Here is a 57671-nt window from a genome sequence, read left to right on the forward strand (position 1 = left end):
TGAAAACGAATCATATAAGGTGTTACTTGATCAACTTTCAAGCATCTAAGGCGATTCGGGGCTTGCCAATGTTTTAATTGGCTAGATTCTGATTTAATTCGCAGCTGTAAACGACTGCTATGTGCCGGTAACAGCCGCTGAACTAGGCACCCCTCAATCGACGTTTGCCACTCCTAACGGAGTGTCATCATCTCTTATACTTCGCGCTTATGAAGTGGCGTAGCTCCGTGTCGCTAACTACGCTACTGCTCCAGCGCTCAGCTTAAGCCTGGAATGCGGTGTAACTTCTCCTTTTGGTAAGTCCATTTCGTGTTAGGCCCCGTAAGCATTCACAATAATAAAAACGGAGACCACATGAAATACGTTATAAAACCCCTCTCTCTGCTTACACTGCTGGGTGTGTTAGCCGGCTGTAACGCCGATAAGCTCGAAGTGACCCTCAAGACAGATGAGATAAGAGCCGTGGGGCAAGGCGAGCTGTCAACTATCTCTTTTGAAGCTGAGTTCTCTTTGATGTCGGAGCTAGACGCTGAACAGCGCGCTGAGCTTGATCAGATTATTGCCACTGTTGAAGACTTTATGGATATCGACGATATCGAGTTGGAAAATACCGATATGGGTATCAATCTACTGATCGAGGGGCAGATGCCGATGAGCGGGACACAGGTATCGGCTCCTTGGTATGTCAGCGTGACTGATTCATACGTGCACGATGATCTCTACCGTATCGAGCTAGCAAATGGCAATGAGTTCGATCGCTTCCAAAACGCACTGCAGGGAATCAACTTTATGCTAGCGCCTAACGCAGTCCAACCGGTTAAGTATAAGGTCCGCGGTGAAGGTTTAGTTATGGCGCCGGGTGTTGATATCGATGGTTACACGTATCTGCTATACGCCGGTGAGATCGATCGCCGTTTGACGATGAACTTCTCAGGTGGTCCTTGGGAAAATACCAGTGGGGGCTTCTTCCTGAATAAGTAATTTCGAAACAGTAAAGGGTAACGGCAGCCCCTTGCCGCTCCCTTAATCGCCAAAACTTTGACGCTCCCCCCAGCTCTGATCTAAATTTGACAAAAAATAGTCGCTTATGGATTCGGCCCCATGTCTATGCTACTTAGAGAACTTCTGATACTCGACAAAGTGCGCAATTGCGCGTTTACACTTTTATAATTTTGAAGTGACATTAACGCCCTAGATTCCCTTCAGTACTTGCCAGAACCGGCCATACGGAAAAATGTTCGCGTTTATTCTGGAGGTATTACTTATAGAAAAAATATATTCACACCGACCTACCCCCGGGGGTTCTAATCTAAGGGATCTTTTATTTCACACGCTTGCCCTTGTGTTAGGGAAAAATAACCAATGGAGACAAGCTATGAACAACTATTCCGAGTACCAACAAGAAGCGATCAGAGTAGCCTTGTCTGCTATACAGCAGACGCTAACCAACAGTGACGTAATGAACTCACCTGAGGAGGTGCAGAACTACCTGACATTAAAACTAGCCGATGAACCTGATGAATGGTTCGGAGTTATGTTCCTAACTAGCCAGCATCGCCTAATACGCTTTGAGCGGCTCTTTAGGGGCACTATTAACGCATCGCAGGTGCATGTCAGGGTTATTGCTAGAAAGGCCTTAGAACTCAATGCAGCGGCTCTTATCCTAGCTCACAATCACCCTAGCGGTATTGCTGAGCCTAGTGGTGCAGATCAGCGCATAACGACCAATATAAAGGACGCTATGGAGGTGTTTGACGTTAAGGTGCTAGATCACTTTATTGTTTCACCTGATGAGTCATGCTCATTCGCAATGCGTGGAATGCTGTGATCCATTACAACTAGCCAGGCCTTTGGGCTTGGCTGTTTTTTTTTGCTGATATCAGAGCTAGGGGGTAGAGGGGTAGTAGTTTGTAATCTCTACTAGATCTTATGCATGCAACAACCTATACCTACCGCGCTTCGCTTGCTGGATACCTTCACAAGCACCATTAGAAATAGTGCATGTTCGGCATCAGATATTTAAATACGCAAAGAGAGCTAGTTGCTAATCTTTACCTCAAACCCTGTTCGTTTAAATATTTCATCCTCAATGTCTTGGAACGATATGACTTCCTTGCTGTAAACAGCATCGTGAACCGGTATTCCATCATCAACTAGCGAAAGCATCACATCACGTATCTGCTTCTCGAAGTAGGTCCAAATGAAGAAATAGACGCTGGCCATCTTTCTGGCTGTCTTATCGTTTTTGGCAGTGTCTTCCCAGTCAATTTGATCTGGGAAATCATGACGGGACTGCTTTGCAGCTAGCTCTCTAACTTCTGGACGGTGTGTTGCAATGACAGAGATGACTTCTCTTCGTAACTTGTCGGACTCTTCCCTGAACTGAGCTAACTGCTCGTTATCTCCAGCATTCTTGTTGCTGCCGTTGGCATAGGCGGTGAGTAGCGCCTTAACTTCAGGCATGCTGATATTTAACTCTGTAGCTAGAGATCCCCTTAAATTGTCTTTGTAATCCTGGTCGTATCCGTAGCTGAATATCATTGGGTATTCTTGGAAGAGATCATCTGCGGTTTGGTAGATATGACCTCCATACTTGTACAACAGTCCAAATGAGATGATCTGTATGCCACCACTCATGTCGTAGTTGTTGTACCCAAGTGCTTTGCGTTCTGCTCCACGTAATCTAGTGAAGATGTTGTAATTCCTACCTAGGTTCGGATCAGTTGATGATAGGTTCTTAAGCGGGACAATGACTGATTTCTTATCAGTAGATAGCAAAGCTATACCCATGACCTGGAGTAGTGAAGGTAAGGATAGGTTAGCTAGCTCCTCAACACTTAGCACAATAAAGTCTTTATGTTTAACAAATGTCCGTCTACCTGATGAACATATGTAGGGAGGGGTATAGATTACTGGCTTGGTTACTAAGTCTTGGTTAGGTAATGTTAGTGGAACCATCCGTAATGAATAGTCATTATAAATACTACCTACTCCTTCCATATGTTCACCCAGTAACCGGACATATTTGATCAGGTTGTTCTTAAGTAATACACCTAGTTTCTTAACCACTGCCTTTGATTTGCTAGTTAGCATATAGCGTTTGCTATGAGAGCCAGCATAGTACTTATCATTCACGTTGAAGTGTTTGTTAAAGAACTGATCATGTCTTCTAAGGTATCTGAGGGAGACATTTTTGCTATGAATAGCTGCTCCTTTAGCTTGGTCTTTATTGGACAAAATTCGTAGCAAGATTCCGAAGTAATGCTTTCCAAATAGGGTTACTTGGGAGGACCTTTTAATGCTAGACAAGCCTCCATCTCGGTATACCAGCAAGTAGCCACACAGAGCTCCTAGGAGGCCACTGAAGCTGTTTAATTTTGTGCTAGATAAGATGTGCTTAATTAGCTGATCGTCCATTAGGCTGGCTTCTGAGGGTGTGCTGCGAGATGCTGTTAAGTAGTAGCTAGCTATCAGAGATTTATTGCGATGAATCGTCTTTTCATCTAGGCCTGATAGTGCTGCTAGTTCAGTATTTGGACGCTTATCGCCTAGGCCTCTGTGTTTTAAGTATCGTATTGCTAGTTCAAGGTTCGAGTTCATTTGGTGCCTACTAAATTGAGTGGTTTCCTACTCTTGCAAGGTGAGTAGTGACAGCAATTTCTAGCTAGTACTTCTCAAAAAAGTTAACTGTAAATTGCTGTCACTCGTGTCACACTCATTCGATCAAGCGGTATTGCTCGTCGAATTGAATGCCTGTGTAACCGCGATCTTTGTTAGATCTGTATGGGTTAACTTTTCCTTTCATATTGGTATCGAAGTACCAGGCTGTGCGTTTGCTAAATGCTTGGTTGGTCTCAGCAGGTTCAAGATTGGTCTCGCACCACTTTTTGTAGTATTCAAATAGCTGTTTGGTTGTTAGCCTCTGGCCAGCTGCTTCTTTGGTGTTTTCTTTTAGAAACTTAGACACAGTGTCTAGATCCTCTCGATAGCTGTCACGCTCATCAAGTACCTTTTTAGGGGTCTGAATACCGTTTTTACGCCAGTCAGCAAGTCCAGCTAGGGCCCAGTTAAGAATGCCTGGTAGCTCTTCTTTGAGCTTCATAAGGAGGTTTTTATCTTTTTGTGAATCAGGCACTACGTGTCCGAATTCAATGAAGCGGAATCGACGCCAAAAACCCTCATCATTAATGTTTCCGTATGGCTTGTCATTGCCGTACATCACTACCTTTGCGGTAGATTTGAACGTGATTGGATTGCCACGAAGAAACCTGCCAGTAATCTCTTCATCACCAGAGATTGATTTCAGCATCTGTGCATTGAAGGTTTCGTTATCGTTGGTTTCATCTGTAATAGCTAGTCGTGCACCAGCTAGCGTTGCTAGGCTTGCATGAGCGCCTAGGTTTAGTGCACTGCTTTTCTTCTGCATGAAACTATCAGATGAAACTTTAACGCCGTAGGTTCCTAGCAGTGATTTTACCAAGTCGATAAAGGTTGATTTGCCGTTAGCGCCTTTTCCGTAGAAGTAGTAGATCTCCTGCTCTTTTGTGCTTGCAGTTAGGAAGTAGCCAACAAGACGTTGAAGGTACTTGATCATATCCTTATCACTCTGCATCGAGGTGTCTAAGAATCTCTCCCATACTGGGCATTTTGCATCTGGATAGTAGGTTGTATCCAATGACTTCATTACCAGGTCGCTTGCTACTGCTGGTCGAACTGACCCTGCCTCAATATCGTATACAGAGTCTTGAATGCCAATAAGGTTATGATTTGCGTTTAGCTTTTTGACACCCTTTGCTGTTCTGATCTGGACGACCTTCAATACAGCATTCACCTTGCTTTGGTTCATTTGGTTTTTTAGCCACTGTGGTTCTCCTGCTTCAATCTCTGGGTATTCACCGTGGAAAATATCCAAAATGATTTGGTAGTAGAAATCCCAAACTAGGTTTGTTGCATCTTCAGCTTCATGCCAAACCCCATTTTGGAATACTTTCCACTCTTTGCGCGAAGTATCAAACAGAATGTTGTCCTTGTGCTTCGCTACAAGTAGTTCAGCAATGATGATGTCGTGCTCACCGTCTAGAAGCTTTTCCGTGATCTGGTCAGTGTTTACTCCATTTGTTGGAGCTACTTCAAGGATGCTATTTGTGTTTAAAGAATTCATTACGCTGCCTCCTGGTCACGAAGGGCGATACGGCTATCAATCCACTCTTCTAATTCTGATTGCACCCAAGCGCTTGAGCGTTCGCTAAGTTTGACTGGTTTTGGGAATGCACCTTGCTGAGCAAGAGCGTAGATGTATGAACGTGAAAGGCCGGTAGTGGCTATTACGTCTTTAAGTTTTAGTAGTTGAGGCATGTTATGCACCTTTTCCTTTTTCAGTTGCGCCGTTGTTGGCGTAGGTGCATTACAAATTTTTAGAGGTTTTGCTCCCTCACAGGTGGGGGAAGAGGATTCCCCAGGTGGGGAAATACCTATTTAGTTCTTTTGTGTCTCCAGGAACTTCATGGCTTCTGCTAGAAGGCGTTCATCTACTTTGCTGAGGCCGTAATTATTCACGTCCATCTCTACAGCTAGCTCTAATAGCAGCTCTTTAATTTGGCTTTTATTAGGGGTTGTACCTGATGCGTACTTTGGGCTTTTAGCTAGATGGTGCATCAGTAGGCCAATAACTTTTAGCGAAGTATTGGAAGCTAGCGCATTGTTTACAGGAGAGGTGGATAGTTGCTTCGAGGAGTTAACTTCAGACTTGAGCATGAAGATATTGTCTAGCTCAACCTCTTTGTAACTAGGTTTACCATCTACCCACTTATGATGATCGTATAGCTCTTCTGCTGTTCTCCAGTGATCGAAATCTGTGTCTGTTAGATCATCGCCTAGATTACGAAGTAGCTCCACTTCTGAACAATGCTTGTTAACAATCAATCCTTTAATGGCTGACTCATTTAAAGCCAAGATCTGTCCAATATTAATTTCTGTGTGCTGGCTATTTGCTTGATCATAGTTATCAATGAAGAACTTCTCTTCATCAATCCATTCTTTCTTGCATGGAATTAGATCAATGGTGCGATCAGTCTTGGAAATAGTAAAAAGGTCCAGCTTGCCCTCCAAAGCATCAAATAGAAGATCTGATACATCCAACTTCATTGTGGATGCTGCTTCGCTAAGGTTGATAAGGTCTCTAAGTGATTTAGTCATTCTTTAACTCATCCAAGTAATCGGCCCACTCTTGCATCATCTTTGTTCGCTCTGGCATGTACTCTGCTTTGTTATAAACAGCTCTAATCCTATCTTTTGGTGCATGCGCTAGCTGCATTTCAATAACATCTGGATTGTAACCTAGCTCGTTGAGTTGTGTGCTGGCGGTATGCCTTATGCCATGCGAAGTAATGAACCCTCTTCCAAACTGCTCGCCAGTATTAGGGTTTATCAACCTAGTGATTGCTACGTTAAGGGTGTTCTCCGTCATAGGCTGCTTATTGTTATTGATGCTAATAGAGCTCATGAACACATACTCAAGCTTGCCTGTGAGCTTTTCCATGTCCTTAAGGATACCAATCGCTTGTTTGGATAATGGGACCTTATGCTCACGATCAGTCTTCATCTCTTCTGGTGGGAATGTAATCAACTTGTTCGCAAAGTCGACATACTTCCATCTCAAGAACCTGATGTTGTGTGGGCGCAAGAAAACAAGGGACATGAACTGCAGGCCCTTTTTAACTGCGTAATCACCCGTATGCGTATCGATTGCCTTCAGGAATAGTGCCACATCTTCCACCTTTGTTAAGTGGGCAAAGTTCCTAGTTTCCTTAACCTTCGGCAGTGTGCGTCTAACGGTATCTGCTGGATTGTTTTCTATTAGCTGCAGGCCAATCATGTAATCAAATGTCTGGCGACAATAGATAGCTAAACGCTGAGCAGTTTCACGTTTACCAGATTCAGCTATTGGCTTGAGAAGCTGATTTAAATCCTGAGCAGTGATTTGTGTTGCATCTTTTTTGTCTAAGACTGGGAAGAGATACTTCTCCATTCGACCGATGCGCTTTGTATATGTAGACCCTCTTAGATCTAGAGTCTTCATTTGCTCATGTGAGTAATAGCTGAAGCAATTCTTCTCTGGTGTAGCATCTTTTGGGTTAATGCCCCTAGCAACTAGAGCATGTGCTTTCTCATGCTCTTCTCTAGCTTCTGCGAGTGACATGGCTGGATAGGTACCAAACGTGATTGTCTTCCGGCTACCGTCTATCTTCGCGTCATAGCGAAATGACTTCGTTCCAGTCTTGGTAACGTAGACATACAAACCACCGCCATCAGTGACCTTATACCCCTTCTCCTGGGGCTTTAGATTCTTGACCTTTGCATCTGATAAAACACGCTTCACTTTTGTTGTCCTGTACCGTCTGATACCGTAAACGATACCGTTTTTGATACGGTATTTCAACGAATGTCACAGGACTTTAGAAGACATAAAATGACTATAAGCTATTGTTATCAATACTATATAGGACTTTACAGGATCTTTGTTCGTAATCGCCTCGAGGCACCATCTTTAAAGCCTAGTCAAACGACTGGGCTTTTTTGTTTGTTTCTATGGTAAACCTCTTTGCCGATCTCAAGAATCTCATTCATTGTGGTGCGCAAGCGTCAATCATGCGCTTTATCTCATTTGGGTCATCATATCCTTTGATCACAAGATCTGCGTCATCGCCTGCTCGTGTGATGGTGATGTCACCATTACCAAATATTCTTTGCAGTAATGACTGCTTTATCGCAACAGATGGGTGCGCGGCGTGATTCACTTCGACCATATCTCGATTCAAAATGCCCCAGTGGAATTCAACCTCTTGATCGGTGATAACCAGCTTTGTCGTTTTTACCTTTAACCACCAGATCAGAAAAATAACCAAACCGATGCCAATCGGAACCAGAATTAAGGCTAGCAGGAAGCTAAAAGGCGCTGCTTTAAACATCTCAGGATGCTGTTCAAGGAACACTTTACGCTCGTGGGTAGGAATACTATCTATTTGTGTGGTCATGCTGGAATCCTTTCATCTATGAAGTCGTACTACCGGTATCATTAAGACTAGTACAAAATGCTTGTATTACCATAAACCCATCCGCAAAGAATCACTCTAGAATTAACCCAGTTAATGCGGTTTTCGCTTCCAATACCGCATATCAAAGACTCAATTTAATTTTTCAACAACTCAAGAACGTCAGCCACTGATTGAGCAATCTCTTCTGACGTTGCAGGTTCTTTCCCCAGCAAGGTATGGGCCGCCCTGTTTAGTTTTCGAATTTGATCAACTGTCTCTTCAGATTGATCACCATCCATGACTCTTTGTTTGAGTTTGCTTGTCGGGATATCACTGGCTGTGATGGTGGTGATATCAGTTGAGTTTAATCCGCCCAATAACCTATGAAGCTGGCCACGATTTTTTAGCCCTAACTCCTTAACAAGCTGATCGACAGCCTCCTGCTTGGCGGCACCTGTTTTGTGTGCTTTATTTTTCTTGGCTTTCTCTTGGTGCTGTTCAGGCTTTTCTTTCCCTTTTTCTGCAGTCGCCGGCGAGGATGTTGACAATAATGAGATAGAGAGAAGCGAGGCTAAAACTGTGCGAATGATCATAACAATCTCCAATTTGCTAATAATTTAAGCGTAGTCGCAAATTCCTATAAAACAATGAGTCACCCATTTACAGATTAGAAAGGCCGCATCACGGCATTACCGCTGCTAGCAAAACCAAGATGTGCTAGCCTCTCCTAGTCAAATGTTTAAATTAAGAGTTGTTATGACACGTTTTATTGCTCTGTTTACTGTTGTGTTTCTTACCGGCTGCGCCACCTCGCCTCCTCGCAATGTTGAGAACGCCTGTTACATTTTTAATGAGAAGCCTGACTGGTACAAAGCGTCGATGGCGGCGGAAGAGAAGTGGGGGCTTCCGATGCAGGTTCAGTTGGCGATTATGCGCCAGGAGTCGAGCTTTAAGCACGATGCAGCACCGCCACGAGATACCTTTTTAGGGGTGCCAATGTGGTGGCGGATCTCTTCAGCTTACGGGTATGCACAAGCAAAGGACTCCACTTGGGATTGGTACAAAAGTAAAACGGGCCGATTCTGGGCAAGCCGAGAGAACTATGCCGACGCTGTCGACTTTATGGGTTGGTACGCCGGCATCTCACAACGCACTTTGGGTATCTCTAAATGGGACGCCTACAACCAATACCTTGCATATCACGAAGGCCACGGCGGCTGGAAGAAACAGACCTTCAATAAAAAAGCCTGGTTAATTGGTGTTGCTAAAAAGGTCGATGCCAATGCGCGAATGTATGGCAGTCAGCTGCAAGGTTGTCGCGACCGTCTTAAATCATCTTGGTGGCCGTTCTAGGCCACCGTTACTCAAACCTGATTAAAGGTTTCGATCTGAAGGTTTATCGTTCACGTACGCCACTTCATGAATGAGAAAACCTTAACCACTGCCTCCCCCGTCCCCAAAAGCAGAGCATCACGCCTATTAAGCATGGGCGGATTAGCTACAAAACTTGCTGGAAACGTCTTAACAGAGGGCTCTAAACGCTGGATAAAAGGTGAAGCACCCTCTTTGAATGAGCTGGTTTTAACACCTAAAAATATGGGTGATGTTGCCGATAAACTGGCTCGGATGCGTGGCGCAGCGATGAAATTGGGTCAACTGCTCTCGATGGATGCTGGAACCCTACTCCCGCCTGAGCTGGCAGCTGTCCTAGCTAGGCTACAGTCGCAAGGCGTCATCATGCCTATGACTCAGCTCATACATACGCTTGAGTCGAGCTGGGGCACTGATTGGATGGATCAGTTTAACTATTTTTCGTTCGACCCCATTGCCGCCGCTTCTATTGGGCAGGTCCACAAAGCACGAACTCTGGATAACAATGAATTAGCAATTAAAATCCAATACCCCGGTGTGGCACAGAGCATCGACAGCGACATAGATAACGTCATTTCACTGCTCAGGCTAAGCGGTTTACTGCCCAAAGGGCTGGATATAGATGAATTGGTTGATGAAGCAAGGCGCCAGCTTCACTTAGAGGCTGATTACTACGCAGAATCAAGGCATTTGACTGATTTTTCCGGCAAGATCAGTAATTTTAGCATCAGTAAAAATCTTATAATGCCAACTTACTTCGCTGAGCTTTCGGAAACTAACATCATGACGATGAGCTTTGTAGAGGGCGTGGGCATTGAAGAGTGGCTAAAAGATCACCCAGAGGATGCCAGCCGCATCATGGGGCTGATGCTGGAACTATTCTTTACTGAACTCCTGCAGATGAACTTAATGCAGACTGACCCCAATCCGGCTAATTTTCATGTTTGCCCAGACACCGGCAAATTGATTCTGTTCGATTTTGGTGCCGTAAGGTCATTTAACCCTCAGTTTGTCGATCGTTACAAACAGGCCATAGACCAGGCCATTGATCAAAACCGAGCAGGCCTTGAAGCGGCATTGGAGGTGCTTGGGTTTTTCAAAAATGGTACCGATGTGGCAAACAAAGCAGCGGTTATCGATATCTTTACCATTGCCGCAGAACCCCTCAGATCAGCAACGCCTTATCATTTTGCTCAGAGTGATATTGCTAAACGCATCCATGAGATTGGTATGAGTGTTAGTAAAGACCCAGATGCGTGGCATACCCCACCGGCCGATGTGCTGTTTTTACATCGTAAAATGGCAGGGCTTTATCTAATGGCCGCAAAGCACAAGGCTGTTGTTGATACAAGAACTATCTATCAACAAATTAGTGGTTAATAAGGTTTTTATTTGAAGGCATTAACAGACTGAACTATGCTGAATCTAATCTCAGATTTGGTATTCAAGATGCTAAGTGACAAGGTCATAACACCGATCGACTACTCAAAATTGGGCTGTAAACAGTGCCTAAATGGTGAAGTGTTGGGCTTTGATTTCACTATGGCCTTCCAACCCATTGTTGATCTCCGCCATCAGACGATTTTTGCCCAAGAGGCACTGGCAAGGGGGCTTAACGGCGAAGGTGCCGGATCAGTCTTTGAACAGGTCAATGAACAGAACCTCTATCGTTTTGACCAAACTTGTCGAGTTAAAGCCATTGAAATTGCATCGCGTTTTGACAATGAGTCGCTGATCAGTATCAACTTCATGCCAAGGGCTATCTATAAGCCTGAGCTGTGTATTCGCACCACGCTTGAAGCGGCAAAAGTCTATTCGATTGATCCCAAAAGATTGATGTTTGAGTTCAGCGAAACTGAGCGTGTTGACGACATTGCTCACCTAAAACGAACGATTGAGTTCTATAAGGAGCAGGGCTTTAAGACCGCTATGGACGATTTTGGTTCTGGGTACTCAGGTTTAAATATGCTGACGGAATTTAAGCCTGATCTGATCAAGCTCGATATCCAGCTGATTCATGAAATTGACCACTCAAAGACACGCTTTGCCATCATTAAGTCGGTTAAAACGATGTGTGATGATCTTGGCATTCAGATCATTGCGGAAGGTGTGGAAACCGTTGAAGAGAAGCAGACACTAGAGGGTTTAGGAATTCACTACCAACAAGGATTCCTATTCGCAAAGCCTGCTTTTGAAACACTGCTTAAAACTGAAGAATTAAACCACCTCTGACACTAATCCAAGCGTTATTGATTCTCTAACTCTTGGATCTTTTTATAGGTAGCCTCAGCTTTGCTGGTTAGCAGTGAGTAGCCGGCAATATCCCCATTGCGCTGCAACTGCATCGCCTGCTCTGTTAGCTCTGCATACTCTTTTTTTAACTTCTTTAATGGATCTTTCTTAAATAAACCAAACATCTTTAATCTCCCAAGTTTGTCTTCTCTACGCAACAGACATTCAATAGGTTTGGTATTACTATCCTCAGTCACACCATCAATGGACGATTTCCTCGATGCTAAACGATAACACTCCAATTAAAGCTGTCCCCACCAATATCATTACAGGGTTTCTAGGAGCCGGTAAGACCTCTGCCATTGTTCACTTACTGCAGAACAAACCAAAAAATGAACGCTGGGCCATTTTAGTTAATGAGTTTGGCGAGATCGGTATCGATGGTAGCTTGATGCAAGGCCAATACTCAGAAGAGCAGGGAATATTCATAAGGGAAGTACCTGGCGGTTGTATGTGTTGTGCAGCAGGGTTGCCGATGCAGATCGCTCTGAACATGTTGCTCGCAAAAGCTAAGCCCGATCGCCTTCTGATTGAACCCACTGGCTTGGGCCACCCTAGAGAGGTTCTAGAAGCTCTCTCCAATGAGCACTATCAGGACGTTCTTTCAATTCAAAAGATCATCACATTGGTTGATGCGCGCCAGCTTAAAGATGAACGCTATACAACGCATGAGACCTTTAATCAGCAAATTGCGATTGCCGATGTCGTTATTGGTAATAAACAAGATCTTTACGATGAGGGAGATAAAGAGCGTCTATCACAGTATATAGACGAGCATTTTTCCCCAAGCAAACCACTCGCGTTTACCGAACAGGGTCAGCTCGACCCTAGCCTGCTGTCTGGCAGCACCAATGCCAAAGCTGCTCATGCTCATGCTCACCATCACCATTCGCACCAATCTGTTCTAGCCAACGAGCAACCTCTCCCTGAAATTGGCTTTCTTAAAGCAGAAAACCAAGGCGATGGGTTCTTAAGTGTTGGGTGGCGATTTGATCAGCGATACCAGTTTGATCGCTCCAAACTCTATCTCTTCTTATCGGGCTTAGAGGTTGAGCGAATGAAAGCGGTGTTTATCACCAATGAGGGGCTATTTGGCTATAACCTAGCGGATGGATCCCTAAAAGAGCTCGCAATCGATGCGTGTGAGGAGAGTCGCATTGAGATGATTGCCAAGCGTCTTGATGATGGCTGGGAATCACAGATTTTACACTGCGCAGTCGATAGTGAATGACCTGATTTGCTTTGTTGGGCGTAAATGTCTGAAAGGAGATTTTTATGAGCAACAATGCACCACTTCCCTGCCGCGGCTGTCTACCTAACTGCCCAAACCGTAAAACCTGTAATGGAAAACCTTGGGCAGTGCAAAAACCAAACACGACCAAACCTCATTAAAAAGTATGGTTAAACCATTAGCGACGCTTCTTATAGCCGCTTTTTTAGCCGGTTGTAGCACCCAAGATTGGCGAACCGCAAAACGCGATAGTGCTGAAATCGCACCGCTACCCAGTGAGCACCCTGAGGCAGTTATCCAAGTATACGGTGCAGATCTGTTCGGTGTGCGTGGCTACTTTGCAGTGCATACATGGATCTCTACCAAGCAGAAAAATGCACAACACTACACCGTTTACGACGTTGTCGGTTGGCGCACCGGACGCGGATTACCTGCCCTACAAATCAAACAGGATATCCCTGATCGCTACTGGTATAACTCTAAACCAGAGCTCATTTTGGACATTCGCGGCGCTGAAGCAGAACACTTAATTCCTAAAATTGACGAAGCAGCCAAACGCTACCCTTGGGCTAACGAATACACTCTCTTTCCCGGCCCTAACAGTAATACCTTTCCTGCATGGATTGGTCAGCAGGTTCCTGAGCTCGGTTTGAAGATGCCTTTTAAAGCATTCGGTTCAGGGTATGCAGATTAAATCAGCGTTTAGCTAAACACTCCGTGAACTCATCGACCAAGCCCTGCATGAAGTTGACGTATGCTCCTTGCGCGAGAGCAACATCGGAGGCCAACGGGTCCAGTTCACCGACATGAACTTCAAATCCTCGTGTAATCGAGTCGATCAAAGCAGGTCGATACTGTGGCTCTTTAAAGACACATGAAACGCCACTATGCTCCAACGACTCACGAAGTTCGGCTAAATGTTTGGCACCTGGCTTAAGTTCGGGGCTGACTGTGAAGTAGCCAACCTGGTTAAGATCAAAGTGATTCACGAAGCCATCGTAGGCGTCATGGAAAACCAGAAAGCCCTTTTGGTGAACGGGCTCTAATTGCTCTTTTGCTTGGCTTTCGAACTGTTTCAGTGACGCTAAGAAAGCGGTCTCGTTCTCTTTGATTTGTGAGGCTTTAGCAGGAAAGTGGTGCTGAAGTTCAACCGACAGCTCTTCCGCAAAGTGCTCAACGGTCTCGATATCTAGCCAAGGGTGCAGACCGGCATGATCATGACCTTCATGCTCATCATGAGCATCGTGATGTTCCTCTTCATGTTCATGGCCTTCGTGTTCATCGTGATGATGCTCCTCTTCATGATCAGGATCTCTATGATCATCTTCACCATGCTCTGCATGCTCATCAAGCATCGCTAAATGCTCAACCTTAGAAGCATCGATTACTTTCTCTAGATAGGGTTCTATGTCAGGGCCGACCCAAATCAATAAATCTGTATTGTTCAGTCGCTTACGATCGGAGGGACGCAGGGCAAAGTCATGCGGGGAGGCACCGTCTCGCAGAAGAGTATCAACCTCGGCAACATTGACTAAGAGTTCGGCAGTAATAAGGCTCAGCGGTTTAACACTGGCCATCACAGTATCGGCTTGAGCTTGAGTGGATGCTAGTAAGAGAGAGGTAGCAACAGAAGCGGTAAATTTGTGTGTCATTGGGTACAATGCCTATAAACCAGAAAATGTATTGTTATAATATAACAATAATTGAGATAAAGCATGCTTGAAATCAACGACGCATTCAATTCAGACCACAACCACGATCACTGCGTCAGTGGTGCGTTAGATAACGCCAAGGCGATCTGCCAAGAGAGTGGCCAGCGTCTGACTCCTATTCGCGAGTTAGTGTTACGACTCGTCTGGAGCTCCCATAAGCCACTGGGTGCCTATGAGTTGTTACCCGCGCTGGCTGACGCGGGCTTTAACTCAGCGCCACCGACGGTCTATCGGGCATTGGATTTTTTGCATCAGCTGGGGCTCATTCACAAAATCGGATCACTCAACGCTTTTGTTGGATGCTCAAATCCAGAACACCCACATCCATCGGCATTTATGATCTGCAGAGAGTGTAAAACCGCAGCCGAAATTGAGACCAGTGAGCTTCAAGAGAGCTTTAATCGAGTCGCTAATACGCACGGCTTTCAGCTTGAGGAAGAGAATATCGAGCTGTTAGGTCTTTGCAGCGATTGTCGTGGGAGTGAATCATGAGTAATCCAGATCTGGCCAGATTGGACGGGGTCAGTTTGCGCTTTGGTAATAAATCGGTGCTCAACAATGTGAACCTGCCACTGCATAACGACTGCATCACCACACTGATCGGACCCAACGGCGCGGGTAAGTCATCACTGGTAAAGGTGTTACTTGGACTGGTGAAACCGACCGAAGGCACTGTTTGGACGAAACCGGGCCTGCGCATCGGGTATATGCCGCAAAAAATTCAGATCGACCGGACACTACCTTTAACCGTTAAACGCTTTTTGCAGATTCCACATGGCTATAACCAAAATGAGATCGAGGCCGCACTCGCTTCGGTGGGTGCTGAACACCTGGTCGATTACTCGATTCATGATCTTTCCGGCGGTGAGATGCAGAGAGCCCTTCTTGCTAGGGCTCTATTACGAAACCCCGATCTATTGGTGCTGGATGAGCCGGTTCAGGGTGTCGATATTAATGGTCAAACCGAACTCTATCGGCTGATCACGGATATCCGTAAAGAACGAAAGTGCGGTGTGTTAATGATTTCACACGATCTGCATCTGGTTATGTCATCGACCGATCACGTCGTCTGTCTGAACAAACATGTCTGCTGCTCGGGACATCCAGAAGCCGTCAGCGCAGACCCTGCCTATATAGAGTTGTTTGGCGCTTCTCACGCGTCAACGCTGGCGCTCTATAATCACCATCACAACCATAGCCACGATATGCATGGTAACGTCGTTGAAGGTGACTGCTGTGGGGGTGATCATGCTTGATTTCATCATCTATGCGTTGATTGCCGGCATAGCAGTCGCCATTGTTGCCGGCCCTTTAGGTGCATTTGTTGTGTGGCGCCGTATGGCCTACTTCGGTGACACCTTGGCTCACTCAGCTCTACTCGGCATCGCACTGGGCATTCTGTTTGATATCAACCTGAGCCTAGCCGTCGTGCTCTGCTGTGTAGCGCTGGCGCTTGGTTTAGTCGCAATGCAGCGCCAACACTGGATAGCCACCGATACGCTGTTGGGGATTATGGCACACAGTGCGCTATCACTGGGTCTGGTCGCGATATCACTGTTGGATAACGTACGCATCGACCTTCAGGCCTACCTGTTTGGAGATCTATTAGCGATCACTCCCGAAGACCTTAAGTGGATTCTGTTGGGAGGCATAGCTGTCTTAGCCGCGATCTACTGGCTTTGGAAACCACTGCTAGCCATCACTATTAACGAGGAGCTGGCCCAAGTAGAGGGGATACAGGTTGCTCGCTATAGACTCGCCCTAATGTTGTTAATCGCCATGGTGATTGCTGGTGCGATGAAACTGGTTGGTGTGCTGCTCATTACCTCTCTATTGATCATGCCGGCTGCAGCGGCGCGGCGAATGTCTGCCACGCCAGAACAGATGGCGATTTTTGCCAGTATGCTTGGGTCTATCGCGGTTGTTGGAGGCATTGCGCTCTCTTGGTTTGCGGACACTCCAGCGGGCCCGAGTGTCGTTGTCTGCGCACTGGTGATCTTCTTATTGATCTTCTTCGCACCCCGGGCACGGGCATGATTCAACTGAATGATTGGAGCATGCATCAGCGTGTTTGGGCGCTGGCCTGGCCGATGCTGCTATCCAACATCACTGTTCCCCTTTTGGGTCTTGTCGATAGCGCCGTTGTCGGCCATTTGGATGATCCGAAGCATTTAGGGGCGGTGGCAATTGGAGCCACACTGTTTACCACCATCTACTGGGCGTTTGGATTCTTACGAATGGGCACCACTGGGCTAATTGCACAAGCTGTGGGACGCCAAGATGGCAATGCAAATAGGACCTTTTTAGCGCAAGCAACCCTGATCGCACTGGGTCTCGGCAGCCTTATGTGGCTCGCACAAATCCCCATACTCACTTTGGGTTTAGAGTGGATGGGTGCCGATTCCGATGTCCACGAAACCGCTCGAAGCTATGCCGATATTCGTATCTACGGTGCTCCAGCGGCGCTGTTCAACTACGTCTTAGTGGGCTGGTTTGTCGGTAATCAAGATACACGCTCACCCCTGATCATTATGACCGTCGTCAACCTGACGAATCTGGTGTTAGATCTGCTGTTTGTGCTCGGTTTCGGCTGGGGCGCAGAGGGTGTCGCCAGTGCAACACTGATAGCTGAATACACCGGTGTGGTTCTTGGGTTACTGCTGATGAAGCGCCATCTAAACCTGATTGATGGTGCAATTTTGCCAAACTCACTTCGTCAACTGTCAGCCTATCGCGCGATTTTTACCGTGAATAAGTACCTATTTGTTCGGACCGCGTCACTGCTCTTTATGTTTGCTTTCTTCACCTCACAAGGTGCGCGACTTGGAACGGATATACTGTCGGCTAATGCTCTCCTGTTGAACTTCTTGATGCTGATCTCGCACGCTCTCGATGGATTCGCCCACGCTGCTGAGGCGATCTGTGGTCGCTATGCGGGTGCCAAGGATCGATACAACTTCTACCGCGCCATGAAGAGTTCAGCTCTCTGGTCCTTGTTGTTTGCGCTGGGGCTTACACTCACGTTTATGTTGGGTGGGCACTCTATTCTGAGCCTGATGACCGACATTGAATCGGTATTGGATGTCGCACAGGACTATTTGATCTTTATCTGGGTGCTTCCATTGATCGCTGTATGGAGCTATTTCCAAGATGGTGTTCTTGTCGGCACGACTCAATCTAAAGCGATGCTGCAGATCATGGTCGTCACTGTGTTTGGCACGTTTTTACCCCTCTGGTGGCTAACACAAGATCTAGGTAATACCGGCCTATGGTTATCATTCACCGCGGCATTTTTGGTCAGAGCATTGATGGGGTTCTGGATTTTCCACCGCTATAACCAGCGTGGGGTTTGGTTTAAGGCGTAATCCAATCCTAAATAACATTTGAAGGTGGTGTCAGGCTGAAGGCCAGACACCGTTGCAACAAGACCCGCCACAAAGTCCCCGTGTCTGGCTTTCAGCCTGACACGACTATTTCTGCGTCACGGTTTGCCTTTGGCAATTCGTTCCTACAGATGATCGATGCAACGCTGGTAGGCGGGGCAGGTCTCTAGGTGATCGTTGACGAAGCCGGTAGCCTGAAGGTAGGCGTAGACGATGGTTGAGCCGAAGAAGCGAACGCCACGTCTCTTTAGATCTTTCGCAATCTGCTTTGAGAGATCGGTTTCTGCAGGTATATCAGCTAGCGTTTTGGGTCTGTTTACGATCACTCTACTCTCCATAAACGACCACAAAAAGTTTGCAAAACCATCGAACTCCGTCGAAATGGCTAAGAAGTGCTTAGCATTATTAATAGAGGCTTCGATTTTGGCGCGATTACGAATGACTCCGGCATCAGCCAGCATCGCCTCTATCTCTTTCTCTCCAAACTGAGCCACTCGCTCGGGTTCAAAATTACGATAGTGGCGACGGTAGCCTTCGCGTTTATTTAATACGGTGCGCCAGCTTAAACCCGCTTGTGCGGACTCTAGAACCATAAACTCAAACAGTGTTTGGTCATTGGTTCGCAGTAAACCCCACTCTTGGTCGTGGTAACGATGCTCTATCTCGGACTGACGTGCCCAGCCACAGATATCAGCATCTAGGCTCACGTCAGTGGTCCTTTTTCTGCAAATTAGGGTTGGTAAAGAACTGCAGTGGCTGGGCTTCTACTTCGGTTGCTGGTGTATTCTTTAGCGGGTCCACACCCTCTTTAGAGACTCGGGTCTCAAGCTCTTTGGGCTCTGGACGGCCGTCAAGGCGCATGCTGTCTTCAAACCCACATTTAACACATTCACGATACTCACGCTCTTCGTCGCGATACATTCGTGTACTATCCATAGCGGCACAGCGTGGACAGACCACACCGGCGACAAAGCGTTTAACTGGTTTCATATCAGCTCCTTCGCTGAATTAAGCGGCAATACCTGAGTGGCGAAGCAAAGCATCCACTTCAGGTTCACGGCCACGGAACGCGACAAATAGCTCCATTGGCTCTTTAGAACCGCCCTTCTCAAGAATTTCGGTTCTGAAGGATGCACCAGTCTCCTGATTAAAGATACCCTCCTCTTCAAAACGAGAGAAAGCGTCGGCCGATAGAACTTCAGCCCATTTATAGCTGTAATAGCCGGCCGCATAGCCGCCTGCGAAGATGTGGCTAAAGCTGTGCTGAAAACGGTTGAATGCAGGTGGGATCAATACTGCCACCTGTTCACGAACACTGTTCAAAACAGACTGTACTGACGTTTGGCCAGGCTCAAAATCACGGTGTAGGATGAAATCGAACAGTGAAAACTCAAGCTGACGCACCATCATCATGCCCGATTGGAAATGCTTAGCCAAAAGCATGCGATTCAGCATATCTTCTGGCAGAGGCTCACCTGTCTCATGGTGACCTGAGATCAGTGCCAACGCTTCTGGCTCCCAACACCAGTTCTCCATAAACTGACTGGGCAGTTCGACAGCATCCCAGGCTACACCATTAATTCCACTGATATCGGCATGCTCCATTTGCGTCAGCATGTGATGCAGACCGTGACCAAACTCGTGGAATAGTGTCGTTACTTCATCATGGGTTAGTAGCGCAGGCTGGCCCTCTAACGGCGCCGTGAAGTTACAGACTAGATACGCCACGGGCAATTGAATATCACCATTGATGTTACGGCGTACACGACAGTCATCCATCCATGCGCCACCACGTTTACCAGCACGAGCGAATGGATCTAGGTAACAGTTTGCGAGTACCTGACCATCACGCTTCAACTCAAACAGTCGAACATCGTCATGGTAGGTATCAAACTCTTTCAGTTCAGTGACGCTGACACCAAAAAGTCGCTCAGTCACTGCGAACAGTCCATCCAACACTTTAGGGAGTGGGAAGTAGGGACGCAGCTCTTGCTGGGAAATGTTAAAGCGTTGCTGTTTCAGCTTCTCTGCATAGTAGGTGATATCCCAAGCTTGCAGATCGCTCATCCCCTCTTCTGATTGAGCAAAAGCGGTCAGCTCTTCTAACTCTTTAGCGGCTTGAGGACGGCTTTTAGCTGCTAAGTCCTCAAGGAAGTTCACCACCTGATCGGTAGATTGAGCCATTTTAGTGGCCAGTGAATATTCCGCGTAATTACTAAACCCAAGCAGCTTCGCCAACTCAAGGCGCAGTGTCAGGATCTGCTCAATGAGATCGGTGTTATCCCACTCACCCGCTTTTGGCCCCTGATCAGAAGCACGAGTCGCATAGGCCGTGTAGAACTCTTCACGCAGCTGACGATTATCAGCCTGCAGCATCACGGCATGATAAACAGGGAAGTCGAGTGTTAGCACCCAGCCCTCTAACTGTTCACTTTCAGCCGCCTGCTTAGCCGCTTCAAGGACATGATCGGGCAACCCAGCTAACTCGGTCTCATCGGTAACATGCTTGGTCCAACCCTGCGTTGCATCCAAGACGTTCTCAGAGAATTTAGTGGTCAACTCAGAGAGTTTTAGTTGCAGCTCGGCGTAACGTTTTTGTTGCTCTTCTGGCAGACCAATACCCGCTAGACGGAAGTCACGAAGTGAGTTAGTAATCACTTTCTTTTGAGCATTTGAAAGTTCAGAGAAGGCCGCACTTTGACTAAATTGTTCGTACGCTTCATAGAGTTTTTTATTCTGGCCAAGCTCAGTAAAGTATTCAGACAGTTTAGGTAGGCAGGCGTTATACGCTTCGCGCATCTCATCGGTATTCGCCACGGCGTTGAGATGAGAGACCGGAGACCAGGCTTGAGCTAATTCATCATTTAGCTGTTCCAGTTCACCCACTAAACTCTGCCAATCCATCAGTGGTTGTTCAGTCATCTTTGCAATACGCTCACGGTTACGCTGCAATAGCTCATCGACGGCGGGAACAACATGCTCAGGTTTGATGGTACTGAATTGTGGCAGTGAAGATGGTTCTAACAGTGGGTTACTCATCGGTCTCTCCGAGATCAAAAACTCTATACGCTTTACTATACAATGGGGTGAGCGGATCAGTTATTCAAGGAATGCGATATGAAACTACGTCCTTTTAAAGGCATCAGCCCAACCCTAGGTGATAAGGTATTTGTTGACCCCAGTGCGGTTGTCATTGGGGATGTGGTGCTGGGTGATGACGCATCCGTTTGGCCACTGACAGCGATACGTGGCGATATGAACCATATTCGTATCGGCGCTCGCACCAATGTTCAGGACGGAGCAATCCTGCACATCACTCATGCCAGCAGCTATAACCCTGACGGCTATCCGTTGATTATTGGCGATGAAGTGACCATCGGTCACATGGCGATGCTGCACGGCTGCACCATAGGCAACCGTGTCCTGATTGGTATGTCAGCGACGGTAATGGATGGCGCAATCGTTGAAGATGATGTCGTTGTCGGTGCCGGCGCGCTTGTACCGCCAGGTAAGCGTCTAGAGAGTGGCAAGCTCTACATGGGCCGCCCTGCCAAAGCAGTTCGCGACCTGACCGAAAAAGAGATGAGCTACTTCAGCTACTCTGCTGCCAACTATGTGAAGCTGAAGAATGAGCATCTGGCCGAGGATTGGGCAAATTAAAAATTTGCTGGAGCTTTATTGAGCGAAGCGAAATGAGGCGATATCTCATCGTCTCCTCTGCGAGAAGACTCCAACAGGGGTCTGACCTGTGGTCTGACCCCACTCTAAGAAACGGCAGAGACTAAGCCTTCGCTTTAGACAACTCACGCAAGCGTTTAACCACTTCAGCACCAATAGAGCGTTGGGTGAATACGCCGTCGGCTTTTTCTTTGCCAGCGCTGCGACCCATTAGCAGCTCGAGTGCTTCATCAACGGTTGCGACAGAGTAGATTGAGAAGAGCCCCTCTTTCACGGCATCCACCACTTCCTGTTTCAGCATCAAGTTGCGGACGTTCGCTTTGGGAATAATCACACCCTGTCGACCGGTTAAACCGCGAGACTCACAGAGGTGATAGAACCCTTCGATCTTCTCGTTAACCCCACCAATGGCCTGAACTTCACCGTACTGGTTGATGGATCCGGTCATCGCAAACTGCTGTTTGATCGGTATGTGCGTTAACGCTGAGATCAAGGTACAGATCTCCGCCATTGAGGCGCTGTCACCATCCACATAGCCGTAGGATTGCTCCATGGCGATACTGGCCGAGATCGCCAACGGGAACTCTTTAGCGTAACGGTGACCCAAGTAACCGGACAGAATTAACACCCCTTTGGAGTGAATCGGTTGGCCAAGTGTGACTTCACGCTCAATATCGACGATGCCACGACTACCGGGGTGAACCGTTGCGGTAATGCGCGCCGGCGAACCAAAGCTAACATCACCAACCTGCAGTACCGTCAAACCATTGGATTTACCGATCGCTTCACCATCCGTGTCGATCAAAACGGTCTCGTTGGTAATACCCTCTTGGATCTTTTCAGAGAGACGCCCGGTTCGACGCTCTTTGGCCGATAGAGCCGCGTCGACGTGTGCCGCATCAATGTATTTGTCATTCGATTTGGCACGACGGTAGTCCGCTTCACAGAGTAGATCGACTAATTCACCGATGTGCGCCGATAGAAGATCTTGATCACCCGCCAGTCTAGAGGAGTGCTCAACCAGTCGCGCTACCGCTTCACGAGTTAACGGTGCTAGCTTCTCCTCTTTGGCCAGCGTGCTCATTAGACGGGCGTACTGGCGAATGGTCGCCGGTGTGCGCTCGACATCCTCTTCAAAATCGACCACAACACGGAACATCTTTTCGAAGTCATGATCGAGCTCTTGTAAGAGGTAGTAGATGTTACGGGCGCCAATGAGGACGATCTTCACATCCAGATCGATCTCCTCAGGTGAGAGCGTTACGGTGCTGATACCGGCATACTCACTGACTGGGTTTTCGATGCGAATCGCATGCGCTTTTAACGCTCGCTTCAAGGCGCCATAGACAAAGGGTTGCTCAAAGAGTTTTTCCGCTTCAATGATCAAGTAACCGCCATTGGCTCGATGCAGTGCACCCGGACGAATCAGACGGTAGTTGGTGATCATAGCACCCATTTCACTGTTGTACTCAATGCGTCCAAACAGATTTTCATAACTTGGATGCGCCTCATAGACCACTGGTGCCCCTTTGGTCTTCTCATTATCAACGAGCAGATTAAGACCGTAGTTCTCGTTCATGAATTCGCGACGAGCCGTCTCGGATTTGTTCTCAAAAATCCCCTCCGCAATCATCTCACCGGCGTTACGAATCAGATCACGCTCTACATCTTCAAGGTAGCTGTTCACCCCCTTCAGGTTTGAATATTCACCTCGCACCTCTTCAAACAGGGGTTTAATTGCGTGACGAGCGGTGTCACGATCGAGGTAACGCAGTGCTTCAGCGGCCTCACGGCGCCAGCGTGGCATCTCTGTCAGTTGCTCATTAAGCAGCTCTTCCAGTTCGGATATGTGTGTTGAAAAGGCGTCACGGATCTCTTCCGGAAGCGCCGAAAAGACCGCCTCATCGATGGCTTGCCCTTCCGCTACGGGCGTAAATCCAATCGTGCCCGCATCACGATAAACGGCGATGGAGTATTCACGCCCCTGCTTCTCGACCGTCTCTACTGCTTTGTCATAGAGACGGTTGAAGTCACGTTCAATCTTAGATTTTTCACGCTGATAGGCGGGACTTTCAAAGGCAGCAGGCAGCTCAGTGACGACACGGTTAAGAAGCTTACTAAGATCGTGCTGCAACTTAACGGCTTTACCGGCTGGGAGGCGCAGCGCTTGTGGATGACGGGTGTCTTGGATGTTCTTCAGGTAACACCAATCGTATGGCTTGGATTGGCTTTTGGCTGCCTCACGCAGATTCTCCATCGCAAAAGAGAATCGCCCTGTGTGCGGGTTACCCATCACAAACAGATTGTAGCCGGGGCGGTTCATACCTACCCCAAACTCCATCGCTTCAAGCGCACGATCTTGACCAAAGAAGCCGGCGAAGCCCTCTAGGTTATCGGTGGTTTTAAACGGGAGAAGATCGGTATCGCAGGTACGGTAGAGTTGATCGACTGAGAGCGGGGCTAGCTTTTCCATGCGGGGCATCCAATACAGCGAATTGATACCCTTAGACTGAAGCGCTCCCCCCTCTAAGTCAATGCTATTTGTGTTGCAGTTCGGATCTGAGCTGATTAAGAATCTCGGCTGTTTCGGGTTTTACCCCTCGCCAAATTGCGAAGGACTCTGCCGCTTGTTCAACCAACATACCCAGACCGTCTATGGCACGTGCACCATGCTGTTCGCACCAGGCACAAAATGGCGTCTGTTCGGCACCGTACATCATGTCGTAACCACAACTGTTGGCATCGATCGCTTCAGCAGGCACAGGGGGCAACTCACCGCCAATACTGGCCGAAGTGCCATTGACGATCAGATCGAAAGCCGGCCCAGTAATGTCTTCATAGCCGCAAGCAGAGACGGGAGCGCCCGCAAAGACATCGGCAATAACCTGAGCTTTTGATACCGTGCGATTCGCTATCACAACGCTAGCAACCTGAGCTTCTAACATCGGCTGAATGACACCACGCACAGCACCACCTGCACCCAGTATCAAGACGCGTTTGCCCGCCAATTCCAAACCCAAGTTGTTCTTTAGATCAGTTAACAGACCAATGCCGTCGGTGTTATCAGCACAAATTTCGCCCTGCTCATTTAACCAGAGAGTATTGGCTGCACCGGCTGTCTCAGCGCGCGCCGTGCGCTCCTGTGCAAGCTGCCAAGCCAGCTCTTTAAACGGCAGGGTCACATTAGAGCCCTTGATCTCTCCAGAGGTCAGTTGAACCCTCAGCGTGTCCGTAAAGGTATCCGCCTCTAACAGCTGAGCGGTGTAGTTCAGAGACTCACCCGTTGTCTGAGCAAAGTGGCTATGAATTCTGGGTGACAGGCTATGTTTGATCGGATTGCCTGTCACTCGGTACTGATCGATCATGCTTCTAAGCCTAACCAGTCTCTAGATTGCAGGTAGTAATCAGTCAAACGCGCCTCTTCTGTACCGGGTTCAGGCGCCCAGTTGTAGTCCCAGCGCACTTCCGGTGGAAGCGACATCAGAATCGATTCGGTTCGGCCACCGGTCTGCAATCCAAACAGAGTGCCACGGTCAAACACTAGGTTGAATTCAACGTAACGGCCGCGACGGTGTAATTGGAAATCACGCTCGGCTTCACCATAACTCTCATCACGACGGCGCTCGATAATCGGTACATAGGCTTTAGTGTAGGCATTACCAATGGACTGCATCAGCGCAAAACTTTGATCAAAACCCAACTCATTCAGGTCATCAAAGAAGAGGCCGCCGATACCGCGAGGCTCACCACGATGCTTCAAGAAGAAGTAGTCATCACACCACTTTTTATAGCGTGGGTAGACATCGTCCCCAAAAGGGTCACAAGCGTCTTTAGCCACTTGGTGCCAAAAAACACAATCCTCTTCATTGCCGTAGTAAGGGGTCAAATCAAATCCGCCACCGAACCACCAAACTGGCTCTTCGCCCTCTTTCTCCGCAATGAAGAAACGAACATTGGCATGTGAGGTCGGCACTTTAGGATTTTTAGGGTGCATCACAAGGCTGACACCCATCGCTTCAAAGTTACGGCCTTGAAGCTCAGGACGGTGCGCCGTTGCCGATGCAGGCATCTGATTGCCGTGAACATGCGAAAAGTTAACGCCGCCCTTTTCAAACACCGCACCGTTTGTAATGACTCGGCTTCGGCCACCGCCGCCTTCGGGTCGATCCCAAGAGTCCTCAACAAACTCAGCGCCACCATCGGCTGCTGCCAGTTCATTACAGATACGATCCTGAAGATCCATTAAGAAGGCTTTTACTTCTGCTACGCTCGGTTTGCTCATTCGCAATCTCCGTCTCTAAACTCGTAGGGTCTGTCCAGTCAGTGCATCACGAATCACGGATGGTCGATCCGAATCGCCTAATGCGCCCTGAACACGATAATTAATTCTATTTCCAAAGTAAGTACTTACTCTCAACTTACTCTTTGCAGGTACTGCAGATGATGGGTTAGCCGAGGTTGATACCAACGGCATATCGGCACGGTTGCAGAGCGCCTGCACGATGGGATGTGCAGAGACACGAACAGCAACAGAGCTGTGCTGGCCTTTAACCCACTCAGGGATCATCTCGTCGGTATCCGGTATCAACCAGGTATTGGGTCCAGGCCAGCTTGCCTCAACAACCTGACGCTGCTCGGCTGTCAGATTCTGCAGCAGTGGTTCAACCTGTCCAATATTGGCTGCCACTAATATTAAGCCCTTATGCATAGGGCGGCGTTTAACCGCTAACAGATGTTTCACGGCATGCTCGTTCCAAGGGTCACAACCTAACCCCCAAACCGCCTCTGTAGGATAGGCAATTACGCCACCCTGCTGGACCACTTCTACGGCCTGTTTAATGCTCCAATCATTCACCATAATCAGAATCTTACTTTGGAAAAAACGCTATTCTACCGAAGAACGACGTAACGGGCTCCCTCTCGGCCAATAATTCCTGAGATTTCTAGTTCCACGAGCAGACGTTGAAGCTGCCCAATCGGAATACTGAGCTTTGCTGCAAGCTGATCGGCAGTTAACGGCTGCTGATGCAGTGCACGGATTATGGGATCCTCAGACTCAATGGGCGGCGTCTCAACACGATCTGTAGTAAGCGGTAGATAGAGTGACGCCAATATTTCGGAAACCGTTTCAACCAACTGAGCTCCCTCTTTAATGAGATGGTGACAGCCTCTTGCAAGCTCATTGGTAATCGCACCCGGTATGGCAAATACCTCCCGCCCCTGCTCCAGCGCCAAACGCGCCGTGACCAGTGATCCACTCTTAATAGCGGCTTCAACGACTAGGGTTCCCAAACTCATACCACTGATGATGCGATTACGCTCTGGAAATAGGTAGGGCCTGGGCTGGATACCGGGCAACTGCTCAGTGACTAACAGCCCGCCTGAGTCCAATATCTGCTGGGCCAGCCGTTGATGCCGTTGTGGATAAACCAGATCTGGGCCGTTTGCCATAACGGCGATTGTTGAACCGGGGCCGGCTTGTATTGCGCCGAGATGAGCTGCGTGATCAATGCCTATGGCTAATCCACTGGTGACATGTACGCCGGATTGGGTTAACTCTTGAGCAAATCGCTGTGCGGTTGCACGGGCCAAGCTGGATGATTTTCGCCCACCCACCATAGCGACTTGAGGGTCGCTCAATGCTTGCACATTGCCTTTTGAGAAGAGCACCACGGGCGGATCGTAGATCGATTTAAGCAATTCGGGATAACGGCTATCTTCAAAGCAGATAACGTCACAATCTATGTTTTTAATGACATTTAGATGCTTTTCGGCATGATCGTAGAGTGACTTTATCTGCCTGACAGCGAACTGACTTTCGTTAAAAAGCTCTAACTGCTCTATTAAGCACTTAGAGTCTTTTAGCCGATCAGGCCAGTCAGTGTGTTGAATGAATTTTAAATTGGAAGCGGGTCGCATAGCCAAAAGGCGCAGTGCAACCCAGTCGATCGATTCGGCTGGCATCCTTGCTCCTGACACTGCACATCCATGTGCAGCGATTGTCTAATATTGTGACGTTAAGGCTGACGAAGCGGGTCGCCAACCTGAATCACTTCGGTTGCACGCATCACCAGTGCATAACTGACCTTGTCGAAGGTTTTGTAGACCATCAACTCACCGGCACGCTCGGCTGGTAGTTGAAGTTTTTCACCTGTTTTAGGGTCACGAATCTCTTCGCCACGATTGTAGATCGCGTAGACACTGCCTGGTTCGATTCCTTCGCGCTCGCCAGCATTGATTGTGACACTGTTAAACTGACCAATGTTGGCAACGCCATTTAATACGGCGATGACTTCAACATTTTCGAGCTCTGGACCCGGGCGCGGCATAAACCGAGTCACCAACGGCGCTTCGCCGGTTGGAATCAGAATATCTTTTAAACGCACCTCTTCAGTACTGTTGCGAATATCAACACTGATTGTGTCGCCTTCAGAACCACGTACCAGCGCATCAGCGACGCGGTGTAGCTCATAACCTAAAGACTCACCGGTGTTGGGATCTACATACTCGATCAAAGGACGGTAGAGAGATTGCTGACGACTGTCATCTAATAACTCACCTCGAACATAGACTCGATCATCATTGGCAGCGAGGATGCGTTGGTTTTTGCCACCCAGCACGTAGGGCGCATCCGCTAACATTTGATTATCAACCACTCGGCTATCATTGAGAAAGGCTTGTACATCACGCAGAGGGATCGAAGCGATAGCCTCTTCGCGTGGCACGACTTTAACCTCAGGCGTTAATACCAGAGTACCTGGTTTACGACCTAGGCGTGGCTCACCATCTTCCCAGTAGAGGTAGATGACATCTCCAGGATAGATCAGATGAGGGTTGTAGATCTGCGAGTTTACTTCCCAAACCTTAGGCCAGAGCCAAGGGCTTTTGAGAAAACGCGCGGAGATATCCCACAGGGTATCCCCTTTAACAACGGTGTATTCCGAGGGGGCATCTTGCGCCAACTTGATGGTGTCAGCTTGCACCAGCATAGAGGTTAAACCCAATGCAACGGCAGCGATCTGTTTTATCCGTTTAAACATACTGTCCTTCAGCGTTTGACGCTTATCTATTCGATTGCACTGCTTAACGTGTACCACATGCAAACAGAGTCCTAATAGGTATAATAGACAATATTAACAATGTTACTAGTTATCCGATTGAGAGAGATCACTAAACGGTATGGCACTGCTTAAAATTTTAGAGTTCCCAGACCCGCGCCTTCGCACCATTGCTGAACCGGTTGAGACGGTCGATGATGAGGTACGCAAGATCATCGATGACATGTTTGAAACCATGTACGACGCTCCGGGCATTGGTCTGGCCGCAACACAGGTCAATATTCATAAACAGATCGTCGTAATCGATATATCCGAAGAGGGCAATGAGCCACTGGTTCTAATTAACCCCTCTTTTGAAGTGTTAACCGACGAGACTGAACAGATGCAAGAGGGTTGCCTCTCTGTCCCTGGCTTCTACGAAAACGTCGTTCGCCCAGAGCGCGTTAAGCTGAATGCGATTGGTCGTGATGGCGAACCTTATGAGTTAATTGCTGACGGTTTGCTAGCGGTCTGTATTCAGCACGAGCTGGATCATCTGAATGGTAAGCTATTTGTTGACCATATCTCTCGATTAAAACGTGATCGAATCCGCGGAAAACTCGAGAAGAAACATAAATTAGAAGCCGCTCAGGCTTAAAGATCAGACAGGCTTGCCGCTCACCTTGGCAAGCCTGTTTCATTTTAGGATATCGAATTGTCTAAAATTATTTTTGCCGGAACCCCAGATTTTGCCGCCTCTCATCTACAGGCTCTGATCGATTCCGGCTTTGATGTGGTAGCCGTTTACACCCAACCCGATCGACCAGCGGGCCGTGGTAGGAAGTTACAAGCGAGCCCCGTTAAGCAGATTGCACTGCAAGCAAATATTCCCGTGTTTCAACCACTCTCACTGCGTGATGAAGCGGCTCAGGCGGAACTGGCTGCGATCGACGCTGATTTAATGATTGTTGTTGCCTACGGCTTGATACTGCCGCAGGTTGTATTGGATACACCAAAACTGGGTTGCGTTAACGTACACGCCTCTATTCTACCGCGTTGGCGTGGTGCTGCTCCGATCCACCGTGCACTGCTGGCAGGTGACAAAGAGACCGGTGTGACGCTGATGCAGATGGAGGCTGGGCTGGATACTGGGCCTATGCTGGCTAAGGTGTTTACGCCAATCGATAAACAGGAGAGTAGCGGAGAACTGCATGATCGATTAGCAGTACTCGGCTCCAATATGCTGGTTGAGCAACTACCTGCACTGTTAGCAGGCGAGTTAACTCCAGAAATTCAAGACGATGCGTTAGCTAACTACGCCAATAAGCTTGAGAAAGCTGAAGGTAAAATCGACTGGACTGAGTCGGCAGACGCGATCGCCCGTCAAGTTCGCGGCCTCTCTCCTTGGCCGGTGGCTTACACATCCCTTGATGATAAAAGCGTCCGCATCTGGAGAGCGGAAGCACAATCAGAAGCCGGTGATGCTGGTGCTCTGATCAAAGCCGATAAACAGGGCGTCCTGATCGGGTGTGGCGAAGGCTCTTTGCTGATCAAAACCATTCAGATGCCAGGCGGTCGCGCCACTGAAGCGTCGGCCCTTCTCAATTCAAACAACCACCCGTTTGTAGAGGGTATGCGCTTTGAGTAATACCGCTAACCTAAGGGTGCAAGTGGCTGTTTTTCTATCGCAGCTGTTACAACACAACGGTTCACTCTCTAGCCGACTGCCAGGCATGCTCTCTCGAGTTGAACCTCGTGACCGCGCTCTGTTTCAAGAGATCTGCTACGGCACGCTTCGTTTCTATCCACAGCTTGAAGCGCTCAGCCGTGAGTGTCTGCGCAAGCCTTTTAGAGAAGAGGACACTGACGTCTTTGCCCTACTGTTGAGCGCGCTCTACCAATTGAGACATCTCTCGACGGCTGAACATGCTGTCATCAACGAAACCGTTGAAGGCGCTAAGCAGATGGGTAAGCCTTGGGCCGCCAAACTGTTGAACGCCGTGTTGCGTCGTTACCAGCGTGAAAAGGATAGTTTAGAAGCTGATATCCAGCAGACCGAGACTGGCCGCTGGAATCACCCTGAGTGGATAATCGCTAAACTCAAGCACAACTGGCCCGATCACTGGCAAAGCATAATGACCGAAAACGATCAGAGCCCACCGATGTGTCTGCGGGTCAATCGTTCGAAAAGCGATCGTGATTCATACCTTAAGATACTGAACAGTGCAGAAATCGAAGCAACCGCTGGATTGTTCTCAAGCGATGCCATCTACCTAACGTCGCCCTGCTCTGTGGATAAGCTGCCACACTTTGCAGAGGGGCACGTATCGGTTCAAGATGAAGCGGCACAATTGGCTGCAGAACTGCTGGGTGTAAAAGCGGGCGAACGCATACTCGATGCCTGTGCCGCACCCGGTGGAAAACTCTGCCACCTTCTTGAATTGGAAGATGATATTGAGATCGATGCGCTGGAGTTAGAGCCTCGACGAGTCGCGCGCATCGAAGAGAATTTAGAACGACTAGAACAGAGTGCGGGTGTCATTGTGGGTGATGCCGCACAGCGTGATTGGTGGAGCGGTGACGCTTACGATCGCATTCTGGTGGATGCGCCCTGTAGTGCTACCGGTGTCATTCGTCGTAATCCTGACATCAAAGTACTGCGTCGTAACGAAGATCTCCTGGGTCTTGCAACCACTCAACTTGAGATCCTTAATAACCTATGGGATATGCTCAAGCCTGGTGGTACATTGCTGTATGCAACCTGCTCAGTGTTCACACAAGAGAACGAGCGTGTTGTCGAACGATTTTTGAAAGAGCACTCGGATGCGAAAGAGTGCAAAATAGTCGCAGAATGGGGCATAGAGAGACCTGCCGGTCGGCAGCTGTTTCCACAAAATGGAGGCCATGATGGCTTCTACTACGCCCGCATCAAGCGAATAGAAGAGGCTTAAGCGTTACATGAACGTTGTTATTCTGGGTGCAGGACAGGTGGGTGGCTCTCTAGCAGAGCATCTCGCCAGTGAATCCAACGATATTACTGTCATTGATGTCGATGGCCCAAGACTCAGAGAACTTGCCGACCGCCTCGATATTCGTACGGTTGAAGGCCAAGCTTCACTGCCAACTATTCTGCATAGCGCTGGCGTAGAAGATGCCGACATGTTGATCGCAGTGACTAACTCAGATGAGATCAACATGGTTGCCTGCCAGGTCGCTTGGTCGCATTTTCGCGTACCAAAGTTGATTGCCCGAGTTCGTGACCAAGCTTACAACTATTCAGAAGGTAAGCTCTTCAATACGCAGAAAGAGAACAACGTTGCCGGCATCCCAATAGATGTTTTGATCAGCCCTGAGCACTTGGTGACACAACACATTGCTAGGATGATCCATCACCCAGGTGCCCTTCAGGTTCTCGATTTTGCCGATGGTGCAGCGCAATTGGTTGCTGTTAAGGCCTATTACGGTGGCCCACTGGTGGGTCGTGAGATCGCCCTACTTAGAGCGCATATGCCCAATGTCGACACTCGTGTGGCAGCCATTTTCAGACAGGACCGCCCTATTATTCCAACCGGTGACACGGTCATTGAGGCGGACGATGAGGTCTTCTTTATTGCCGCTGCTGGCGATATACGTTCGGTTATGGGCGAACTGCGCCGATTAGATAACCCTTATAAACGCATCATGATTGCCGGGGGTGGCAACATCGGATTCCGACTAGCCGAATCGATTGAGGATGACTTCCAGGTCAAACTGATTGAGCGAAGCCTAGATCGATGCAACCACTTGGCACGCGATCTAAACCGCACCATTGTTCTGCATGGCAGCGCTTCTGACTCTGAACTGCTTCTCGAAGAGAATATTGATGATGTCGATGTCTTCTGTGCCCTAACCAACGACGACGAAGCTAACATCATGGCGTCGATGCTGGCCAAACGTTTAGGCGCCAGAAAGGTGATGACGCTGATCAACAACCCGGCCTATGTTGACCTTGTCCAGGGTGGCGTTATCGACATTGCCATATCACCACAACAGACCACCATTGGTGCCCTACTAGCCCACGTTCGTCGCGGTGATGTGGCAGCGGTTCACTCTCTGCGCCGTGGTGCAGCAGAGGCGATTGAAGCGATCGCCCACGGTGACCCGTCAAGCTCTAAAGTAGTTGGGCGCGCCATTGAGGATATTGCGCTACCCGCAGGTGCGACCATCGGTGCCATTGTGAGAGACAACCAGGTATTGATTGCCCACGATGACGTCGTGGTTGAAGATGGCGACCACGTCATTCTGTTCCTTATCGATAACCGTCAAATTGGCGAGGTAGAGAAGCTCTTTACCGTCGGCCTAACCTTCTTCTGAGGCTCCCATGCACTTCAAAGTGATTCTCAGAATACTTGGCCTGCTGTTGATGATATTCAGCATCACTCAGCTTCCGCCAGCCCTCGTCTCGATGATCTACGACGATGGCAATATTCAAGCATTTGTTGGGGCTTTCTTCGTCACTCTGTGTACCGGTTTCTTAATCTGGCTCCCCTTCATGCGAGTCCGCCAAGACCTTAGAACACGCGACGGATTCTTAATTACCGTTCTATTCTGGACGGTACTGGGCTTCTTCGGTTCGTTACCTATCTACTTTTCGGCCGAAACAAACTTTACCTTTACCGACGCTCTGTTTGAGGCCGTTTCTGGTCTGACAACAACAGGGGCAACAGTGATTACTGGACTGGATACGCTTCCCAAGTCCCTGCTCTACTATCGACAGCAGCTGCAGTGGTTGGGTGGTATGGGTATCATCGTACTAGCCGTCGCGATACTGCCAATGCTGGGCATCGGTGGGATGCAGCTCTACCGCGCTGAAACACCTGGCCCGGTAAAAGATTCAAAGCTGACACCTAGAATCACCGAAACTGCCAAAGCGCTTTGGAACATCTACCTGACGCTGACGATTGCCTGCGCACTGGGCTACTGGGCGGCAGGAATGGAGCTGTTCGATGCGATTGGCCACAGTTTCTCTACTGTTGCCATTGGCGGGTTCTCAACACACGATGCCAGTATTGGATTCTATGACAGCGCACTGATCGAGATGATTTGTGTACTCTTTATGGTGCTTTCGGGGATCAACTTCGGCCTTCACTTTGCCGCTTGGAGACAGCACAGTGTCGCCCACTACTTCTCAGATCCAGAGTTCAAGTTCTACCTCTTCTCTCTGATCAGCCTGTCGCTGTTTACGCTGTTTGTGCTCGACTTTACTGGTACCTATGAATCGATTGAGGCGCTGCGCAAAGCGGTCTTTATGGTTGTCTCCATTGCAACGACGACCGGCTTTGCCGTCGCGGACTTTGCACACTGGCCCGCCATGCTGCCCTTCTTACTCTTCTTGGCAGCCTTTGCCGGGGGCTGTGCAGGATCGACCGGTGGTGGCATGAAACAGATACGTCTACTGCTGATTCTAAAACAGGGTTACCGTGAAATTGTGCGCCTGATTCACCCGAACGCAATCATGCCTGTGAAGCTGGGAAGACGTCCAATTTCGAACAAGGTGCTTGAAGCGGTTTGGGGGTTTTTCTCGGTCTACTTGATCGTCTTTGTGGTGATGCTGGTAGCTCTGCTAGCCACTGGACTGGATCAAGTAACGGCATGGTCAGCGGTCGGCGCTACGCTCAACAACCTAGGCCCAGGCCTTGGTGATGTTGCGGCACACTATGGTGATATACCGACTACCGCCAAATGGATTTTGGTCTTTGCGATGTTGCTAGGACGTCTTGAGGTGTTTACCTTATTAGTCCTACTAACACCGGCTTTCTGGCGCCGATAACCCTATTAAATGGATAGGGTTACGCCCCTCTTAAATTCTTAAGGAATGCTGTATAATTCTCGGCTAATTTTTTGCAAAAAATCCTAGCCGAGGACTTCTGTCGTGACCGACACTGTCAAACCTGATGTAAGCACCTTCCAAGGTCTTATCTTTGCCCTACAACAGTATTGGGCCGAGCAAGGCTGTGTAATTGTTCAGCCACTGGATATGGAAGTGGGTGCTGGTACTTTCCACCCGTCTACCACTCTGCGTGCTATCGGCCCAGAGAGCTGGAACTCAGCTTACGTTCAACCAAGCCGACGCCCAACCGATGGCCGTTACGGTGAGAACCCAAACCGTCTTCAACACTACTACCAATTTCAGGTTGTGATGAAGCCTCACCCAGACAACTTCCAAGAGCTCTACCTTGGTTCGCTTGAGCGTCTTGGCTTTGATCTTTTGACGCACGATGTACGCTTTGTAGAAGACAACTGGGAATCACCTACATTGGGTGCTTGGGGTCTTGGTTGGGAAGTCTGGCTGAACGGCATGGAAGTCACTCAGTTCACTTACTTCCAACAGGTTGGCGGTCTTGAGTGTTACCCGGTCACTGGCGAAATCACCTACGGTCTAGAGCGTCTAGCTATGTACGTTCAAGAGGTAGACAGTGTTTATGATCTCGTTTGGTCTAAGGCACCGGACGGTACCGTTGTAACCTACGGCGATGTCTTCCACCAAAACGAAGTCGAGCAGTCAACTTACAACTTTGAGTACGCTGATGTGCCACACCTATTCAGCAACTTTGAGCACTACGAAAAAGAGTGTCAAAAACTGCTGGATGTCGGCTTACCGCTACCGGCTTATGAACAGGTCATGAAGGCATCGCATACCTTCAACCTACTGGATGCGCGTCACGCGATCTCTGCGACTGAGCGTCAACGTTACATTCTTCGTGTTCGTACCTTAGCTCGCGGTGTTGCCGAAGCTTACTACAACAAGCGTAAAGAGCTTGGTTTCCCAATGGCAGAAGAGTCTATTCGCCAAGAGGTCCTAGCATCACTGGAGGGAGCCGAGTAATGAGTAATCAAGATTTTCTATTTGAACTGGGTACTGAAGAGCTACCACCGGGTGCACTTCTCTCTCTGTCAGACGCACTGGGTAAAAGCCTCACGGCTCAACTGAACGATGCTCAGCTTAACTTTTCATCTTTAGAGCTATTTGCTGCTCCACGTCGCTTGGCCGTATTGGTTAAAGAGCTAGACAGCCAACAGCCTGATCGTAACATTGAAAAACGCGGACCCTCTGCAAAAGCACCTGAACAAGCCGCTAAAGGTTTTGCTGGCAGCTGCGGTGTCTCTCTTGAAGACCTTGTCATTGAGAATACTGACAAGGGTGACTACTACGTCTACCGCGGTACTGAGGTTGGTAAACCTGCTGCAGAACTTCTACCAGGAATGCTTGAGACCGCTTTGAGCGGGCTGCCGATTCCTAAGCGTATGCGATGGGCGGCTAGCCGTACTGAGTTTGTCCGCCCTGTTAAATGGATCGTTGCGCTGCTGGGTGATGAGGTTCTACCTTGTACTCTACTTGAGGTCACTTCTGGCCGTAAATCACGTGGCCACCGCTTCCACTACCCACATGATATTGAGCTGATGACTGCAGGTGAATACGCTGCCACGCTTCGTAACACCGGTAAAGTTGTGGCTAGCTTCGCTGAGCGTCGTGAAATGGTTCGTGAACAAGTGCTAGCTGAAGCTGCTCGTATTGGCGGAACTGCTGATATCGATGAAGATCTTCTGGACGAAGTCTGTGCACTGAACGAATGGCCTGTTGCATTGGCTGGACGTTTTGAAGAGCGCTTCCTTGAGGTACCTGAGCAAGTCCTAATCCTTTCAATGAAAGAGAACCAGAAGTACTTCCACCTTGTCGATAGCAACAACAAGCTGATGCCGTACTTCATTACGATCTCAAACATTGAGTCTAAAGATCCTCAGCAGGTGATTGCAGGCAACGAGAAGGTGATTCGCCCTCGCCTAGCTGATGCTGCGTTCTTCTTTGAAACGGACAAGAAGGCGCCTCTTATTGATCGCCTAGAGAAGCTAAAGAGTGTCGTATTCCAAAACGAGCTTGGCACAGTCGCCGACAAAGCTGCTCGCATTGAAGCAACGGCCACTGCCATTGCCAAACTGATTGGCGGTAATGAAGCGTTTGCCGCTCGTGCTTCACAACTTGCTAAGTGTGACCTGCTAACAGATACCGTTTATGAGTTCACAGAGCTTCAGGGCCTTATGGGTTACCACTTCGCACTGCACGATGGTGAAGAGCAAGAAGTTGCACAGGCGATCTACGAGCAGTACATGCCAAAGTTTGCCGGTGACGATCTACCTGCCTCTAAAACGGGCATTGCTGTAGCCTTGGCAGATCGCTTGGACACACTAGTCGGTCTGTTTGCGATCAACCAGCCGCCTACAGGTTCTAAAGATCCATTTGCACTGCGTCGTGCAGCATTGGGCGTGCTTCGTATTATCGTTGAACATGAGTTAGATCTTGATCTTAAAGAGCTTCTTCAGACTGCAGCATCAAACTACCAAGCACTCCCTGCTTTGGACAGTGCTGCTGATAATGTCTTTGAATTCATGCTGGAACGCTTCCGTTTCTGGTTTGAAGAAGAGGGCATTAGCGCTGAGATCTACCTGTCGATCCACGGTCTTCGCCCAAGCAAACCATTAGACTTTGTGCGTCGTGCTCATGCTGTTGCGGCCTTTACACAACTTGAAGCGGCCTCAGCACTGATTGCTGGCAACAAGCGCGTTGGTAATATCCTTGCGAAACTAGATTCTACACCGTCTACCGCTATCAACGATGCACTGCTATCTGATGAGGCTGAAAAAGAGCTTGCTCAAGCACTCAAGGGTTTAAGCAGTTCAGTTGCATCAATGACAGGTGAAGGCGATTACCAGGGCGCTCTTCAAGCTCTAGCTGATCTTCGTCAGCCAATCGACCGCTTCTTCGAAGAGGTTCGTGTCATGGCAGATGACGCTGACGTTAAGCAAAACCGTCTTGCGATGCTGCAACAACTTAAAGAGCTATTTGGTGGAATCGCCGATATCTCCGAATTGGCTGGCTAAACTTAATTGGCCATCAAAAAACCCGAGCACTGCTCGGGTTTTTTATTTGTAAATATCTGCTTTTCTACTACTTTGCATAGTGTTGAATCAAACCACTGACTGCAAGGATGCAAGATGCAAAAAGTTAATCCCAAACTCACCGCCATCGCCTATTTCATTATTGGCCTTTTAGTGTTTTACACACTTTTCCTAGATAAACCCATAACCAATGAGGATGATCGAATTATCATTTTTAACCAGCACCCGAATGGTGAAGAGATCAAATATGCACTTGGTTTGAACAGTTATATTGGGTTCGAAATGATTCCATTTAATATGCTTAACAAGCCTCTCTCTGCGACACATCTCCACCGAAGCATTAATGAATTTGATAAATATGCGGTGTATTTTGGTGATGACACGGATGGAGCTCTAACAACCGGCTTCATTCTCAGCGTCAGTGATTGCCTTAGCAGCCCTTCTATTTATCACTCACTCGTCAATCAGATACCTATCTCTTTTACTGCCAGTTGTAACGATAAGCGGGCCGATCTTCAATTTGTCACACCGACCATCCCAAATGACAACCAGCTACTTTTAAACATGTTTGAAAGCCATACGTTCATCGACTATCAACCGAAGTCTAGTTCTGATTTTACTATTAGATTTTCAATGGACGGATTCACTCAAGCGATGCACAGTGAATTTAGCGACGATTGATTCAAATGTTTCACGTGAAACTTTTTATCAAATAAGATTGAAACTTAGAAATAGAAACAAGGAGTTTGTTTCACGTGAAACAAATTAAAAAGGCGCCTATAGGCGCCCTTTCTCTAAAATACTAAACATTAAACATCTAGGTTAGAGACATTCAGTGCGTTGGACTCGATAAAGTCACGACGAGGCTCAACCTCATCACCCATCAACGTGGTAAACAACTGATCAGCAGAGATAGCATCTTCGATCGTCACTTTAAGCATGCGGCGCGCATCAGGATCCATGGTTGTTTCCCAAAGCTGATCAGGGTTCATCTCGCCCAATCCTTTGTAGCGTTGAATGTTACTGCCGCGACGCGCAAGACCCATCAACCATTCAATGCCTTCGCCCAACTCTGTCACATCCATACGACGTTCGCCACGCTGAAGGTAAGCACCATCCGCTAACAGACCAGAAAGCTCTGCCCCAAGATCAACGATCAAGTCGTAATCTTTAGAGCGGAAGAAGTCAGCCTCAAAACGGAACGCATTCGTAATACCGTGAAGCAATACATTAACCACCGGCACATAAGAGCTGTGCTCTTGGTCGTACTCAACATCCACTGTGTAGACTTCTGAACCCGACGTAACAATAGAATCTAGCTTAGCTTGTAGCTCTTTAGCCCAACCCTCTACCGTCGCTTTATCACCCAGCGAATCGGCCGCCAAACGCGGGACATAGAGTGACTGCATCAAAGCCTGGCTTGGGTAGATTCGCGAGAGACGGTTGATCATTGCCATCACCTTACGGTAGCGACCAAATAGCGTCTCAAGCGCTGCACCAGTGATAGCAGGCGCATCTTCAGCAGGATAGAGTGAAGTACCTTCCAAAGCACCTTGAAGCAGGTACATATCCATCGCTTCATCATCTTTTAGGTACTGCTCTTGCTTGCCCTTCTTCACTTTGTACAGAGGCGGCTGAGCAATGTAGATGTAGCCACGTTCAATCAACTCTGGCATTTGACGGAAGAAGAAGGTCAATAGAAGGGTACGAATGTGAGATCCATCGACGTCCGCATCGGTCATGATAATGATGCTGTGGTAACGAAGTTTTTCAACGTTGAACTCATCTCGGCCAATACCACACCCTAGTGCAGTAATCAGAGTACCGACTTCAGCTGAAGTCAGCATCTTGTCAAAACGTGCTTTCTCGACGTTAAGAATCTTACCTTTAAGCGGAAGGATGGCTTGAGTTCGACGATCACGGCCCTGCTTAGCAGAACCACCCGCCGAGTCACCCTCCACCAAGTAGAGTTCAGAGAGTGCCGGATCTTTCTCTTGGCAGTCTGCCAATTTACCCGGTAGACCAGCGATATCCAACACACCTTTACGACGCGTCATCTCACGCGCTTTACGCGCGGCTTCACGGGCACGCGCCGCATCCATCATCTTCTGCACAACCGCTTTCGCTTCAGATGGGTTCTCTAGCAAGTAGTTATTGAAGTGCTCTGCCATCAACTGCTCGACTGCTGTCTTAACTTCAGACGAAACCAGCTTATCTTTGGTCTGTGAAGAGAATTTAGGATCTGGCACTTTAACAGAGATGATCGCCGTTAGACCTTCACGACTGTCATCACCACTGGTGCTGACATTGCCTTTTTTGTTTAACGACTCAGAATCTATGTAGCTGTTCAAACCACGCGTCAAGGAGGCGCGGAAGCCCGATAAGTGGGTACCACCATCACGCTGTGGGATGTTGTTGGCAAAACAGTGAATCGACTCTTGGAATGAGTCATTCCACTGTAGAGAGACCTCAACGCCAACACCATTTTCATGCATCGCATTGAAGTGGAAGATACTGTTAATAGGCGATTTGTTCTGGTTAAGGAAATCAACAAAGGCAGCTAGACCACCTTCGTATTCAAAGACTTCTTCACGGCCAGAGCGCTCATCTTTAAGACGAATACGAACGCCTGAGTTAAGGAATGAGAGTTCACGAAGGCGTTTAGCAAGAATGTCGTACTGGAACTCGATGTTGGTGAAGGTTTCAGGGCTAGGCCAGAAGCGCACGATCGTACCACTGGTATCCGTCTCACCGATCACTTTTAGAGGCTCTGCCGGTACACCGTGGTTGTAAACCTGCTCGTGAACCTGACCAGCACGACGAATGGTCAAACGCAGCTCAGTCGACAGGGCGTTTACCACCGACACACCAACACCGTGAAGACCACCTGAGACTTTATAGGTGTTGTCATCGAACTTACCACCGGCGTGGAGGACCGTCATGATAACCTCGGCCGCAGAGACACCCTCCTCTTCGTGGATATCCGTCGGAATGCCGCGACCATTATCGCTGACGGTAATACTCTCGTCAGCATGGATGGTTACGCCCACCTCACTACAGAAACCTGCGAGTGCCTCATCAATGCCGTTGTCGACCAGCTCGAACACCATGTGATGCAAACCACTACCGTCGTCGGTATCACCGATATACATCCCTGGGCGCTTGCGCACGGCATCAAGGCCTTTAAGAACCTTAATACTGGACGAATCGTAATCTTGGTTTGATTCACTCATAGATCTCTCCAAATGTCTGCTTTGCAGTTAACTGACCTGAATCGACGTTCAATAGGGCACCGTCAGTAGTTGCGCCCCATACCTCTAGCATTGAGCTTGGCTCAACACAGGTTACAAAACTTTGGCTGTTGCTCTGTTTCAAGAACGAGCAAAACGTTGCCAGGTGCTCTTTATCTAACTCAGCAGGGAGGTCATCGATCAAGTAGATACAGGAGTGACCTCGGGTAGCCTCGTAGAGCTGACCCTGCGCAAGTTTAAGTGCACTAACGACCAATTTCTTCTGGCCTCGTGATAAGTGCTCAGCGGCACTGCGACTTCCAACCTTGAATTTAAGGTCAGCACGCTGTGGCCCAAGGGAGGTAAATCCCTGACGCATATCACGTTCAAAACTCTCATTTAACAGAGTCTGTAGATCCTGATCTTTGTCCCAACCCGGGCTAAAACGTAGATCCGTAACGACCTCTCGAACCAACTGCTCAGCAATGCCTGTAAAGTGCGGTAAAAGGGCATCAACATAAGCGCTTCGAAGCTCTGTAAGTCGTTCTGCGTGAAGGATAAATTCTCTATCCCAAACCTCGCGTAACGACCGATCAATATTACCACGTTTTAGCAGTGAATTCCTTTGTTTTAACGCTCTTTGAAAGCCTCTCCAGACGGAAATAAACCCCGTAGAATGGTGAAATCCACCCCAATCGATAAATTGTCGTCTAACAGACGGTGAACCGTCTAAAAGTGTGAAACTTTCAGAGTCGATCACCTGCATCGGGACTAAGCCAGCAAGGGCCGTTAAGTCGATCTCTTCACCTCTGAAACGGGCACGCACATCGCCCTGCTGGGTTCGTTCAACACCTAGACCACCGGAATCAGATTCACCCTCAATCTTCGCAAAACAGGTCAGTTGTTGTTGGCCCTCAGAGATGACATATCGGCTCTGGTGCGTTCTGAATGAGCGGGCCACAGACAAGAAGTGAAGACCTTCCAGAATACTGGTTTTGCCGCTGCCGTTTTGACCGTGAATGATGTTGATATCCGCTGACGCATCAAAGGCCAGGGATTGAATGGATCGAAGATTAGAGAATTGTAGTCGCTTGATGCGCATAAACAGAAAAGGCCGCCCTAGGGACGGCCTCTATTGAAGCGTTAATTACATGCGCATTGGCATGATGACGTAGGTTGAGTTTGGATCATCGAAGCCTTGAATCAGCGCACTGCTGTTTGCATCAGCTAAGGTGAAACGAACCACATCGGAACCAAGAATAGAGAGTACATCGAGCAGATAGTTAACGTTGAAACCGATATCGATCGAAGGACCTTCGTACTCAACAGCTACAGTCTCTTCTGCCTCTTCCTGCTCTGGGTTATTTGCCGTCACTTTAAGGTAGCCATCGCTGAGCGTCAGACGCACACCTCGATATTTCTCGTTCGATAGAATCGCAATACGCTGGAATACCTGACGCAGCTCTTGGCGATCACCAAGAACGACCTTGTCACCGTTTTTAGGGATCACTCGTTGGTAGTCAGGGAACTTGCCATCAACCAGCTTCGACGTGAAGGTGTAGTCACCGACATTGGCACGAATGTGTGATGCACCAATAACCAGTGTAACCGGTGAGTCACCACCTTGGAGTAATCGAGCTAGCTCAAGAATACCTTTACGAGGCACGATGATCTGATGCGCACCACCCGCTGGCACATCCGCTGCAGAAGCCGAAGTAGCCAGACGGTGACCATCGGTCGCAACCGAACGAAGTGAGTCTTCACTTACTTCCAGTAGCATGCCATTTAGGTAATAACGGACATCCTGTTGCGCCATAGAGAAGCCTGTCTTTTCGATCAACTGACGCAGTTCTGACTGTGGCAAGCTTAACTCGAAGGCTTGTGGGCTATCTTCAACATTCGGGAATTCAGACGCCGCCAAGGTTGTTAGTGAGAACTTAGAACGACCCGACTTGATGATCATCTTCTGACCGCTCAACTCCATCTCGATACGAGCGTCATCAGAGAGCGATTTACAGATATCCATCAGCTTGCGTGCTGGAACGGTCACTGAACCTGGTTGTGCCGGCTCTTGAAGCTGCACGCGCCCTACCAACTCGACTTCGAGATCGGTACCGGTTAGTGAGAGTTGATCACCCTCAGCCACCATCAGAATGTTCGAGAGCACAGGCAGTGTCTGTCTGCGTTCAACCACGCCGGCAACAAGCTGTAGTGGTTTAATCAAAGCCTCACGAGTGATGACGAATCTCATGCGTATTCCTATCTCAGTCTGTCAGTTAGGTCGTCAAATGACGAAGCAGGTTTTTGTAATCTTCTGCGATCTCAGCATTGCTGTCACGCAACTCTTTAATTTTTCGTGTCGCGTGCAAGACCGTGGTGTGATCTCGACCGCCAAATGCGTTGCCTATCTCTGGTAGGCTGTGGTTAGTAAGCTCCTTAGACAAAGACATAGCAACTTGTCTTGGACGAGCGACTGAGCGACTGCGGCGTTTTGAGTGAAGATCGGCTACACGGATCTTATAGTACTCAGACACCACTCGCTGAATGTTATCAATACTAACCTGTTTGTCCTGTAATGCCAGTAGATCCTTCAGCGACTCTTTGACAAAGGTCGTGGTGATCGGACTACCAGTGAAGTGAGCGTTCGCTATAACTCGCTTCAAAGCACCTTCTAACTCTCGGACATTACTACGAATCTTCTGTGCAAGGAAGAAGGCGGCATCATCTGGAAGCTTAATTCGCGCTTCGTGCGCCTTTTTCATAAGAATAGCGACGCGCGTCTCAAGTTCTGGCGGCTCAATAGCCACGGTTAGACCCCAACCAAAACGAGACTTCAAGCGCTCTTCCATGCCACCGATCTCTTTAGGATAGCGATCACTGGTCAAGATCATCTGCTGGCCACCTTCAAGTAGCGCATTAAAGGTGTGGAAGAACTCCTCTTGCGAGCGATCCTTGTTGGCAAAGAACTGAATGTCATCGATCAACAGTGCATCGACCGAGCGGTAGTAGCGCTTAAAGTCATTAATCGCATTCAGCTGAAGTGCTTTAACCATATCGGCTACGAAGCGCTCTGAGTGCAGGTAGACAATCTTAGCGTTGGGATTACGCTTAAGCATTTCTGCACCCACAGCATGCATCAAGTGAGTTTTACCTAAGCCGACACCACCATAAATAAAGAGTGGGTTGTAACCACCACCCGGGTTATCGGCCACCTGTTGAGCCGCAGCAGAGGCTAGCTGGTTTGATTTACCTTGAACAAAGGATTCGAACGTAAAGCTGGGGTTTAAACTGGTCTGATGGCGCAAACCACCCTCGACCTGCACCGTTCGCTCCATCACCTCTGGCTGAACCTCAAGCTCAGGCTGAATAATATCAGTAGAGGGGGCAACAATAGAGGTCGACGTGAATTCAGCTTGGGACTCTTGAGCCTCAACACGCATCGGCTTTGCTCGAGCCACTTCTGGTCGAGTACGAGTGACGGGTGAGGCAACGGACCCTGCTATGCTTATTTCGATAAGTGGCGCAGATTCACCACTCAAGCGTTCAACGACATCTTGAAAGCGGGTAACGAACTTATCCGCGACCCAATCCTTTACGAAACGGTTTGGGGCCAGTAGAACAATGTGCGACTCGGTCTCTAGATCCAAACGCAATGGGCGAACCCAAGTGTTGTACTGCTGTGACGGCAGTTCATCTTTTAGCGTTTCTAGGCATTGTTGCCATAGATCTTGAAACATTTGTTGAGTCCCAGTGGGTTTTTAGAAGTATGGTTGAATCTTATCCCCAATGGGTGCAATTATCCACAGAATTTTCAGATAAATAGCGGCAAGGTTTTTAAATCAATAGGTTACAAGCCCTCACAACCTTTGACCTATATCCGACTTTTTCCAGAACTTAACAACTAAATGACAGCTTTTTCATAAGTTATAAACAGACTTATTCACAAAAAACTGACAATCAACGTAAAAACAGGCACAAAAAAGGCTGCCGAAGCAGCCTTTTCAACGTAGATAGTATTACTCAGCCCATGGGTCAGACGCGTCAGCGCCCCATGGGTCGTCACCACCACCCATACCATCGATAGTGATCTCTATCGTATCCAGATCAACATCCAAAGGTGCATCAAGATTGTAGGTCACTATCTCTGGGAAGATGATGATCAACGCCAGTGATGTCAGCATAATCAGGATGAATGGAATAGCCCCTCGGTAGATCTCCATGGTCTTCATGCCATGTACCAAACGACCGGTAATCTCATCCTTGTAATCGCTCTTTGGAGCCACACTTCGCAGGTAGAAGAGTGCAAAGCCAAAGGGAGGTGTTAAGAACGACATCGACATGTTCAATCCAACCACGACGAGGAACCACACCATGTTGATGTCCATGTTTGCCGCAACCGGGCCAATTAGTGGCATCAAGATGAATGCTATCTCGAAGAAGTCGATAAAGAAGCCGAGTACGAATACCAATAAGCTGACAAATAGAACAAAGCCAAGCTCACCACCAGGGATAAAGCTAAACAGGTGCTCAATCCATAGGTCACCGTTTACTGCTCGGAAGGATAGAGCAAAGATAGATGAACCAACCAAAATAAACATGACGAAGGTCGACAGTTTGGCCGTTGAGTCCAGAGCCCCTTTGATAACCTCCAGCGTCAGACGACGACGGATGATCGAGAGCAATAGAGCCCCCACAGCACCCATTGCCCCCCCCTCGGTCGGTGTTGCCCAACCAACGAAGATGGTTCCCAATACCAAGAAGATCAAAATGATCGGTGGCAGCATCGCGGTCAGAACCGACACCATCAGCTTGGTGCCCTGAAGAGTACGCGCCTCTGCTGGCAGTGGTGGAACCATCGCCGGTTTGAAGATCGACAATGCGAACATGTATAGAAGTAAGAAGCTCACAACCATTGCCGCCGGTAGCATAGCACCCATGTAAGCATCTTTAACTGACAGTGAAAGCACATCGGCCAGTACGATCAACACCAGTGAAGGTGGGATGATCTGTGCCAGCGAGCCGGCACTGGTCAGAAGACCCGCCGCTGTCGGGTAGTGATAACGGTATCGCATCATAACCGGCAAGGAGATAAGGCCCATTGAAATCACCGATGCTGCCACAACACCCGTCGTTGCCGCGAGGAGCGCACCGACAAGAATGACAGCATAACCAAGACCACCCGGTACTCGCCCAAACAACTGCCCTGCCGATTCAAGCAAGTCCTCTGCCATGCCTGAGCGTTGCAGGATAATCCCCATGAAGGTGAAGAACGGAATCGCCAGCAAAGTGTCGTTCTGCATAATGCCGTAGATACGTTCAGGTATTGCCTGAAGCAGCACCCAATCCAATAGACCAAGCTCATGACCAATGATCGCAAACAGAATGCCGTTAGCTGCCAAACTAAACGCAACTGGGAAGCCCGATAGAAGGAAGATGATCAGAGTGCCGAACATAATCGGCGCGATGTTATCCGCTAGAAATTCCATTTACGCCGTCTCCTGCTCGTCGTCCATGTTTACGTGACCACCTTTACTCAGCGGATCTTCGATATAGCCTTTTAGAAAAGCCCAGCGCTTAATCAATTCGCTGAATGCTTGAATGAATAACAAACCAAAACCGAGAGGAATCATTGCACGCACTGGCCAACGCAGCAGGCCACCCGCATTTTGACTCACCTCTTGGTTAGCATAGGTCTCTAAAAGATTGGGAATGGATTGTAGGCAGATGTAGAGGCTGACCGGCATCACACAGAAGAGCAGACCAATAACGTCAATCCAGTTGCGGGCTCTTGGTGAGATGCGCTGACTCACCACATCGATGCGTACGTGCTCATTTAGTTTAAGCACATAGCCCGCTGCCGCCGTAAACACAGCAGCGTACAGGTACCACTGCAACTCCAGCATTGCATTAGACGCGATACTGAACAGATAACGAGTTGTTGCGTTACCTGCACTGACCAATACCGCTGCAAGAATTAACCATTTAATGTAGTTGCCAACCCAGCCATTGATTGCATCAATGCCCGCTGAGAATTTCAGTAAAGCTTTCATTCCTTAAACACGCTCTCTGATCTATTTGTCATAACCTCGCAGTGTGACCGGTTTTCAAGTGTGGTACAAGAAGAGGTTGCAACTGGTCATACCAGAACAAACGATAGATATAGACTTAAGTCTTAATTTCAGATCGAAAAGCCTATTAAATGGCCATGTTTGAGCCATCAAAGAGAAATTTAAGGGTTAACTGGTCCTACCAGATCACCTGATTAGTTAGACCAAAGTAGCAGGTTGATTCAGGCAAATAATTAATACTCTTGCATGGTGGCTGGTTATAGCTAGTATTAGCTGTGTCCTAACTAACAATAAACGCCGAAAAGGCAAACACAAGGAAATATCATGAAACGTAGAGATCTGTTTAAAGGTGCTGTACTAGCAGCAGCCGTTTCAGCAGCAACTGCAGCTTCAGCTGCTGAGCTTCCAGAACTTAACTGGCGCCTACAGTCGGCTGTACCTCCAGGTATCGGCTTCTACATGGGCGGTGTCTACTTCGCTGAAGAAGTAGAGAAGATGACCAACGGTAAATTCAAGATTCGTGTATTCCCTGCGGGCGAAATCGTAGGCACTATGCAGATCTTTGACGCAGTATCAGACGGTACGATCGAAGCAGGTCACACAGCGTCATACTACTACTTCGGTAAAAACCCAGCATTCGCTCTAGATACAACCGTTCCTTTCGGCCTTAACTACCGTCAGTTCCAAGCTTGGTACAACTTCGGTGGTGGCGGCGAAATGATCAAAGAGCTTTTCGCTAAATCGAACATCGTTCCATTCCCATCAGGTAACACGGGTGTACAGATGGGTGGTTGGTACAACAAAGAAGTTAAATCACTAGACGATCTTCAGGGTCTAAAGATGCGTATCGGTGGTATGGGCGGTAAGATCATCGAGAAGCTAGGCGTTGTGCCTCAGTCTATCCCGGGTGGCGATATCTTCCCATCACTAGAGAAAGGCACTATCGATGCAGCTGAATGGGTTGGTCCATTCGATGACATGAAGATGGGCTTCAACAAGGTTGCTAAGTACTACTACACTCCAGGTTGGTGGGAAGCGGCTCCAAACCTTTCTGTCTACATCAACAAAGAGAAGTTCGACGCTCTACCAGTTGAGTACCAGAACATTGTTGCAGCAGCAGCTGAGCGTGCAAACGTTAAGACAACTGCCTTCTACGATGCGAAGAACCCAGAAGCACTTAAGACTATCCTAGCGGGTGGTACTAAGATGAAGGTCTTCCCGAAAGACGTAATGGATGCTGCTTGGGAAGCTGCACAGGAAACTTACAAAGAGCTTTCTGCTGAACACCCAGACTTCAAACGCATCTACGACAGCATGGCTGCGTTCCAGAAAGACCAGAACCAGTGGATGTCTGTTTCAGAAGGTCCTCTAGACGGGTACATGCAGCGTAAAATGCGCTAATAGCTCGTTTAGCTGATAAAAAACCAGCTCTCGGGCTGGTTTTTTTATGGATAGCAAACAAAAGGTTTGCAACTGCTTAGCGATTTCTATAGAATTCCGCGTCTCGATTTTTAGGCAGATGTCCATACAACATCTGTGACGTATAAATGACTTGTAAGTAGGACAAGGCAATGAAAAGAACATTTCAACCAAGCGTACTAAAGCGTAAGCGCAACCACGGTTTCCGTGCTCGTATGGCTACTAAAAACGGTCGTAAAGTGCTTGCTCGTCGTCGTTCACGCGGCCGCGCTAGCTTGTCTGCATAATTAAGCGGACTTGCTGAATGCCAAATGGCTGAGTTCGAATACCCTCGCCAGTTAAGACTTTTAACTGGCGGTGATTTCAAAAGGGTATTCGACAAAGCCGATTTTAAGGTCAGTGATACTCATCTACTGATTCTTGCCCGCCACTCCCAATCTGATCATCCCCGCATCGGATTCGTTTTTTCCAAAAAAAATATTCGCAGAGCCGTGAATCGAAACCGCGTTCGTCGTATCATTCGCGAGTCTTTTCGTTTTAATCAGCATCAGCTCCCTAATGTCGACATTGTTGTTTTATCTCGACGTGGAATTGATGAGCTAGAAAACGAGCAATTACATGCGCTCATAGCGAAAAGTTGGAAACGTTTAAACAAGCAGGCTTTAAAAGCTCAAACCTCAAATAAAGGTAATGGTTAATTCGCCATGGATATACAGCGAGTCATTCTACTCGGCGCACTCGGTCTAATCTCATACATGCTGGTTCTCCAGTGGAATGCTGATTACAACACTCCCGTCGCAGCACAACAAACTCAAACTGAATCAGTTTCAGCGTACCAGCCAGCCGCAGGTAACGACCTGCCAAGCGCAGCGCCAGCAGCTGAAGCTGATCTACCCACCGCAGGTGCAGCAACGTCCACACTGGCTGCAGCAACAGGTGATCTGGTCAGTGTAACCACTGATAAGTTCGGCATTCTGATCGATCCACGCGGTGGTGACATCATTGAAGTCAAACTGCTTGATCATAAAGCGACGTTGGAAGGCGAAGATCCCTTGGTTCTGCTTGAGCAGAACGCTAACCGTACCTATGTTGCTCAATCAGGTTTAGTTGGCCCTAACGGCCCAGATGCCTCTAAAGAGGGTCGTCCACTCTACTCTGTCGCTGAAGCTAGCTACGACATGGGCAGTGCCGACACACTGGCTGTAGATCTGAACCTAGTCGATAACGGCGTAGCCATTACCAAGCGATTCACGTTCACACGCGGTAGCAACGCCATTGCGATGGACTACCTGATTGCCAACAACAGTGACTCAAACTGGCAAGCGACTCTGTTCGGTCAACTTAAGCGTGATCGCAGTGCTGATCCTTCAGAAACAACCGATATGGGTATGCAGTCTTACCTAGGCCCTGTGTTCTCAACTCAAGAGAACAACTACAACAAAGTCAGCTTCGATGATATCGACGACGATGGCCGTTACAGCGAGAAGAGCCAAGACGGTTGGGTTGCAATGATTCAGCACTACTTCATGAGTGCTTGGATCCCTAATCCAGGTCAAGAGTACACCTACCAGGCCCGTCAGCTTAACGGTAACTACATTGCTGGTTTCTTAGCACCCTCTGCTGTTGTTGCTCCAGGCCAGACAGGCCAGATCTCGGCAACTCTGTATGCGGGTCCTAAAGATACTGATCAGCTGGAGAAGATCGCTCCGAACCTAGATCTTACGATCGACTTCGGTATTCTCTTCTTCATCGCTTCACCGATCTACATGGTTCTTAAGTGGCTCTACTCGATCGTTGGTAACTACGGTCTTGCCATCATCTGTGTCACGATTTTGGTGAAAGCTGCCCTATTCCACTTGAACGCTAAAGCGTTCAAATCGATGGCAAAAATGCGCAAGTTCGGTCCAGAGATGGCTCGTCTTAAAGAGCTCTACGGTGATGATCGTCAGAAGATGTCTCAGGAGATGATGAAGCTCTACTCGAAAGAGAAGATCAACCCTCTCGGTGGCTGTCTTCCTATCGTTGCTCAGATGCCGATCTTCATCGCACTTTACTGGGTATTGATGGAAGCGGTTGAAATCCGTCACGCGCCGTTCATTGGTTACATCCAAGACCTGTCGCAGATGGACCCTTACTTCATCATGCCTATCTTGATGGGTGCGACCATGTTCATTCAGCAGCTGTTGAACCCAACGCCTCCAGATCCAATGCAGGCGAAGATCATGAAGATGCTTCCAATCGTCTTCACCTTCTTCTTCCTATGGTTCCCAGCGGGTCTGGTTCTATACTGGTTGGTGAACAACGTCCTATCAATTGCACAGCAGTATGTAATCAACAAACAGATCGAAGCGGGTGATTCTAAATAAGCAACTTGCAGCTTAAATCCCCACGCGACACACTAGGGCTCTTCGGAGCCCTTTTTATTGATTGGAGAAAGACTTCAGATGATCAGCAGCAGTAAAGATACGATCGTTGCACAAGCAACCGCCACTGGCCAAGGGGGCGTCGGGATTGTTCGTCTTTCAGGGCCTAAGTCTGCTGAAATTTTAGAGGCATTTATCGGGTTTAAAGCCAAACCCCGTTACGCTCACTACACCCCTTTTCATGAAACTGATCAACAGATCGACGAAGGCATCGCCCTGCTTTTTCCTGGACCCAATAGCTTCACCGGTGAAGATGTTGCCGAACTTCAATGTCATGGTGGTCCCGTTGTCATCGATCTCATCATTCGCCGCGCCATTGAGCTAGGTGCTCGCATGGCTAGACCAGGTGAATTCTCAGAACGAGCATTTTTAAACGATAAGCTCGATCTCACTCAAGCTGAAGCCATTGCTGATCTGATTGAAAGCTCTTCAGAACAGGCAGCTCGCTGTGCGTTAAAATCACTGCAAGGCGCTTTTTCGCGTGAAGTTGATCAATTGGTCGATCAGCTAACCAACCTGCGCATCTATGTAGAAGCAGCCATCGACTTCCCTGATGAAGAGATCGACTTTTTAAGCGACGGCAAAGTGCGTGGTGATCTGGTCAACATTATTGAGCAACTCAATCAGGTTCAGAGCCAAGCGCAGCAAGGCAGTTTAATGAGAGAGGGTATGACTGTCGTGATTGCTGGCCGTCCTAATGCCGGAAAATCGAGTCTGCTCAATGCGCTATCGGGGCGTGATTCAGCAATTGTCACCGACATTGAGGGGACAACACGAGATGTCTTGAGAGAGCAGATACACATTGATGGCATGCCACTGCACATTATCGACACCGCTGGCTTACGTGATGCACCTGATCGAGTCGAACAGATCGGTATTGATCGCGCTTGGCAGGAGATCAAAACGGCTGATCGTATCTTAATGCTCGTGGATGCTAGCCACTCAGAGACAACGGATCCACAAACGCTGTGGCCTGAGATGGTCGAAAAACTCAACGGTGATCTGAGCCATGTCACCTTAGTTCGCAATAAAATCGACCTAACAGACGAGAGTACTAGTCTTGAACAACAGGGTGAAAACACACTGATTAGACTCTCAGCCAAAGATGAGCAAGGCATTGATCTGCTTCGGGAGCATCTAAAGTCCATTATGGGCTATCAAGGCAATGCTGAAGGCGCTTTTATGGCGCGTAGACGCCATATGGAGGCTCTAGAACAAGCACAGGAGCTATTAAACACCGGTCTTTGGCAGTTAGATACCCAAGGTGCTGGTGAACTTCTGGCGGAAGATCTGAGGCAGACACAGCAGGTGTTAGGTGAAATAACCGGTAAAGTTTCAGCGGATGACCTGCTTGGAAAGATTTTCGGCTCTTTCTGTATCGGTAAATAGTTTTCCACAATCCAAAAATAGAGTTACTCACAGATAAAAGGCGAATGCTGAGCATCTGTTGTGGATATATTCAATAGTTATCCAAAGAATAGCTCACAAAACGCGGTAATAATTCTTCGATTGTGGAAAAACTGTCAGCCTAACCCCGAGTAATTGGACGATTAAACTGTGAATAAAATAAATTGTGTATAACTAGCCTACTTATACACAACTCACACACAACAAATGTTCAAGCTATTCGCGCTTTATAAGCGGGTTATAATTTCTACAAACTACTGTTTTTATTGATTTTTAATCAGTTAATAACAGAAATCAGCCTACTTAAATAATATTAAAAATAATAAACTCTCTTTATATATTTATTTTATTTTTTATTTATCTACTCTCACTCTACAAACAGCAGGTTGGCTATTTTTTAACCATTTCTTCAATGGCAATCCCTAGGTATAATCCGCGCCATATTTCTGTCTAGGTTTGAAAAGGCAGCTAAGAGGTAGAGAGTGGATTATCCAGATCGTTATGACGTGTTGATTATTGGTGGCGGTCACGCTGGCACTGAAGCGGCATTAGCATCAGCACGTAAAGGGGCTAAAACCCTGCTATTGACTCACAATATTGAGACACTGGGTCAAATGTCATGTAACCCGGCCATCGGTGGTATTGGTAAGAGTCATCTTGTTAAAGAGATTGATGCACTGGATGGTGCGATGGCTCGTGCTACCGATAAGGGCGGTATTCAGTTTAGAACGCTTAATGCACGCAAAGGTCCCGCTGTGCGTGCCACACGTGCACAAGCGGATCGTATTCTTTACAAAGCAGCCATCCGTTCTATTCTTGAAAACCAACCTAACCTCGATATCTTTCAGCAGGCGGTCGATGATCTCATCGTAGAAAATGATGAAGTTCGCGGTGCTGTGACCCAAGCTGGCATTCGTTTCTTTGCAAACAGCGTTGTCTTAACAGCAGGTACCTTCCTTGGCGGTTTGATTCACATTGGTATGCAAAATTATCAGGGTGGTCGTGCCGGTGATCCGCCTTCATTACGACTCGCAGAGCGTTTACGTGAGTATCCTCTTCGCGTTGACCGTCTCAAAACGGGTACACCGCCACGAATTGACGCACGCAGTGTCGATTTCTCAGTGATGCAAGAACAACCTGGTGATACACCAACGCCTATCATGTCGTTTATGGGCCAGGCGAGTGACCAACCAGAACAGATCAGTTGTTACATCACGCATACCAATGAGCGGACACACGAGATTATTCGAAATAACCTTGATCGCTCGCCGATGTACTCTGGGATTATTGAAGGGATAGGACCGCGTTACTGCCCTTCCATTGAAGATAAGATTCACCGCTTTGCGGACAAAGACTCCCACCAGGTTTTCGTTGAGCCGGAAGGGTTAACCACGCACGAGCTCTACCCAAATGGTGTCTCAACCAGTTTGCCATTTGATGTGCAGCTTGAGGTCATCCGTTCAATGCGCGGTTTTGAAAACGCTCATATCACACGTCCGGGTTATGCCATCGAATACGATTATTTCAATCCTCAGGATTTGAAACACACACTTGAGACCAAAGTGATCTCTGGTCTCTACTTTGCCGGTCAAATCAATGGCACAACAGGCTACGAAGAGGCGGGCGCACAAGGGTTGTTGGCCGGTATGAATGCCGCTGCTCGTGCACTGGATCAGGATCAGTGGTATCCGCGTCGTGACGAAGCCTACATCGGTGTCTTGGTTGATGATTTGATTACGCATGGCACATCAGAGCCCTACCGTATGTTCACCTCCCGTGCTGAATACCGTTTGGTGTTGCGAGAAGATAATGCGGATATTCGTTTGACCGAGATCGGCCGCAAACTGGGTGTGGTTGGTGATGATCGCTGGACCGCCTTCTCGACTAAACGCGATCAGATTGATTGTGAAATGGCACGACTCTCATCGACTTGGATTCAACCAAAGTCAGCAGAAGCGGCTGCATTGGAACCCAAGCTGAGTTCACCCTTGGCACGTGAGTACAACCTTGCTGATCTGGTAAAACGTCCTGAACTTAGTTATGCCGATATCAAATCCATTAAACCTTCTGAGGTTGAGATTGAGGCGTCGGCTGAAGAGCAGATTGAGATCTCGATCAAGTACGCCGGTTATATTGATCGTCAGAAGCAAGAGATTGATCAGATGCGTCGTCAAGAGAATACCTCTTTGCCTGAGGACTTCGATTACGATGCCGTTGGCGGTCTCTCTAACGAATTAAAATCTAAACTAGAGCATGTCCGTCCGGTGACCATTGCTCAGGCCTCAAGAATTCAGGGCATGACGCCAGCGGCTATCTCGCTGTTATTGGTTCATTTGAAGAAACTTCAGCTTCAAGCTAAGGCGGCCAGTTAATGGATTACAATCCAAAAAACGATTTAGAGTCAGGTCTTAGTCGGTTAAATCTCTCTCTATCTGAATTTCAGGTTGAGCAGCTATTGGCCTACTTAGCCTTGTTACAGAAATGGAACAAAGCCTACAATCTGACGGCGATCCGCGATCCAAAACAGATGCTGATAAAACATATTTTGGACAGTATCGCGATTGCGCCCTACGTAGAAAAAACCGACCTTATCGACGTCGGTAGCGGTGCAGGGTTACCTGGAATTCCAATGGCCATTCTTAATCCTGATATGCCGGTTGTCACTCTGGACAGCAACGGTAAAAAAACTCGTTTTCAGCATCAGGTAAAAGTTGAGTTGAATCTATCGAATTTAGAGGTGGTTCATGGTCGGGTTGAGGCGTTTGCCGGTCGTACTTTCCAACAAGTTACCTCTAGGGCCTTTGCTTCTATCGAAGATATGGTAACGTTAAGCGCTGAGCTATTAGCCGATCAGGGTCTGTTTCTTGCGATGAAAGGCCGTTATCCTGATCAGGAGTTGGCAGATCTGCCAAATCAGTACCATTTAATCGAGAGTTACCCCCTTCAAGTGCCCGGTCTTGATGAAGAGCGACACCTGTTGAAAATTGGGAGAGTGTAAGTTGGCCAAGATTTTAACGGTCACCAATCAGAAAGGTGGAGTCGGTAAAACCACCACCAGCGTGAACTTAGCGGCATCACTAGCTGCTATGCATAAGCGCGTTCTGCTCATCGATCTGGATCCTCAGGGTAATGCGACCATGGGCTCTGGTGTCGACAAGCATGATCTTACTCTCTCGGTCTATGAGCTTTTAACCGATCAAGCGAGCGCCAAAGAGTCGATCATCACCAATTTAGAAGTGGGTTACGACGTGTTAGGTGCCAATGGCGACCTAACGGCGGCTGAAGTTGAACTTCTGCAGATGACACGTAGAGAGTTTCGTCTGAAGATGGCGCTCGATGCTGTGGCTGACCAATACGATTTTATTCTGATCGATAATCCACCTTCTCTGAGTTTGCTAACGGTGAATGCACTGGCCAGCTCTGACGGGGTTATTATCCCTATGCAGTGTGAATACTATGCCCTCGAAGGGATCAGTGCATTGGTGGGCACCATCGATAAGATTCATGAACGTCTTAACCCTCGACTGAAGATTGAGGGTATTTTGCGCACCATGTTCGATCCACGCATGAGTTTGACCAAAGATGTCTCTGATCATCTCCTAGAGTATTTTGGTGATCAGGTTTACCGTACAGTCATTCCACGTAATGTCCGTTTAGCAGAGGCCCCCAGCCACGGTCTACCGGCGATCATGTACGATAAAAATTCTCGAGGTGCGATTGCATACCTGGCACTGGCGGGTGAACTGGTTCGCCGTACCGATAAAGAGCAAACCCAAGCGGTTTCTTAAGGAGTTGAAATGAGCACTAAACGTCGTGGATTGGGTCGTGGTTTAGACGCCCTACTTTCCGGTTCTGCAGCGACTGTCGCGAACGACCAATCGAGTGACTCTACGCAACTCACTGAACTGGCGGTTGAGCGCCTAAGTCGTGGTCGTTACCAACCGCGCCGTGATATGGAGCCTCAAGCGCTTGAAGAGCTAGCCGCTTCGATTAAAGCGCAAGGCATTATGCAGCCGATTGTGGTACGACCTATCGGTGGTGATAATTTTGAAATCATCGCGGGTGAGCGTCGCTGGCGTGCAGCCCAGATGGCTGGTTTAGAGCGTGTGCCTGTTGTCATTCGAGATGTTCCTGATGAAGCGGCCATTGCGATGGCACTCATCGAAAACATTCAACGTGAAAACCTAAACCCGATCGAAGAGGCCATAGCCCTGCAGCGCCTTCAGCAGGAGTTTGAACTGTCACAGCAAGAGGTGGCTGATGCCGTTGGAAAATCGCGCACCGCCGTTGCCAACCTTCTGCGTCTTCTTAACCTGACCGACGAAGTCAAACGTATGTTAGAGCATGGAGACCTTGAGATGGGTCATGCGCGTGCTCTACTGCCTCTCACGGAAGCGTTACAGATCGATGCCGGTCGAGAGGTTGTGGCTAAAGGCCTATCGGTTCGTCAGACTGAGTTATTGGTGCGCACTTTGCAAAATCCAACGGAGCCTAAAGCGAAGCCAGAGCTTACCAGCAAGCATGAGCGTATCGTTGAAGATCTGACTCGACTGCTATCTACCAAAGTGACGCTGAGCGAAAACGCAAAGGGTCAGGGTAAGATTGTGATCAGCTACAATGATGCTAAAGAGCTAAAAGCGATCGTTAAACAACTTCGCGATTAAAGCGAACAAGACCTTAGTCATAGTTAGACTACTCTGTGCTTGATGCTTATTCCCTTTTCACCTACAATTGCGCCCGCATTAGCTGGGATAAACGCACTACTTTTGGGCAAAGATGATGAATCCAAACCTCATTGGTAAGCGTTCTGATAGGGCGAAAGCTCGATATTTCACCGTTTTGAAATATCAGTCAGGCATCCTGTTAGTGCTAAGTGCAGTCGCTGTATTTATTGATTTTGTAGCAGCGTACTCAATGCTGATAGGTGGTTTAATCTACTTGATTCCTAACGCCTATTTCGCAAACAAGCACTTTAACAAGCAGACACAGGGGTCTGCACAAGGGACACTCGCAGAGTTGTATGCGAGTCAAATATGGAAAATGGCATTGATGGCCATCAGTTTTTCACTGGCGTTTGTGCTGGTAAAACCCATCAGTGTTTTTTCCTTATTTGCGATGTTGATTCTGCTTCAGGTCAGTAATCTGATCATGCAGTTCGGCGTTAAAACGGATTCTTAACCTTCGATAAAGAGAGAAACTGAGAATGGCATCTGGAACAGTTACCTCCTCAGAGTATATTGCTCACCACTTAACCAACCTTACCTTTGGTAACCACCCTGTTAACGGTCTTGGCTTTGCGCACAGTGCGCAAGAAGCTGCTGAGATGGGCTTCTGGGCGATCAACGTAGACACAATGTTCTGGTCGATTGCTCTTGGTCTAGCGTTCGTGTGGTTCTTCCGTAAGGTGGCTAAAAGTGCGACAAGTGATGTACCTGGCGGCGCTCAAAACTTTG

55 protein-coding genes (1 of these 55 running past the window's edge) are annotated in these 57671 nt (G+C 48.2%); 31 read left to right on the forward strand and 24 right to left on the reverse strand.

Features of this window, described 5'->3' with window-relative positions; all coding sequences use genetic code 11:
- The first annotated feature begins 354 nt into the window (after positions 1-354).
- A complete protein-coding gene (locus tag XMD564_RS09865; RefSeq protein ID WP_173495112.1) occupies positions 355-981 on the forward strand; it encodes a hypothetical protein in 627 nt (208 codons plus the stop codon).
- Between the two features lie 394 nt (positions 982-1375).
- Positions 1376-1828, forward strand: a complete 453-nt coding sequence (locus XMD564_RS09870) for a RadC family protein (RefSeq protein WP_217364300.1) — start codon at positions 1376-1378, stop codon at positions 1826-1828.
- 209 nt (positions 1829-2037) lie between these two features.
- Here the strand turns inward: XMD564_RS09870 and XMD564_RS09875 are convergent, their stop codons facing one another.
- The 7 genes from XMD564_RS09875 to XMD564_RS09905 form a co-directional block, all read right to left on the reverse strand.
- Positions 2038-3417: a hypothetical protein gene (locus XMD564_RS09875; RefSeq protein WP_173508265.1), complete on the reverse strand. Its 1380-nt coding sequence runs from the start codon at positions 3415-3417 to the stop codon at positions 2038-2040.
- Between the two features lie 298 nt (positions 3418-3715).
- Entirely contained in the window at positions 3716-5161 is a 1446-nt protein-coding gene (locus tag XMD564_RS09880; RefSeq protein WP_173508266.1) for a phage/plasmid primase, P4 family, read from the reverse strand.
- Positions 5161-5355 carry an AlpA family transcriptional regulator gene (locus XMD564_RS09885; protein WP_173508267.1) on the reverse strand — a complete coding sequence of 65 codons (195 nt, stop codon included), beginning with the start codon at positions 5353-5355 and terminating at the stop codon, positions 5161-5163. The genes XMD564_RS09880 and XMD564_RS09885 overlap by 1 nt, the downstream gene beginning before the upstream one ends.
- Before the next feature lie 120 nt (positions 5356-5475).
- A complete protein-coding gene (locus XMD564_RS09890; protein WP_173508268.1) occupies positions 5476-6195 on the reverse strand; it encodes a hypothetical protein in 720 nt (239 codons plus the stop codon).
- Entirely contained in the window at positions 6188-7378 is a 1191-nt protein-coding gene (locus XMD564_RS09895) for an integrase arm-type DNA-binding domain-containing protein (protein ID WP_173508269.1), read from the reverse strand. Before XMD564_RS09895 ends, XMD564_RS09890 begins: the two co-directional genes overlap by 8 nt.
- A gap of 244 nt (positions 7379-7622) precedes the next feature.
- Positions 7623-8033, reverse strand: a complete 411-nt coding sequence (locus XMD564_RS09900) for a PH domain-containing protein (RefSeq protein ID WP_173489235.1) — start codon at positions 8031-8033, stop codon at positions 7623-7625.
- Positions 8034-8188: 155 nt separating this feature from the next.
- Positions 8189-8626 (reverse strand): hypothetical protein, encoded by a 438-nt coding sequence (locus tag XMD564_RS09905; RefSeq protein ID WP_173508270.1) that lies wholly within the window; start codon positions 8624-8626, stop codon positions 8189-8191.
- Positions 8627-8789: 163 nt separating this feature from the next.
- Between XMD564_RS09905 and XMD564_RS09910 the strand changes: the two genes are divergently transcribed.
- The 3 genes from XMD564_RS09910 (at position 8790) to XMD564_RS09920 (ending at position 11636) form a co-directional block, all read left to right on the forward strand.
- Complete coding sequence (locus tag XMD564_RS09910; protein ID WP_217364301.1) at positions 8790-9386, forward strand: transglycosylase SLT domain-containing protein; 597 nt, start codon at positions 8790-8792, stop codon at positions 9384-9386.
- Positions 9387-9452: 66 nt separating this feature from the next.
- Positions 9453-10784, forward strand: a complete 1332-nt coding sequence (locus tag XMD564_RS09915) for an AarF/ABC1/UbiB kinase family protein (RefSeq protein WP_173508272.1) — start codon at positions 9453-9455, stop codon at positions 10782-10784.
- A gap of 36 nt (positions 10785-10820) precedes the next feature.
- The gene (locus XMD564_RS09920; protein WP_254445625.1) at positions 10821-11636 is read left to right on the forward strand and encodes an EAL domain-containing protein; all 816 of its coding nucleotides are present in this window, start codon (positions 10821-10823) and stop codon (positions 11634-11636) included.
- Between the two features lie 14 nt (positions 11637-11650).
- Here the strand turns inward: XMD564_RS09920 and XMD564_RS09925 are convergent, their stop codons facing one another.
- Positions 11651-11821, reverse strand: coding sequence for a DUF6435 family protein (locus XMD564_RS09925; protein ID WP_173508273.1), 171 nt, complete (start codon positions 11819-11821; stop codon positions 11651-11653).
- Between the two features lie 95 nt (positions 11822-11916).
- Here XMD564_RS09925 and XMD564_RS09930 point away from each other — a divergent pair, with 95 nt between their 5' ends.
- Both XMD564_RS09930 and XMD564_RS09935 read left to right on the forward strand, forming a co-directional pair.
- Positions 11917-12927 carry a GTP-binding protein gene (locus tag XMD564_RS09930; protein ID WP_173508274.1) on the forward strand — a complete coding sequence of 337 codons (1011 nt, stop codon included), beginning with the start codon at positions 11917-11919 and terminating at the stop codon, positions 12925-12927.
- A 121-nt stretch (positions 12928-13048) separates the two neighbouring features.
- The gene (locus tag XMD564_RS09935; protein WP_371739806.1) at positions 13049-13621 is read left to right on the forward strand and encodes a DUF3750 domain-containing protein; all 573 of its coding nucleotides are present in this window, start codon (positions 13049-13051) and stop codon (positions 13619-13621) included.
- A 1-nt stretch (position 13622) separates the two neighbouring features.
- On the opposite strand, the gene znuA is transcribed toward XMD564_RS09935, so the two are convergent.
- Positions 13623-14579 carry a zinc ABC transporter substrate-binding protein ZnuA gene (gene znuA / locus XMD564_RS09940; protein WP_173508275.1) on the reverse strand — a complete coding sequence of 319 codons (957 nt, stop codon included), beginning with the start codon at positions 14577-14579 and terminating at the stop codon, positions 13623-13625.
- Between the two features lie 63 nt (positions 14580-14642).
- Here znuA and XMD564_RS09945 point away from each other — a divergent pair, with 63 nt between their 5' ends.
- The 4 genes from XMD564_RS09945 to XMD564_RS09960 are packed head-to-tail and all read left to right on the forward strand — an operon-like array spanning position 14643 to position 18004.
- On the forward strand, positions 14643-15131 hold the full coding sequence (locus XMD564_RS09945) for a Fur family transcriptional regulator (protein WP_173483723.1): 489 nt from the start codon (positions 14643-14645) through the stop codon (positions 15129-15131).
- On the forward strand, positions 15128-15895 hold the full coding sequence (gene znuC / locus XMD564_RS09950; RefSeq protein ID WP_173508276.1) for a zinc ABC transporter ATP-binding protein ZnuC: 768 nt from the start codon (positions 15128-15130) through the stop codon (positions 15893-15895). The genes XMD564_RS09945 and znuC overlap by 4 nt, the downstream gene beginning before the upstream one ends.
- Positions 15888-16676 (forward strand): zinc ABC transporter permease subunit ZnuB, encoded by a 789-nt coding sequence (gene znuB / locus XMD564_RS09955; RefSeq protein ID WP_173482193.1) that lies wholly within the window; start codon positions 15888-15890, stop codon positions 16674-16676. The genes znuC and znuB overlap by 8 nt, the downstream gene beginning before the upstream one ends.
- On the forward strand, positions 16673-18004 hold the full coding sequence (locus tag XMD564_RS09960) for an MATE family efflux transporter (RefSeq protein ID WP_173489241.1): 1332 nt from the start codon (positions 16673-16675) through the stop codon (positions 18002-18004). Before znuB ends, XMD564_RS09960 begins: the two co-directional genes overlap by 4 nt.
- Positions 18005-18147: 143 nt before the next feature.
- Here XMD564_RS09960 and XMD564_RS09965 read toward each other — a convergent pair whose 3' ends face one another.
- Genes XMD564_RS09965 through prlC form a run of 3 tightly spaced genes read right to left on the reverse strand, consistent with a single transcriptional unit; the run spans position 18148 to position 21061 of the window.
- Positions 18148-18729: a DNA-3-methyladenine glycosylase I gene (locus tag XMD564_RS09965; protein ID WP_173508277.1), complete on the reverse strand. Its 582-nt coding sequence runs from the start codon at positions 18727-18729 to the stop codon at positions 18148-18150.
- A 1-nt stretch (position 18730) separates the two neighbouring features.
- Positions 18731-19012 (reverse strand): YheV family putative zinc ribbon protein, encoded by a 282-nt coding sequence (locus XMD564_RS09970; RefSeq protein ID WP_173482188.1) that lies wholly within the window; start codon positions 19010-19012, stop codon positions 18731-18733.
- 18 nt (positions 19013-19030) lie between these two features.
- Complete coding sequence (gene prlC / locus XMD564_RS09975; protein WP_173508278.1) at positions 19031-21061, reverse strand: oligopeptidase A; 2031 nt, start codon at positions 21059-21061, stop codon at positions 19031-19033.
- 78 nt (positions 21062-21139) lie between these two features.
- On the opposite strand from prlC, the gene XMD564_RS09980 reads away from it, so the two are divergent.
- Positions 21140-21682, forward strand: coding sequence for a gamma carbonic anhydrase family protein (locus XMD564_RS09980; RefSeq protein ID WP_173484673.1), 543 nt, complete (start codon positions 21140-21142; stop codon positions 21680-21682).
- 121 nt (positions 21683-21803) lie between these two features.
- Here XMD564_RS09980 and XMD564_RS09985 read toward each other — a convergent pair whose 3' ends face one another.
- The 6 genes from XMD564_RS09985 to XMD564_RS10010 all read right to left on the reverse strand — a co-directional run bounded on the left by XMD564_RS09985 (position 21804) and on the right by XMD564_RS10010 (position 28740).
- On the reverse strand, positions 21804-24173 hold the full coding sequence (locus tag XMD564_RS09985) for a Lon protease family protein (protein WP_173506948.1): 2370 nt from the start codon (positions 24171-24173) through the stop codon (positions 21804-21806).
- A 64-nt stretch (positions 24174-24237) separates the two neighbouring features.
- Positions 24238-25065, reverse strand: a complete 828-nt coding sequence (gene aroE / locus XMD564_RS09990) for a shikimate dehydrogenase (RefSeq protein WP_173489245.1) — start codon at positions 25063-25065, stop codon at positions 24238-24240.
- Entirely contained in the window at positions 25062-25982 is a 921-nt protein-coding gene (hemF, locus tag XMD564_RS09995) for an oxygen-dependent coproporphyrinogen oxidase (RefSeq protein ID WP_173489246.1), read from the reverse strand. Before hemF ends, aroE begins: the two co-directional genes overlap by 4 nt.
- 15 nt (positions 25983-25997) lie before the next feature.
- The gene (locus tag XMD564_RS10000) at positions 25998-26558 is read right to left on the reverse strand and encodes an L-threonylcarbamoyladenylate synthase (protein ID WP_173482183.1); all 561 of its coding nucleotides are present in this window, start codon (positions 26556-26558) and stop codon (positions 25998-26000) included.
- 32 nt (positions 26559-26590) lie between these two features.
- On the reverse strand, positions 26591-27664 hold the full coding sequence (dprA, locus tag XMD564_RS10005; protein WP_173489247.1) for a DNA-processing protein DprA: 1074 nt from the start codon (positions 27662-27664) through the stop codon (positions 26591-26593).
- A gap of 53 nt (positions 27665-27717) precedes the next feature.
- Entirely contained in the window at positions 27718-28740 is a 1023-nt protein-coding gene (locus XMD564_RS10010; protein WP_254443072.1) for a LysM peptidoglycan-binding domain-containing protein, read from the reverse strand.
- 139 nt (positions 28741-28879) lie between these two features.
- Here XMD564_RS10010 and def point away from each other — a divergent pair, with 139 nt between their 5' ends.
- The 8 genes from def (at position 28880) to XMD564_RS10050 (ending at position 38352) form a co-directional block, all read left to right on the forward strand.
- Positions 28880-29395 (forward strand): peptide deformylase, encoded by a 516-nt coding sequence (def, locus tag XMD564_RS10015; RefSeq protein ID WP_173482181.1) that lies wholly within the window; start codon positions 28880-28882, stop codon positions 29393-29395.
- Between the two features lie 57 nt (positions 29396-29452).
- Complete coding sequence (fmt, locus tag XMD564_RS10020) at positions 29453-30385, forward strand: methionyl-tRNA formyltransferase (RefSeq protein WP_217363584.1); 933 nt, start codon at positions 29453-29455, stop codon at positions 30383-30385.
- Positions 30378-31688, forward strand: a complete 1311-nt coding sequence (gene rsmB, locus XMD564_RS10025; protein WP_173482180.1) for a 16S rRNA (cytosine(967)-C(5))-methyltransferase RsmB — start codon at positions 30378-30380, stop codon at positions 31686-31688. Before fmt ends, rsmB begins: the two co-directional genes overlap by 8 nt.
- 7 nt (positions 31689-31695) lie before the next feature.
- A complete protein-coding gene (gene trkA, locus XMD564_RS10030) occupies positions 31696-33090 on the forward strand; it encodes a Trk system potassium transporter TrkA (protein WP_173484674.1) in 1395 nt (464 codons plus the stop codon).
- Between the two features lie 7 nt (positions 33091-33097).
- Entirely contained in the window at positions 33098-34546 is a 1449-nt protein-coding gene (locus XMD564_RS10035; protein ID WP_173495369.1) for a TrkH family potassium uptake protein, read from the forward strand.
- A gap of 102 nt (positions 34547-34648) precedes the next feature.
- On the forward strand, positions 34649-35602 hold the full coding sequence (gene glyQ / locus XMD564_RS10040; protein WP_173495370.1) for a glycine--tRNA ligase subunit alpha: 954 nt from the start codon (positions 34649-34651) through the stop codon (positions 35600-35602).
- A complete protein-coding gene (gene glyS, locus XMD564_RS10045; RefSeq protein WP_173508279.1) occupies positions 35602-37653 on the forward strand; it encodes a glycine--tRNA ligase subunit beta in 2052 nt (683 codons plus the stop codon). Before glyQ ends, glyS begins: the two co-directional genes overlap by 1 nt.
- 114 nt (positions 37654-37767) lie before the next feature.
- Positions 37768-38352, forward strand: coding sequence for a hypothetical protein (locus XMD564_RS10050; RefSeq protein ID WP_173495371.1), 585 nt, complete (start codon positions 37768-37770; stop codon positions 38350-38352).
- Positions 38353-38480: 128 nt separating this feature from the next.
- Here XMD564_RS10050 and gyrB read toward each other — a convergent pair whose 3' ends face one another.
- From gyrB to XMD564_RS10080, 6 genes are all read right to left on the reverse strand, one after another.
- A complete protein-coding gene (gene gyrB / locus XMD564_RS10055) occupies positions 38481-40904 on the reverse strand; it encodes a DNA topoisomerase (ATP-hydrolyzing) subunit B (RefSeq protein ID WP_173482174.1) in 2424 nt (807 codons plus the stop codon).
- Positions 40897-42003 (reverse strand): DNA replication/repair protein RecF, encoded by a 1107-nt coding sequence (gene recF / locus XMD564_RS10060; protein WP_173508280.1) that lies wholly within the window; start codon positions 42001-42003, stop codon positions 40897-40899. The genes gyrB and recF overlap by 8 nt, the downstream gene beginning before the upstream one ends.
- A 45-nt stretch (positions 42004-42048) precedes the next feature.
- On the reverse strand, positions 42049-43152 hold the full coding sequence (gene dnaN / locus XMD564_RS10065) for a DNA polymerase III subunit beta (protein WP_173482172.1): 1104 nt from the start codon (positions 43150-43152) through the stop codon (positions 42049-42051).
- A gap of 25 nt (positions 43153-43177) precedes the next feature.
- A complete protein-coding gene (gene dnaA, locus XMD564_RS10070) occupies positions 43178-44638 on the reverse strand; it encodes a chromosomal replication initiator protein DnaA (protein WP_173482171.1) in 1461 nt (486 codons plus the stop codon).
- A 279-nt stretch (positions 44639-44917) separates the two neighbouring features.
- The gene (locus XMD564_RS10075; RefSeq protein ID WP_173482170.1) at positions 44918-46387 is read right to left on the reverse strand and encodes a TRAP transporter large permease subunit; all 1470 of its coding nucleotides are present in this window, start codon (positions 46385-46387) and stop codon (positions 44918-44920) included.
- Positions 46388-46951, reverse strand: coding sequence for a TRAP transporter small permease subunit (locus tag XMD564_RS10080; protein ID WP_173482169.1), 564 nt, complete (start codon positions 46949-46951; stop codon positions 46388-46390).
- Positions 46952-47293: 342 nt separating this feature from the next.
- On the opposite strand from XMD564_RS10080, the gene XMD564_RS10085 reads away from it, so the two are divergent.
- The 11 genes from XMD564_RS10085 to atpB all read left to right on the forward strand — a co-directional run.
- Positions 47294-48370 (forward strand): TRAP transporter substrate-binding protein, encoded by a 1077-nt coding sequence (locus XMD564_RS10085; protein ID WP_173482168.1) that lies wholly within the window; start codon positions 47294-47296, stop codon positions 48368-48370.
- A 170-nt stretch (positions 48371-48540) separates the two neighbouring features.
- Positions 48541-48675 (forward strand): 50S ribosomal protein L34, encoded by a 135-nt coding sequence (gene rpmH, locus XMD564_RS10090; protein ID WP_173482167.1) that lies wholly within the window; start codon positions 48541-48543, stop codon positions 48673-48675.
- 24 nt (positions 48676-48699) lie between these two features.
- A complete protein-coding gene (gene rnpA, locus XMD564_RS10095) occupies positions 48700-49086 on the forward strand; it encodes a ribonuclease P protein component (RefSeq protein WP_173482166.1) in 387 nt (128 codons plus the stop codon).
- Positions 49087-49092: 6 nt separating this feature from the next.
- The gene (yidC, locus tag XMD564_RS10100) at positions 49093-50754 is read left to right on the forward strand and encodes a membrane protein insertase YidC (RefSeq protein WP_173482165.1); all 1662 of its coding nucleotides are present in this window, start codon (positions 49093-49095) and stop codon (positions 50752-50754) included.
- Between the two features lie 78 nt (positions 50755-50832).
- A complete protein-coding gene (mnmE, locus tag XMD564_RS10105; RefSeq protein ID WP_173482164.1) occupies positions 50833-52200 on the forward strand; it encodes a tRNA uridine-5-carboxymethylaminomethyl(34) synthesis GTPase MnmE in 1368 nt (455 codons plus the stop codon).
- 500 nt (positions 52201-52700) lie between these two features.
- Positions 52701-54590 carry a tRNA uridine-5-carboxymethylaminomethyl(34) synthesis enzyme MnmG gene (gene mnmG, locus XMD564_RS10110; RefSeq protein ID WP_173508281.1) on the forward strand — a complete coding sequence of 630 codons (1890 nt, stop codon included), beginning with the start codon at positions 52701-52703 and terminating at the stop codon, positions 54588-54590.
- Positions 54590-55216, forward strand: a complete 627-nt coding sequence (gene rsmG, locus XMD564_RS10115) for a 16S rRNA (guanine(527)-N(7))-methyltransferase RsmG (RefSeq protein WP_173508282.1) — start codon at positions 54590-54592, stop codon at positions 55214-55216. The genes mnmG and rsmG overlap by 1 nt, the downstream gene beginning before the upstream one ends.
- Before the next feature lies 1 nt (position 55217).
- Positions 55218-56006, forward strand: coding sequence for a ParA family protein (locus XMD564_RS10120; RefSeq protein WP_173482161.1), 789 nt, complete (start codon positions 55218-55220; stop codon positions 56004-56006).
- 9 nt (positions 56007-56015) lie between these two features.
- Positions 56016-56882, forward strand: a complete 867-nt coding sequence (locus tag XMD564_RS10125; protein ID WP_173482160.1) for a ParB/RepB/Spo0J family partition protein — start codon at positions 56016-56018, stop codon at positions 56880-56882.
- A gap of 112 nt (positions 56883-56994) precedes the next feature.
- On the forward strand, positions 56995-57396 hold the full coding sequence (locus XMD564_RS10130) for an ATP synthase subunit I (RefSeq protein WP_173482159.1): 402 nt from the start codon (positions 56995-56997) through the stop codon (positions 57394-57396).
- A gap of 25 nt (positions 57397-57421) precedes the next feature.
- On the forward strand, positions 57422-57671 hold the beginning of the coding sequence (gene atpB, locus XMD564_RS10135) for a F0F1 ATP synthase subunit A (protein ID WP_173482158.1). The gene runs 572 nt beyond the window's last position; the window shows 250 of its 822 coding nt (coding positions 1-250); it begins with the start codon at positions 57422-57424; the stop codon falls past the right edge of the window.

The sequence above is a fragment of the Marinobacterium sp. xm-d-564 genome (genome assembly GCF_013283345.1).
Classification (GTDB): domain Bacteria; phylum Pseudomonadota; class Gammaproteobacteria; order Pseudomonadales; family Balneatricaceae; genus Marinobacterium_E.

What these genes read in the sequence shown, in the direction of transcription:
- XMD564_RS09985 (WP_173506948.1), bottom strand. Translation starts at nt 24,173, where the DNA reads ATGGAAAAGCTAGCCCCGCTCTCAGTCGATCAACTCTACCGTACCTGC.
- XMD564_RS09930 (WP_173508274.1), top strand. Translation starts at nt 11,917, where the DNA reads ATGCTAAACGATAACACTCCAATTAAAGCTGTCCCCACCAATATCATT.
- dnaA (WP_173482171.1), bottom strand. Translation starts at nt 44,638, where the DNA reads ATGTTTCAAGATCTATGGCAACAATGCCTAGAAACGCTAAAAGATGAA.
- def (WP_173482181.1), top strand. Translation starts at nt 28,880, where the DNA reads ATGGCACTGCTTAAAATTTTAGAGTTCCCAGACCCGCGCCTTCGCACC.
- XMD564_RS09910 (WP_217364301.1), top strand. Translation starts at nt 8,790, where the DNA reads ATGACACGTTTTATTGCTCTGTTTACTGTTGTGTTTCTTACCGGCTGC.
- XMD564_RS09890 (WP_173508268.1), bottom strand. Translation starts at nt 6,195, where the DNA reads ATGACTAAATCACTTAGAGACCTTATCAACCTTAGCGAAGCAGCATCC.
- XMD564_RS09885 (WP_173508267.1), bottom strand. Translation starts at nt 5,355, where the DNA reads ATGCCTCAACTACTAAAACTTAAAGACGTAATAGCCACTACCGGCCTT.
- trkA (WP_173484674.1), top strand. Translation starts at nt 31,696, where the DNA reads ATGAACGTTGTTATTCTGGGTGCAGGACAGGTGGGTGGCTCTCTAGCA.
- XMD564_RS09865 (WP_173495112.1), top strand. Translation starts at nt 355, where the DNA reads ATGAAATACGTTATAAAACCCCTCTCTCTGCTTACACTGCTGGGTGTG.
- glyS (WP_173508279.1), top strand. Translation starts at nt 35,602, where the DNA reads ATGAGTAATCAAGATTTTCTATTTGAACTGGGTACTGAAGAGCTACCA.
- rsmG (WP_173508282.1), top strand. Translation starts at nt 54,590, where the DNA reads ATGGATTACAATCCAAAAAACGATTTAGAGTCAGGTCTTAGTCGGTTA.
- dprA (WP_173489247.1), bottom strand. Translation starts at nt 27,664, where the DNA reads ATGCCAGCCGAATCGATCGACTGGGTTGCACTGCGCCTTTTGGCTATG.
- mnmE (WP_173482164.1), top strand. Translation starts at nt 50,833, where the DNA reads ATGATCAGCAGCAGTAAAGATACGATCGTTGCACAAGCAACCGCCACT.
- XMD564_RS10050 (WP_173495371.1), top strand. Translation starts at nt 37,768, where the DNA reads ATGCAAAAAGTTAATCCCAAACTCACCGCCATCGCCTATTTCATTATT.
- recF (WP_173508280.1), bottom strand. Translation starts at nt 42,003, where the DNA reads ATGCGCATCAAGCGACTACAATTCTCTAATCTTCGATCCATTCAATCC.
- znuA (WP_173508275.1), bottom strand. Translation starts at nt 14,579, where the DNA reads ATGACACACAAATTTACCGCTTCTGTTGCTACCTCTCTCTTACTAGCA.
- znuC (WP_173508276.1), top strand. Translation starts at nt 15,128, where the DNA reads ATGAGTAATCCAGATCTGGCCAGATTGGACGGGGTCAGTTTGCGCTTT.
- rpmH (WP_173482167.1), top strand. Translation starts at nt 48,541, where the DNA reads ATGAAAAGAACATTTCAACCAAGCGTACTAAAGCGTAAGCGCAACCAC.
- XMD564_RS09945 (WP_173483723.1), top strand. Translation starts at nt 14,643, where the DNA reads ATGCTTGAAATCAACGACGCATTCAATTCAGACCACAACCACGATCAC.
- XMD564_RS09905 (WP_173508270.1), bottom strand. Translation starts at nt 8,626, where the DNA reads ATGATCATTCGCACAGTTTTAGCCTCGCTTCTCTCTATCTCATTATTG.
- XMD564_RS10130 (WP_173482159.1), top strand. Translation starts at nt 56,995, where the DNA reads ATGATGAATCCAAACCTCATTGGTAAGCGTTCTGATAGGGCGAAAGCT.
- hemF (WP_173489246.1), bottom strand. Translation starts at nt 25,982, where the DNA reads ATGAGCAAACCGAGCGTAGCAGAAGTAAAAGCCTTCTTAATGGATCTT.
- XMD564_RS10125 (WP_173482160.1), top strand. Translation starts at nt 56,016, where the DNA reads ATGAGCACTAAACGTCGTGGATTGGGTCGTGGTTTAGACGCCCTACTT.
- znuB (WP_173482193.1), top strand. Translation starts at nt 15,888, where the DNA reads ATGCTTGATTTCATCATCTATGCGTTGATTGCCGGCATAGCAGTCGCC.
- XMD564_RS09900 (WP_173489235.1), bottom strand. Translation starts at nt 8,033, where the DNA reads ATGACCACACAAATAGATAGTATTCCTACCCACGAGCGTAAAGTGTTC.
- yidC (WP_173482165.1), top strand. Translation starts at nt 49,093, where the DNA reads ATGGATATACAGCGAGTCATTCTACTCGGCGCACTCGGTCTAATCTCA.
- gyrB (WP_173482174.1), bottom strand. Translation starts at nt 40,904, where the DNA reads ATGAGTGAATCAAACCAAGATTACGATTCGTCCAGTATTAAGGTTCTT.
- dnaN (WP_173482172.1), bottom strand. Translation starts at nt 43,152, where the DNA reads ATGAGATTCGTCATCACTCGTGAGGCTTTGATTAAACCACTACAGCTT.
- XMD564_RS09870 (WP_217364300.1), top strand. Translation starts at nt 1,376, where the DNA reads ATGAACAACTATTCCGAGTACCAACAAGAAGCGATCAGAGTAGCCTTG.
- XMD564_RS09920 (WP_254445625.1), top strand. Translation starts at nt 10,821, where the DNA reads ATGCTGAATCTAATCTCAGATTTGGTATTCAAGATGCTAAGTGACAAG.
- rnpA (WP_173482166.1), top strand. Translation starts at nt 48,700, where the DNA reads ATGGCTGAGTTCGAATACCCTCGCCAGTTAAGACTTTTAACTGGCGGT.
- XMD564_RS09915 (WP_173508272.1), top strand. Translation starts at nt 9,453, where the DNA reads ATGAATGAGAAAACCTTAACCACTGCCTCCCCCGTCCCCAAAAGCAGA.
- prlC (WP_173508278.1), bottom strand. Translation starts at nt 21,061, where the DNA reads ATGAGTAACCCACTGTTAGAACCATCTTCACTGCCACAATTCAGTACC.
- XMD564_RS09880 (WP_173508266.1), bottom strand. Translation starts at nt 5,161, where the DNA reads ATGAATTCTTTAAACACAAATAGCATCCTTGAAGTAGCTCCAACAAAT.
- XMD564_RS10035 (WP_173495369.1), top strand. Translation starts at nt 33,098, where the DNA reads ATGCACTTCAAAGTGATTCTCAGAATACTTGGCCTGCTGTTGATGATA.
- XMD564_RS10085 (WP_173482168.1), top strand. Translation starts at nt 47,294, where the DNA reads ATGAAACGTAGAGATCTGTTTAAAGGTGCTGTACTAGCAGCAGCCGTT.
- XMD564_RS09980 (WP_173484673.1), top strand. Translation starts at nt 21,140, where the DNA reads ATGAAACTACGTCCTTTTAAAGGCATCAGCCCAACCCTAGGTGATAAG.
- XMD564_RS10080 (WP_173482169.1), bottom strand. Translation starts at nt 46,951, where the DNA reads ATGAAAGCTTTACTGAAATTCTCAGCGGGCATTGATGCAATCAATGGC.
- XMD564_RS10075 (WP_173482170.1), bottom strand. Translation starts at nt 46,387, where the DNA reads ATGGAATTTCTAGCGGATAACATCGCGCCGATTATGTTCGGCACTCTG.
- XMD564_RS09970 (WP_173482188.1), bottom strand. Translation starts at nt 19,012, where the DNA reads ATGAAACCAGTTAAACGCTTTGTCGCCGGTGTGGTCTGTCCACGCTGT.
- XMD564_RS10010 (WP_254443072.1), bottom strand. Translation starts at nt 28,740, where the DNA reads ATGTTTAAACGGATAAAACAGATCGCTGCCGTTGCATTGGGTTTAACC.
- aroE (WP_173489245.1), bottom strand. Translation starts at nt 25,065, where the DNA reads ATGATCGATCAGTACCGAGTGACAGGCAATCCGATCAAACATAGCCTG.
- XMD564_RS09925 (WP_173508273.1), bottom strand. Translation starts at nt 11,821, where the DNA reads ATGTTTGGTTTATTTAAGAAAGATCCATTAAAGAAGTTAAAAAAAGAG.
- XMD564_RS09875 (WP_173508265.1), bottom strand. Translation starts at nt 3,417, where the DNA reads ATGGACGATCAGCTAATTAAGCACATCTTATCTAGCACAAAATTAAAC.
- XMD564_RS09960 (WP_173489241.1), top strand. Translation starts at nt 16,673, where the DNA reads ATGATTCAACTGAATGATTGGAGCATGCATCAGCGTGTTTGGGCGCTG.
- XMD564_RS10000 (WP_173482183.1), bottom strand. Translation starts at nt 26,558, where the DNA reads ATGGTGAATGATTGGAGCATTAAACAGGCCGTAGAAGTGGTCCAGCAG.